The sequence below is a fragment of the Stenotrophomonas thermophila genome (genome assembly GCF_001499715.1).
GTDB classification, from domain to species: Bacteria; Pseudomonadota; Gammaproteobacteria; order Xanthomonadales; family Xanthomonadaceae; genus Stenotrophomonas; species Stenotrophomonas hibiscicola.
This window is the reverse complement of record NZ_CVIW01000018.1, coordinates 1-55,785: the sequence shown is the minus strand read 5'-3', so window position 1 is coordinate 55,785 and position 55,785 is coordinate 1. Positions and strand designations below refer to the sequence as shown.

Sequence of the window (55,785 nt, the reverse complement as noted above, 5' to 3'; positions counted from 1 at the left end):
GTTTTGCAGTGCAGCGTGCAAAGTGCTTTCGTAGCCCGCACGATGGCCCTGCATCCCGACGTGGGGGAGGGAGCAGAGCCCGCTGGCAGTTCGCTGCAAGCGGGCTTTTTTATTGCCTGTCGCCCAGTATGAATGCGCGGCCTCCATTATCGGTAGTGCCGGCCGCTGGCCGGCAACTGCGGCAACCTTCGGCAGGATCATGGGATCTGCCGGCCAGCGGCCGGCACTACCGGGTCCGTCGCGTCCCGACCGGGTCGATACAATCCGCCCATGACCCTCGCCCCCGCTGACCTGCCCGCCTCCCTGCAGCCCCTTGTCGACCGCGCCCTGGCGCGCCTGGCCCAGGTCCTGCCCGAGCCCGTTCCTGCCGAACTGCTGCCGCTGCTGACCCGACTGGCGGGGGCCAGCGACTTCGCGCTGGACACCCTGGTGCGGCAACCGGCGCTGCTGGCGCAGCTGGCTACCCCCGGCTGTCCGCCGATCCCACCACCGGTGCTCGATCCGCTGCAGCCCAGCGACTGGCCGGCGCAGATCCGGCGCTGGCGTACTGCCATGTCGACGCGGCTGATCTGGCGCGACCTGGCTGGGCTGGACGACGTGGCGCAGACGCTGGCTGGCGCCACCACCCTGGCCGAGGACTGCCTGCGGCTGGCGCTGGACGCGCTGCAGCAGGAATTCGCCCAGCGCCACGGTGTGGTCCGCGATGGCGAAGGCGCCGCGCAGCAGCTGGTGGTGTTCGGCCTCGGCAAGCTCGGCGGCGGCGAGCTCAACTTCAGTTCCGATATCGACCTGGTCTACGCCTACCCGCACGGCGGCGAATCCGACGGTCCGCGCGCGCTGGCCGCCGAGGAGTATTTCGCCCGCCTCGGCCAGCGCCTGGCCAAGCTGCTGGACGAAACCACCGTCGATGGCTTCAGCCACCGCGTCGACCTGCGCCTGCGGCCGTTCGGCAGCGCCGGTCGCGTCGCGCTGTCGTTCGCGGCGATGGACCAGTATTTCCAGCGCGAAGGCCGCGACTGGGAGCGCTACGCATGGCTGAAGGCGCGCGCGGTAGCCGGCGACATCGCCGCCGGTGAGGCGTGGCTGCAGACCCTGCGCCCGTTCGTGTACCGCCGCTACCTCGATTTCACCGCGCTCGACGGCCTGCGCGAGATGAAGGCGGCGATCACCGCCGAAGTCGCGCGCCGCGAGCTGCACGAAGACATCAAACGCGGCGCCGGTGGCATCCGCGAAATCGAGTTCCTGTGCCAGGCGCTGCAGCTGATCCGCGGTGGCCGTGAGCCGGCGCTGCGCGAGCGCCGCCTGCTGGTGGCACTGGACGCGCTGGTTGCCGCAGGGCAGATCGCGCCCGAGGATGGCAGCGCGCTGCGCGAGGCCTACCTGTTCCTGCGCCGCCTGGAAAACCGCCTGCAGATGCTGCGCGACGCGCAGACCCACGTGCTGCCCAGCGACGCGCTGGACCGCGCGCGCATTGCCATCGGCCTCGGCTACCCGGATTGGGAGGTACTGCGCGCGGCACTGGCCGAACAGCAGCAGCGGGTCAGCACCGAATTCGCCGCGCTGCTGGCCCCGCGCAAGGGCCAGGCCGCGCCCGACGCGCTGGCCAACTACTGGCGCAGCCTGCCCGAGGGCAGCAACGCGCCGTTGCTGGCCGAAGCCGGTTTCCTCGATGCCAATGGCGCCGATCAGTCGCTGCGCGATTTCGCCCAGGGCACCGGCGTGAAGTCCCTGTCCGACGCCGCGCGTGCACGGCTGGATCGCGTACTGCCGGCGCTGCTGCATGCGGCCACGCGCTCGCCGCAACCCGATGCCGCGCTCAAGCGCGTGCTTGGCCTGCTGCAGGCGGTGCTGCGCCGGACCAGCTATCTCGCGCTGCTGGACGAACAACCGAGCGCGTTGGCGCGGCTGGTCGATGTGCTGGCGCGCAGCGCGCTGCTGGCTGAGCGGCTGGCGGCGTACCCGCTGCTGCTGGACGAACTGCTGGACGTGCGCGTGTCCGGGCCGATGCCCGATGCGGCCGGCATGCTGGCCGAGTGCCAGCAGGTGCTGGCGGTGGAAGACCCCGAATCCGCACTGCGCTGGCTCAACGAGACGCGGCTGGCGCTCAGCTTCCGCATGGCGATGGCCACGCTGGACGGTCGCCAGGGCGCAGTGGACAGCACGCGGCAACTGGCCGAGCTGGCACAGGCGGTGGTCACCACCGTGCTGGCGATGGCCGAAGCGGACATGCGCGCGGCACACGGCGTGATTCCCGGTGGGCGCTTCGCGATCATCGGCTACGGCAGCCTCGGCGGCCTTGAACTGGGCTTCGGTTCCGACCTGGACCTGGTATTCCTGCACGACAATCCTGCCGGCGTGGAGGCCAGCGATGGCGCACGTCCGCTGGAACCAGGGCGCTGGTATGCGCGGCTGGCGCAGAAGGTGATGGCGCTGCTCGGTGCGGTCACCGCCGCCGGCCGCCTGTACGACATCGACGTGCGCCTGCGCCCGGATGGCGGCAAGGGTTCACTGGTGTCTTCGTTGGCCAGCTACACCGAATACCAGCGCGAACGCGCGTGGACCTGGGAACACCAGGCCCTGGTACGTGCACGCGGCGTGGCCGGTGATGCCAGCCTGCTGGCCGACTTCGAGCAGGTGCGTGCACAGACGCTGGGTCGTGAGCGCGATCTGGCCACGCTGTATGCCGATGTGTTGAAGATGCGTGGCCGCATGCGCACCGAACTGGACCGCAGCGATGCTGCGCGACTGGACCTGAAGCAGGGTGCCGGTGGCGTGGTGGACCTGGAGTTCCTGCTGCAGACCGGCGTGCTGGCGCGTAGTGCGCAGCATCCCGCGCTGCTGCATCCGCGCGCTACACCGTCGTTGATCGATGCGCTGGCGGTTGCGGGCTTCCTGCCGGGTGCCACCGCGCAGGCACTGCATACCGCGCATGCCACGCTGCTCGACGTAGGCCTGGCCTGCACGCTGGACCGGCGCCCGCGGCTGGCACCGACCACGCCCGCGATTGAAGACGCGTGTGCGGCGATTACGGCGGCGTGCCGAGCGGCGGCGTTGCCGTTCGGGTGATGGGTGCACCCATTAGAACAATTGCCCGGGGATGATCCGCTGTTGGTAGGTGCCGACCGTTGGTCGGCACAATCTGTCAGCGGTGATGAACTCTGATGGAGCGTGCCGACCAACGGTCGGCACCTACCGTGCTCATGTGCCATCCAAGGTTGGCACCTACCAGAGCATGTGCGGTCAGCTGGTGGCGCGCAGCGGCGCCATCTTCCACAGCAGCGCGCGGAACGGAGCCAGCAGGCACACGCCGATCGCCAGCTTCACTGCCAGGTCGCCAGCGGCCCAGCTCACCCACGGCAGCGCGGAGCCGGCGAACGCGATCGACCAGAAAATGGTGGTGTCCACCGTCGCGCTGCAGGTGGTGGCCACCATCGGTGCGCGCCACCAGCTGCCACGGCGCAGGCGGTCGAACACGGTGATGTCCAGCAGCTGGGCCACGATGAACGCCGAGCAGGAGGCAATGGCGATGCGCGGGGTGGCCACCCAGATCGACAACAACACCGCCACCGCGAAGCCGATCCACGCCACGCGGCGCGCCGGGCCCGGACCGAAGCGGCGGTTGATCAGGTTGCTGACCAGGAACGCGACCGGATAGCTGAAGGCGCCCCAGGTCAGCCAGTCGTTGATCGGGTACTGCACCAGTACGTTGGACAGCAGCACCACTGCACCCATGGCCAGTACCGCCAGCACCAGGGCGCGCGGGGTCAGCGGGGCAAACAGAGGGGCAGGACGCACGGACATGGCGAGCCAGGGGGACAAAGGGGATCGCCCATTATCCGCCCGGCCTGCGGCAAAGCCAAAACCGGTCGTTCAGCTTTACAGCGCTTCACTCATCACGTCACCGGCGGCATAGGCCGTCGGCACATAGGCCAGGGTCTGGCCCTGCGCGCTCTTCACGTTCCAGCCGGCACCGGCCTCGGTGGGGTCGAAATGCACCCGTTGCCCGACCACGAAGGCCGCCGTCGGGTTCTCGCCCTGCGGCTGCACCGGCCAGCGCAGGGTGGCGGTGTGGTCGGCCTTGTCCGGTACCTGCAACTGCACCTGGCGCTCGCCCGTAGGCGTGGTCTCCACCTTCTTCACTTCCATCGGCGGCAGCGGCACCGCCTTGGTGCGGGTCGCCCTGGCGTTGCGCTCGCTGGCCTTGAACGGTGCCTTGGACAGTTCGGACAGGCCCATCGACGCCGCCAGCGGCAGCGACAGCACCACGAACGAGGTCACGATCACGCTGGCCTCGCTGCTGTTCAACTGCGGCGCGGCGCCGGCATGGACGGTAGGGACCAGCAGCGCCGAGAGCAGCAATGCAGTGGCGGGAACGCGCAGGCAACGGAGCATGGAGACCTCCTGGTCAGCGTGGGGCAGCGGCTCAGCGCCGGGTGTCAAAGATGTCGCGCGGGCCGGTGGCCTCGGGCAGGTATTCCAGCGGGCGGCCCTGGTTGTCCTTCAGCTGCCAGCCCTGGTCGTTGCCGGTCGGCTCGAAGTTCACGGTCTGGCCCACGGTGAACTGCACAGCAGGATCGCCGATGCCGCGCGGGTACTGCATCGATGCCGTGTTCTGCGGGTCATTGGCATCACGCAGCAGCACTTCGCGGCGGCCGTCGACGGTGGTGGCGATGGCGCTCACCTCCATCTGCGGCAGCTTGATCTGCTGCGGGCGGGCCAGCGGCCGGCCGGCGTCGGCCGCATCCTGGGCTTCCTTCGCGGCGGCGGCGCGGGCCGAGGCCACCATCTGCGTGGACATTTCCAGGCTCGGTCCCTGCGGGCCCGGGTCATGGATGATCACGATGCGGCGTTCGGCGTGGGCGGCCGTGGACCAGGCCAGGCCGGTGACGATCACCGTCGACAGTACAGAGGCAAGCAGCGGACGCATGTCGTTCTCCTCGGGGAAATCAGGGGGCGGCGGCGGTGGCACCGGCCACCGGCACATGGGGGATCACCAGTTCCTGCTGCAGCTGGCTGCGCTGGTGCAGGAAGTCGAACACCGATTCCACCGTCACCACCGAATAGTTGCCGGAGATGCGTTCGCCGGCTGGATGGTCGGTGGTGGTGGCGTTGGCTACGAACAGGCGCGCACCCACGCGCTTGCCGAGGCCGATATGCAGCACGCTGGGCTGGTACTTGCGCTGGCGCAGCCACTGCTGTGCCTGTTCGCGCTTGACGATGGCCGGCGCGCCTTCGGCCTGCGCCATCGCCGCCGCCAGCACCTCCAGCACCCACTGGTTGGAGTTCTGGTAGTCGGTGGCGAACGGGTAGGCGACCACGTTGTACCTGGTTTCGTGCAGCGCCTTGGGCTGGATCGAGGGTGGCACCAGCATCGCGCGCAGCGCCGCACGCAAGGGGGCCGACGGCACGCCGATGCGCAGGTCGGTATGGCCGCCGCTCTCGCCGACGAAGTTGCCGAGGCCCTCGTGGTACAGCTGCGAGCTGTCGGTCTTGCAGCGGTTGAGCAGGTGCATCGCGCGCCAGCGGCCGTCGTCCTCGCGCAGCAGGAAGGCCAGGTGGCTGTGGCGCAGGCCGTAGCGGCTCAGGTCCTGGCCACCGCGCGCGGCCACCACCACGTCCACATCGGGCAGCGCGTCTAGGCGTTCGGCGGTGGTCCAGGCCACGTCCAGCATCGCCGCCTGCGACGCCACGCTCGGGTAGCGCTCGCGGCAGGCGGTGCTGTCGGCCCAGGCCGGTGCGGTCGCCAGTAGGCTGGCGATCAGCAGCGCGGCACGGGGCAGGCGGGCAAAACGATCCATGTCGGTACCTTCAGCGGCGGGCAGGCCCGCGCGCCGATCATACGCTGCTCAGCGCAGCGGGCGATCCACGCCCTTGCGCTGGAGTTCCCTGTCGCAGGCATAGCTGATCGGGGCGATCGGCAGCGGCGGGCGCTCGCCCGTCTTCGGATCGCGCAGCGCCGGCTGCTCGCGGTACGCGTCCAGCTGCTGCTGGCACTGATAGGAGATCGGGTCCAGCTCGGTGGGCGCGGTCGAACACGCGGCGAGCAGGGCCAGGGGCAGCAGGAGCAGGGTACGCATGAAGGCATTCGGTCCGGTGGGGGACACCGGACTCTAACGGTATGGGCAGATTGAAATGTTCAGAAATCGCTGTGCATCCCGGTAGTGCCGGCCACTGGCCGGCATCGGCGGTGTTCGGTAATGCGCACAGCGTTGCCGGCCAGCGGCCGGCACTACCCCAATGCCAGGCGCTGCTTTACTTCCGCCGCCACGCGCGCGGTTTCGCGCAGTGGCTCGATGCGGTCGTACTGCCAGTCCAGCCAGTGCGGCTGCAAGCGCCCGCGCTCGCGCAGCTGCTGCTGGAAGCGGGCCAGCCGGCCCTGCGCGGTCTCGGCCAGCGCCACCATCACCGGCATGCGCGTGGCGCAGGCTTCAGAGAGCAGGTTCACCGAATCGGGCGAGACCACCACGCGGTTGGCCCAGCCGAGCAGGCCGCCATAAGGATTGGTACCGTCGCCACCATCGCCCCAGATCACGTGCGGCAGGTTGGCGAACTTCGCGCGCAGGATCTCGGCCAGGGCCGGCGGCGTGCGTCGCGAGGTGGTTGCCAGCAGGCTGCCGCCTTCATTGCGGATCTGCTCGGCCAGCGCCTGGAATACGCCGACCATTGCGTTCTCGTCCCACGGTGCCAGCGGCGTCGGCCCGCCCACCAGCAGCGCCGTGCGCGGGCCAGGCAGGGTACTGAAGCCGGCGAACGCGGCGCGGCCCCAGGCCAGCCAGTCGTCGTCCACCGGGTTGAGGCTGCCGAGCAGGGTGAGCACGTTGCTGCCACGCAGGGCATCGTGTTCGGGCACCACCACCACGTCCCAATGGCGGGCGCTGATGCGCGGGTCGAGGATCTGCACCACCTGGCTGCCGCGTGCGCGCAGCACGCGCAGGGCACCGGCGGCCTGGCGGCCACAGCCGATCGCCAGCGCCGGGGCCTCGTTGGCCAGTGACGCAAAGGCCTCGCCGTAGCCGTTGACATCGCCGGGCAGGCGCCGCGGCGACAGCCAGCGCCAGGGCGCACGCGGTTGCAGGAGCAGCGGTCGGTGGGTGCCCTGGCGCAGTGCCGACGCCAGCGCGACCGCCTGGCGGACATTGCCCGCGCGGCCGTCGGTGACCGTCCACGGCGCGCTTGATCGTTTCACCATTGGCATTAATTCGTTTCAGCCCTGCTGGGTGTTGCAACAGTCGCGACACTCTACACTGCGGCTCGTCGTTTCGCCCCGCGCCGCCCGCGGGCACTGACTTCCCTTCGCCGCCCTGGAGATCCACCGATGTCCCACGCGCTCGACGCCGCCGCCCTCGACCAGCTGTTCCGCACGGCCCGCACCCAGAACGCCTTCCTCGACAAGCCGGTCCCCGAGAGCCTGCTGAAGGAACTGTACGACCTGGTGAAGTGGGGCCCCACCGCGGCCAACACCACGCCGGCCCGCTTCGTCTTCGTCACCTCGAAGGAGGCCAAGGACAAGCTGGCCCCGGCGCTGTCCGAAGGCAACCTGGCCAAGACCATGGCCGCGCCGGTCACCGTCATCATCGGTTTCGACCTGGACTTCCACGAGAAGCTGCCGTACCTGTTCCCGCACACCGATGCCAAGGCCTGGTTCGACGGCCCGCAGGAAGGCCGCCACGAAGCCGCCATCCGCAACGGCAGCCTGCAGGGCGCCTACCTGATCCTGGCTGCGCGCGCGCTGGGCCTGGATGCCGGCCCGATGTCCGGCTTCGACTCGGCCAAGGTCGACGAAGCCTTCTTCGCCGGCACCTCCATCAAGTCGAATTTCCTGGTCAACCTCGGTTACGGTGACCCGGCGGGCCTGTTCCCGCGCCTGCCGCGCCTGTCGTTCGACGAAGCGGCGCGCATCGCGTAAGTCGCTGTATCGGTTTCGGGCCCACTGTTCCGCGGCGGGCCATTGCTGCACCGTGTACCCACCCTACGATCCGGAGAGTTCCTCAGATGAGCGCCACCCGTAAACTGCTGCTGCCGCTGGCCCTGACCCTGGCCATCGCCGCCTGCTCCAAGCCGGCCGACACCGCTGCCCCGGCGGCCGATGCCGCCGCCCCGGCCACCACCGAGCAGGCCGCCACCCCGGCGGCTGATGCCGCTGCTGCCGCGCCGGCGGCCGAAGCGATCAAGATCGCCTCGGGCACCTACAAGCTGGACCCGAGCCACACCGACGTACTGGCGCAGTGGAGCCACTTCGGCTTCTCCAACCCGAGCGCGCACTTCGGCAACGTCGAAGGCACCCTGGTGTACAACGCCGAAGACGTGACCAAGTCCACCGTGGAAGTGAAGCTGCCGCTGAGCGGCCTGAACAGCTTCACCGCCAAGTTCGACGAGCACCTGAAGAGCGCCGACTTCTTCGACGCCGCCAAGTTCGCCGATGCCACCTTCAAGAGCACCAAGGTGGAAGCGGCCGGCACCAACAAGCTGACCGTCACCGGCGACCTGACCATCAAGGGCATCACCAAGCCGGTCACCCTGGACGTCACTGTCAACGGCGGCGGCGAGCACCCGATGGCCAAGGTTCCGGCCGCCGGCTTCGATGCCACCACCACCCTGAAGCGCAGCGATTTCGGCGTCGGCGCCTACGCCCCGAACGTCAGCGATGAAGTGAAGATCCGCGTCACCACCGAAGCCACCGGCGAAAAGCCGGCGGCTTGATGCACCCGACTCACTCGTCGTGAGAAGGCAGAAGGCCCGCTGAAAGGCGGGCCTTCTTTTTGCGAATGCGATCCGCGTCGATGGCGCCCGGAAACTCCGCACTGCGCGGAAAGCCGCTTTGGTAGAGTCGACTGTTAGTCGACTGCTCTTCGCGGGATGCCAAAACCCCACGCTGCGCGCGCGAGTCGACTAACAGTCGATGCTACCGCTGGCCGGTTCCATCACGCGCTGGCCGGTTCCATCACATCGTGCGCGGCGCGCTCAGCGCAACGCGCCCAACCATGCCACGCACGCTTCGCTCGGGCTCTGCTTGGCCTTCACCGTCATCCCGCTCCCCCGCACGAACGTCTGCGCGGCCTGCGCCACCACCTGGCGGGCGATCAACGCGGCCTGCTTGGTCGCAGCCTGCTGCTTGCGTAGCTGCACGATATGCACCGAAGGCCGGCCCACCGGCGCGTATTTCTGGTCGCGGCGCAGCACATCGGCCACCTGCGCCACTTCGAATTCGGCCTGCAGGTAGCGGTGCTGTGCTTCCACCAGGTCGCGCAGCGGCATGCGCAGTGCAGCGGTGTCGGCGAACGCGGCCAGTGCCGCGTCGCAGGCAGCGTCATCAGCGAAGCGGGCACGCAGCGCATCCACGCCGGCCAGGGTCAGTTTGGCCATGTGGGCCTCGTTGCTGCAGGAAAGGAGCGCGATTGTCGCATTGCTTGCCGGCTGATGCGTTGAACCGGGCGGCGGCATACCCGTAGAGCCGAGCCCATGCTCGGCTCATCGCGCGCAGCGCGAGGGTTTCCGATGGCGGAGCGGAGAGCAGCCGAGCGTGGGCTCGGCTCTACATGGTCATGGGCATGCGGGCAACGGTGCGCAACCCGCCGGCCGCCCGGTCAATCGCCGTCGGTTTCGTCCGGGTGGGCCTTCCAGTAGCCGGTGGAACGAATCCAGTCGCGCGGCACGCCCAGGTGGCCTTCGATGAACTTGCGCATCATCCGTGCGCGGCGCGATTCGGTGGCGATCCAGTAGAAGACATCACCGTCCGGGGCCTCGAAGTCGGTCAGCATGTCTTCCAGCAGCGTGCTGCTGGCCGCCGGGAAGCCGTTGCGCTCCAGCCAGTGGATGCGCACGTTCTCGTACTGCGGCAGGTCCTGGCGTTCGGCTTCGTCGCGCACTTCAATGAAGGCCTGCACCTCGGCACCGTCCGGCAGCACGTCCAGCCATCGGGCGATGGCCGGCAGTGCGGTCTCGTCGCCGATCAGCACGTAGGCGTCGTAGCTGTCGGCCACCACGAACGAGCCGCGCGGACCGCCGATCACCAGCGTGTCGCCGGGCTGTGCGCGCTCGGCCCACGGCCCGGCCACGCCCTGGTCGTGCAGCACGAAGTCGATGGCCAGCTCGCCGTTTTCGTGATCCCACCAGCGCGGGGTGTAGTCACGCGACGGCGAAGGCTCCTTGCCGTCCGGGTAGCTGCGGCCTTCGGCGGTCAGCACCGGCAGCACCATCTCGCCCGCAGCGTTGGGGAAGAACAGCTTGATGTGGTCGTCGGCGCCGGGCGAATCGAAACCGGCCAGCTCTGCGCCACCCAGCACGATGCGGCGCATGTGCGGGGTGACCTCTTCAGTGCGCAGCACGGTCAGTTCACGGAAGCGCACATCCAGGCGCAGGCGCGTGTTGTTGTGTTCAGTCATGGGGGGTACCTGTAAGGGTGTCGCGCTGGGGCGCGCGGCATGCGGGAGACCTGGCTGGAGTCAGTCCGGCTGGGTCGTTGAAAAGGGTTGGCTCTCGCTGCCGGCGGTACGGTTGAGCAGGGCCGAGGCCCGCGTCAGCAGCGCCGCCACTTCGTCCGCCTCGCCCTCGGCCCAGCGTCCGTGGTGGTGCACCAGCGCCCGCTTGAACTCGTGCAGGGCGCCCGCCAACGGCGCCGGCAGCGAGGCCTTGGTGATCTCGCGGGCACGGTCGAAGGCGCGTCGCTGCGCCAGCCGCACCTGGGTGCGCTGCACCTTCAGCTCGAACTCGCCGGCGGCGGTGATGCGGAAGATCCGCTTGCCGTCCACTTCCTCGGCCTCGATCCAGCCGGCCTGCTCGAAGCTGGCCAGCAGTGGGTACATGGTGCCGGCGCTGGGCGTGTAGGCCTGCATGAACTGGTTGCTGATCAGCTGCATCAGCTCGTAGCCATGGCGTGGCTGCTCGCCGATCAGGGCCAGCACCAGCAGGCGCAGGTCGCCGCGGCTGAGTACGCGCGGCTGGCCGTTGCGGCGCGGTACTGCCGAATCGATGGAACGGGCTCTGGGAGAGGGGCTTCGGCTCATTTCGATATATCGGTAAACGAGTGTGCAAACGATATATCGATATGTCGAAAGCGACAACACCCGATCCGGCCACAAGCGGGTCTGTTTTGGGCCACGGCGGGCGGCGCGCGTAGAAACGGGGCGCCCTTCGCAGGGCGCCCCGGCAGCAACTGTGGAAGGGAGCGGGGCCTTGGGGCCAGCACTCGGTCTCTACCCTGCGGCCGCCAGCGGCGCACTTCCAGTGCCGGATGCGGCATGTTGCCGCTGGTTCAGTGCCCGGCGCCGGAAGCGGCCGACCCCGACACCAAACCTGCCCCAGAAGCGTCATCGGCAGCAGTAACACTGCGTCCTGCGCATGGACGCAGCGGGCCTGATGCGACAGCGGGGCACCGGCCGCAAGAGGCCGTAGCGGCCGGAAACAGGGGCCTGTCCTGCTGCTGGACAGGGCGGGACAGGCCTTGCGGACACTGGCCGCCTGCATCCATACGCCTGCGTAGCCAAGTGACGAAAGCCCTTGGTGCGCTACACTTTGCGGTCTAGAAATCTATACAACAGTCGCGCGCGTGCGTGCGGTTATGGGAGCGCTAATGAACTGGTTGAACGAGGTGCTGAACAACGACCCGAATCCTGTGGAAACCCAGGAGTGGATCGAGTCGTTGAAGGCCGTTATTGATGTCGAGGGCTCCGAGCGCGCGCATCAGCTGCTGGAAGGCATGGTGGAACTGACCCGTCGTTCGGGCGCCTACCTGCCGTTCTCTCCCACCACCGAATACGTCAACACCATCGAGCCGCAGTTCGAGGCCAAGAGCCCGGGCAACGCCGAGCTGGAATGGCGCATCCGTTCGATCATCCGCTGGAACGCGATGGCCACCGTGGTCCGCGCCAACCGCAAGCCGGGTGACCTGGGCGGCCACATCGCCTCGTTCGCCTCCGGCGCCACCCTGTACGACGTGGGCTTCAACCACTTCTGGCGCGCCCCGAGCGAAAACCACCCGGGCGACCTGCTGTTCATCCAGGGCCACAGCGCCCCGGGCATCTACGCGCGTTCCTTCCTGGAAGGCCGCATCAGCGAAGAGCAGTTGGACAAGTTCCGCATGGAAGTGGACGGCGGTGGCCTGTCCTCGTACCCGCACCCGTGGCTGATGCCGGACTACTGGCAGACCCCGACCGTGTCGATGGGCCTGGGCCCGCTGGCCGCCATCTACCAGGCGCAGTTCATGCGCTACCTGGAAAACCGTGGCCTGATCGAGAAGTCCGACCGCAAGGTGTGGTGCTTCATCGGCGACGGCGAGAGCGACGAGCCGGAAACCCTGGGTGCCATCGCCCTGGCCGGCCGTGAAGGCCTGGACAACCTGATCTTCGTGGTGAACTGCAACCTGCAGCGCCTGGACGGCCCGGTGCGCGGCAACGGCAAGATCATCCAGGAACTGGAAGGCGTGTTCCGTGGTGGCGGCTGGAACGTGATCAAGCTGCTGTGGGGCGGTTACTGGGATGCCCTGCTGGCCAAGGACACCAACGGCGTCCTGAAGAAGCTGATGATGGAAACCGTCGACGGCGAATACCAGAACTGCAAGGCCTTCGGCGGCGCGTATACCCGCGAGCATTTCTTCGGCAAGTACCCGGAAACCGCTGCGATGGTCGCCGGCCTGAGCGACGACGACATCTGGCGCCTGAACCGTGGTGGCCACGACCCGCACAAGGTGTACGCCGCCTACCACCAGGCCGTGAACACCAAGGGCATGCCGACCGTCATCCTGGCCAAGACCGTGAAGGGTTACGGCATGGGCAGCGCCGGTGAAGCGCTGAACCCGACCCACCAGACCAAGAAGCTGGACGACGAAGCGGTGCGCCACTTCCGCGACCGCTTCAACATTCCGGTGACCGACGCGCAGCTGGCCGACGGCCAGGTGCCGTTCTACCACCCGGGCCCGGATTCGCCGGAAGTGCAGTACCTGCAGGAACGCCGTGCCGCGCTGGGCGGTTACCTGCCGCAGCGCCGCCGCAAGGCTGACAAGACCTTCGTGGCGCCGAAGCTGGAGGCCTACGAGCGCCTGCTGAAGAGCAGTGGCGAGCGCAGCTACTCCACCACCATGGCCTTCGTGCAGAGCCTGAACATCACCCTGCGTGACAAGGAACTGGGCCCGCACATCGTGCCGATCGTGGCCGACGAAGCCCGTACCTTCGGCATGGAAGGCCTGTTCCGCCAGATCGGCATCTACGCGCCGTTCGGCCAGAAGTACAAGCCGGTCGACGCCGACCAGCTGATGTTCTACCGCGAAGACCAGAGCGGCCAGGTGCTGCAGCAGGGCATCAGCGAGCCGGGTGCGATCAGCTCGTGGATGGCCGCCGGTACCAGCTACTCGGTCAGCAACGTGCCGATGCTGCCGTTCTACATCTACTACTCGATGTTCGGCTTCCAGCGCGTGGGCGACATCGCCTGGCAGGCCGCCGACATGCGTACCCGCGGCTTCCTGCTGGGTGGCACCGCCGGCCGCACCACGCTGAACGGTGAAGGCCTGCAGCACGAGGATGGCTTCAGCCATCTGGTGGCCGGTGGCATCCCGAACGTGCGCAGCTACGACCCGACCTTCGGCTTCGAAGTGACGGTGATCCTGCAGCACGGCACCAAGCGCATGATGGAAGACCAGGTGGACGAGTATTACTACGTCACCCTGATGAACGAGAACTACACCCACCCGGAAATGCCGGAAGGCGCGGCCGAAGGCATCGTCAAGGGCATGTACCTGCTGACCGACGCCGGCAAGCCGAAGAAGGGCGAGCTGCGCGTGCAGCTGCTGGGTTCGGGCACCATCCTGCGCGAAGCCATTGCCGCGGCCGAGCTGCTGGACAAGGACTTCGGCGTGACCGCCGACATCTGGAGCTGCCCGAGCTTCAACGAACTGCGTCGCGATGGTTTCGACGTGGAGCGTGCCAACCGCCTGCACCCGGAAGGGGAGCAGCGCAAGGCCTACGTGACCGAGCTGCTGGAAGGCCGCCAGGGCCCGGCGATTGCCGCCACCGACTACGTGCGTGCGTATGCGGACCAGATCCGTGCGTTCGTGCCGATGTCTTATACGGTGCTGGGTACGGATGGTTTCGGCCGTTCGGATACGCGTGCGAACCTGCGTCGGTTCTTTGAGGTTGACCGGTACTACATCGCGCATGCCGCGATTGCGGCGCTGGCGAAGGAAGGGAAGATGACCGCGAAGGATGTGGCCCGGGCGATCAAGCAGTACAAGATTGATCCGGAGAAGGCTAATCCTGTTGGGGTTTGATCTGGTCAATTAATTGACGCGAAAAGGGCGGCCATTGGCCGCCCTTTTTTATGTACCTTTGTCGGCGATAACGACTATGTCTCTGATGAAGGGCATTTACTCTTGTGCATCAATTAGCAATAATGCACTTTGGGGTGTCATGGGGTACGTCATGAGTCGATGCATTCGTCGACGCTATAGGACTTACGGGCAAAAGCTCGCCCGCTGTCAGTTGTATACCTTATGTACGAAGTTAGTTGAAATGCGGTAAGTTGGTTCTCCATGACACCCCTCTCAATCTCCAGGCCTCCGAATCCTGATCTGGACCTTCTGAAATTTCTCACGATCTCAAGCAGAACCGAGCTGGCCTCGTGGCTTGGAGTATCTGAGCGGCAGCTGCGCTATGTGGCGTATGCAATGTCTGCCGAGAAGAAGTATAGATCGTTCCAGATTCGTAAGAAGAACGGCGGGCAGCGCGCTATCACTGCTCCCACTGATGTTCTCAAGCGGATACAAAAGCGGATTGCTTTTGGTGTGGATGGTGTGCGAAAGCGTTCGTTGATATCTCACGGTTTCGAGAAGGGTCGATCAATTTTCGATCATGCTCGGCCGCATAAATCTAAGTCTTTTGTTATAACCGCAGATATTAAAGACTTTTTCCCGTCGATCAATTTCGGGCGCGTGAGGGGTGTTTTTCTCTCCGCGCCATTTGGATTCAATAACAAGGTTGCAACTCTACTTGCGCAGCTTTGTACCGAGGGTAATTGCCTGCCGCAGGGGGCTCCTAGTTCACCATCAATAGCCAATGTAGTGTGCGTGCAACTTGATCGTCTATTGGTTCTATTGGCTGGTAAGTGTCGTTGCTCAGTAAGTAGATATGCCGACGATGTCTGCTTCTCTACGGGCAGTTCAACCGTTCCGAAGTATCTATCCGTACGTAAGGATGGAAAGTATGTACCCAGTCAGGCCCTTCTGAAAACATTCAAGGACTGTGGCTTCGAAGTTAATCTCGAGAAGTTTCGTGTGGTAGACGGAAAGGATGCTCTCGTGACGGGGCTCAAGTATCGTGGTGGGATTGGTTTACCACGGAAGTGGCGTCGTCGATTGAGGACGGAGCTCAATCTTTTAAGAAAGCATGGCTCTGGAGCGAATAAGATCATTTCGGGCTGGAGCGGCGTTCAGGAGATTGCTGGGATCACCGAAAAAAGTGATTGCCCTGGAATCTCAGGAAAAATAGGATTTTCTCATTGGCTGGACGTTAAGGCAGGCAGCAGCCGAACGTTGAGGATGGCCCGGTCTTATCCTCAGCTTCGTAAGGAGTTTAAAGCCGTTATTCCTCATCAGAAAATAGACCTTCTTGTAGAGGGTGTCACTGATAAAGTTCTGCTTTTGGCGGCGCTAGCCGCGCTTCAAGTCAGAGGTGGATTCTCTGATCTCAGCTTTAACTTCCCGGACTCGGCAATGAAGGGAGGCCCCGACCTAGAAAAGACTATTCGTCTCATTGCTTCAACTGGAGCTCGCAGGAATCTCACTATTGCGCTTTTCGACAGCGATGATGGTGAAGTCCTAGCAAAAGTTGGCTTGTCTCCTCAGACAGGAATTTACTATCGCGCAGTCGCGGAGGGTGTCTACGTAATGGCGCTTAAGCCTCCCGATTGGGTTATTTCTGAGGTCTTCTGTATTGAGAACTTGTTGAGAAAAGATACTTTCGCCGTCCAGGATGCGAATGGGCGGCGCATCTTTCTCGCGAGTGAGTTCTCTGAGAACGGATTACACCAGTCGAAGAATTTCTACAGGATCCGGCCTAACAAGAAAGCAATTGTTGTCGATTCAGATGTGTACTCAGTCACAACTGGAGAATCCATGGCTTTGGCTAAGCATGCTTTTTCTGAGCTGGTCGCCGCCGGCGCAGCTGCTGGTGAAGACTATAATGGATTTAGGTATACATTTTCACTAATTCAAGAGGTCTCTTACGAGTTCGCGCTTGAGAAGAGTAGATAGGCGCACTTCAATTTTAAGTTGTTACCCCAGGCAAGTATTTTCTTCCTGTTGAGGCTTTGTTGTTGCGCTGAAATAATCGTTGAATTCATATTTCTCTTTGTTATGTATAGGGTTTAAGTGGATGTGAACTATCTTGCGCGCTGACAACCAGTGGCACGGAGGTCTATGCCATTCCAGCGATTTCACGCTAATACAAACACTTGCCTGAGCTGAAGTTCAAGCTGCCGCCCATTCAGATTGCCGTGTGTAGAACTCAGTAGTGTTGGCCGGTACATCTCCTGTTATCAAAAGCGTGTCGATTGCGACATTGAAAGGTACTATCCCGTCTCGAGGCCCATATGCCTCATCAATCAAATGAGATAGGGGAAGCAAGGATGGCGTACTGGTGGGTGAACCAGAAGCAGACGTTTGAACGGGCTCTTAAGGCGGGTTACCTGTGGTCACCGAAGACCAACGTGAAGGGCGACGCGAACCCCTTCTATGAGCACATGACTCAAGCACAGCCAGGTGATGTGATCTTTGCATTTGCCAACACCCGCATCCAGGCCATCGCGATCGTCAACGGCGCGCATTACGCGAAAGATCGTCCCGAGGACTTCAAGGTAACGGACAACAAGTGGCGCAACGATGGTTGGGCAGTTCCAGTGGACTATCACCTAGTCGATGCGCCACTAAAGGTGAGCGACCACATGGAACAGATTGGGCCGCACCTCCCGGGGAAGTACTCACCACTAAAGGCAGACGGTAAGGCCAATCAGGCCTACCTGTTCCCTGTGCCCGAAGCGATGGCTGCAGTCCTTCTTGGGCTGCTCAAGGTTGATATCGATGACCTGGGTGATTGGCAAGACGAGGTGCCGCTCAAGAAGCTCAAAGAAGATAGGAACATTGGTGAGACCGAGAAGGCACAGCTAATCATGGCGAGAAAGGGCCAAGGCATTTACCGAAAGAAGGTGAGCGATATTGAGAAGGCTTGCCGCGTTACAGGCACGAGCGACGCCAAGTTCCTGATCGCTAGCCATATCAAGCCATGGGCAAAGAGCGAGAACACCGAGCGTCTCGACGGCAATAATGGGCTGCTGCTGGCTCCCCACATCGATCGTCTTTTCGATCGAGGCTACATCTCTTTTGAGGACGATGGTGGACTCATTCTGAGCAAGCAATTACCAGAGGCGGTCCGGTTGAAGTGGGATGTTACTCAGAAGCCTCCGCGCGTGCCGTTCTCGGCGGCGCAGGTCCAGTATCTCAGCTACCATCGGGCCGAGCTACTGCGTAAATAGGCACGAAGCGTCGAAAGCAGGCATCCCCGTGATCGGGATGCCTCGCCGATCCATGTGTGAACGCGGTTCGGCAAGGGCGGCCAGCTACGGGTGGGCCGGCTTCTGGAAATGAGGGCCAGGGGATAAACCTGGGATCAGTCCCGTGCTTCGCACCGCCGAATCAGTTCCCGAGTTGTCGCCTCCAGTCGACGAGAAGCACCCGCGCGTAGCTCATCTCTAAGGCTAAGCCATTCGTCGCATTTACTGTGGAATGCCGGCACATCGACATCAGATTCCCACTTGACCGTACAAGCCTCCCGCCCGCCATCAGCACTCCATTCGAAATGTACTCCCAAGGGTCACAACTGATGAACGTGCTCACCCGCCCATCCCCATCCCGCACTCCATATCAATCCGGCGTCACTTCCCGCGCATCGCGAGCCACCCGCGAACGATCCGCCGCATAACTCGTCGTACTCACCTTCGCTATGGGCGCGCTCGCTCCGCCACAATCCGCCCACTCCAATGCGACATCAGCGGCACAACGCACGGAACATCAATCACCCTATCCGTAAGCAGCACAATCACAAGCTGCTCCGAAGAGTTGTCCACCAGCATCACGGGCTTGCCGTCGCAACTGACCTCGAAGTACCTCCCTCCGGCATACCGCGCGTGCAGTACCAAACTCCCGCGCACAAGCCGAACAGCCTCCTCGCGCATGACAGCAAACTCAGCGTCGGACACCTTCCGAAACGTCCGCAGTTCCAGGCCTGCCTTGGGTACATGCCAGCTGGCGATCGCCACAGACAGCGCCGCCAACAGCACAGCGCCATAGATCACAGGCTTCATTGGACGCTCTGCAGATAGGGCATGAACTAAAAGGCGAACGGTCAGCCGATAGCGCGTGGATAGCCAGCGACCACGCGACAGACGGGCAGGTCCAACTGTGCTACTCCCGCACCTGCAACCGCGCAGTCACCTGCGCAGTCAACGCCATACACGCCATCTTCAACCCCTCCATCACCCGATCCCCCAGGTACTCCTCGGGCGCGCCGTTCTGCCGCGTGCGCTCCGCAGCCAGCATCAGCTCCGCCACCACACGCAGCCCCGCCAACGCGCAATCCGCATCCGCCAGCTGAAGACAGCGCCCAGGCAGTTGATGCCGCTCCGGCCAAGGCTGGCCGTCCGCAGCTGCACCGGTTCCGATGCGGTGCAGCGTGGCGACGAAGGCGTTGGGATCGACGGACGGTCCGCGCTCGGGTTCGGCGTTGTCCGGATCGTACTGCGCGTGCAGGGAACGGAAGTCCGATGTGTTCATGGCAATGCTCCGTACAGGACAGATAGCAACGCCACCGATAAAGGCGGCGGACGGTGCGTGTCTCGAAAACCGGTGAATACCCAATCCGGCGGGTCCGAGGACCCCCACGCACCGCCCGCCATGGATCGCGAACGGATTGCCAGTCGGCGCCATCCGAGGATGACGCCGACTGGCAAGCGCAAAGCACTGGGTATTCAGACGGGTTTTCGAGTCCCGCGCCACCTAGTGCGAGGTGGCACGCCAAGGTGTACTCGCATGACTGCGAGATGCCAAGAAACCGTAGGCCGCAGAGGCCGCAAATGCTGACGCTTACGGCATTGTTGCATGGCGAGCGTGTGGCAGAACCCTTGCGGTGCAGTGGTTTCGGCCGGTGTTAAGTTATCGCCCGGATGCGCTTCAAAAAGTACGGTTTGTAGCCGTATAGGATCCCAAAAGCGACACCTAGCCCGCTGGGCTGATACGCGCAGCGTGCCGATTGCGACACAACTTAACTTTGCAGCGCCACGCCCGGCCGTGGCCAGAGCGCATCGTCGCGCTCCAGGTCGTAGTCGCTGCCGAACGCCAGTGCTGCTTCGCGAGGCGGAAGGTCTGCGTAGCAGCCCAGCAGGAACTCATCCATGCCGGCATCGCGATGGTCGATGGCGAACAGGTGGAGGAGCTCCTTGTCGAAGGCTTCCAGCCAGGTGGGGTCGATTCTGATCATGGGCATCCTCCAGTGAGAAGAGGAGCGTGGCTGCGATGCGTCTCACACGGCAGGACGCGCCGTCGCCCGTCCCCACAATTTCATTGTGGTCCGATTGCGTACCAATGCATGCCAGAGTAAAAGAGTACCGTAGTTACCCATCGCAACATCCATAGGAAAGGAGACCCATGGCTGCCATCGAAGACAATGACGCGCTGTTCGATTCTCAGTTGATCATCGGTCCCACAATCGTTGCGGGAAGCAACCTGCTTCGCCATCTGCAGGCGGCGGGCGAGTTCGACATCAACTCTGCACCCAATTGGCTGTACCTGCCCATTGAGCAGGCGTTCGCAGATGAGCTGGGATGCGCGCGCTATGTGCAGGAGCCGATTGATGCCTACACACAGGGCATGTTGCAGCAGTTGGCTGCCATCGAGGCATCGCCAGACGGGCAGGGGGCGCTTAAAGGCGACCTAGGCTCTACCGTTCGGGCAGTGGAGGCCGTGAGGATGCTGCAGGACACGGTGAAGGTGGCGCTGATCAATGGGGATCTGGTGTTGGCCTAGCGGAGCTGAAGTTGGGGAGTGCCAGCTCTTGGAGCTTCGGTGCATTGGGAACGTGCGACAGCTGTGTCACGCAGGGGCAACGTGCGGCAGGCGTGGCGCCAGCTTTCACGTAAATGAAAGGAGGTCACTTTCCTCTCCCTCAGGTTGGCTCTAGGCTAGCAATTAGGATTTTGTAAGGGATGAATATCATGGAGCAAATGGAGTCAACTCAGCCCAGGCGTGGAGAATTCTTCCTCTTGATGCCGGATACCACGCGAGGGGGAAAGGGGCACGGGGTAGTGTTCGAGAATGTGAAGAAACTTCGCACACCTCCACGGTTGATCCTGCGTCCTGAAGGGGGTGGATTTCCACCTTTGGCAGAGAAACCACTGTTGGTTCACTCGCCCAAGAAAGGGGGGCTTCCGGAAGATCTTGAAGGAGGAATGAGCGGTTACTGGCTCGTCTCGGAGCGCTTGCGCAACGCGTTCGTCTCTGTCGATCCCAACGGATTCGAGTTTGCGGAGAGCGAATACCGCCTCGCCAATGGATCTGAAGGGCCGCGCTACTTCCTCTGCGATGTGACCCGAGTGATCGATGCGGTCGATGAAGCTGCGTCAAAGCTCCGCATTGTTCGCGACGAGGGCTATCCCGGAGGCAAGTTTTACGACCTCAGGGGCGGGAGTTCCCTGGCGTTCCGAAAGGATGTCATCAGCCAGGCGCACATATTCAGAACGCCTTACTCAGGGAACCTGGTTTTCTGTGACAGCGCTTTGCGCGATGCGGTTCTGGCCGCCGGCATCGGCGGTAGGGGCGAGTCGCGAGGACTATCGTTTACGGACGCAGCTGATATCTGAGTCCGCTGATTGAACTCAAGGAAGAGGTCGCTCTATGCCGCGCAACAGTCCGATTCTTCAGAAGCACCATGTGCTTGAGCAACAAACCTTCAATAACAACGATTTTCTGCAGGCATTGGTGGACGCAGAGCTCGTTGAGAAGGACGTGTTCGAGAACCTGCTCTACATGCCGGCAGACAAGAAGCTCGCTGCTGCCATGGGTGTGTCCCCTCATGGCGGGGGGCCGATCAAGGACTATCAGAACGGGATCACCTTTTCTCTGGAGCTGATCGAGGCATCACCAGACGGCCAAGCTGCGCTTCGCGGTGACGTGGCTGCGATGCAGCGCGTGGCAGCTCAGGTCAACGGCCTTCGCGACACAATGACGATTGGCCTGGTCAATGGTGATCTTTACACGAACGCCCCTCTTGGCATGGATTCAGATGCCATCAGGCCGCGAACGCAGGCATTCTTCGGGAGTGTCGATCACTACGCGCAGGTCCACTCCTTGCAGTACGGTGCGTTGACTGGCATGAGTCCAGACGAGCGAATGCATCTTCTAGTGACCAAGACTGAATCGCGCATTGTGGCTTTGCTGGATGTCCATGATCAGTTCGGCACCAAGCTGACTAAAGGAAGTGATCTTGAGCTTCAGAAGAGCAGCTTGTCGGCGGCAATCTCCGATGCGCAACAGTCTGGTCGGATTGTCATGTCGGAGCCCGGCATCCTGAAAGTGGAGCGAGTGCTAGGTGAGGAGGCTGCATATCGCATTCGTGCGCCTCGCTTGCAGCAAGGCGGCATCACCATGGACCTCCTCCTCGGCGAAGCCTCCACCAGCCAACTGATCCGCTCCGGCGGCCTGCTCGCCTCCGGCGCCGACGCCGTCATCACCGCCCGCCGCACCTCGCAGTTGCTGGAAGAGGGCAACGGCACCGCCGCCCAGTCCGAGCTCACCCACGCCCTGGCACGCAACGGCGGTGGCTGGATCGGTGGCATGGCCACGGCATCGGTGATCGGCACGTCCAGCTTCGTCCCAGCCGCCATCGTCGCGGGCGATGCGCTGCTGATGAGCAAGGCGTTCGACAAGGGCGCCGATCTGCTCGACAACCGCGCCGTTTACCGGCAGACCGACAAGGCCGGCGTCACGTGGCAGTTCAATGGCCGCAATTGGGAGCGCCAGGCGGTCATGGACAGCGCGGGCGACGGCCTGGGCAATCCGGCTGAGCGCAGCGTTGGTGCCAGTTACGAGAAGGCCCGCGAGCTGGGCGCATACGCCCATGTAAACGCGGTAGAGCTGGCGCTGGGCAAGGTGCCGCCACCGCAGAATCCTTTCAGCATCCCGGCGCGGGACGGCGAAGGCCGTCTGGACAATCCCAACTGGCACCGCGATGCGCAGACCGAACAGTGGACGCGGCAGGTCAAGATTGGCGTGTCCGGTGCCAACGACCGGGGTGTGTATGAGACGCAGACCGCCAGCCCCGAACGCGCCAACGAGTTGAATCGTGAGGCGGTGCAGCGCATCGAGAACAACATCGCCAACGGCAAGGCCGCGATTGCCGCCAGCTATCTGGAAACCTACGCCGCTACCCGTGCCAGCGACTTCGTGCCGCTGGTGCCGGAGGCGGTGGAGCAGGCCCGTGCCAGGCCCGACGCCATCCAGGGCTCGGACAACCAGCTTTACCAGCGCGATGAAGCAGGACAATGGCAACACGCTGGCGAGATCGCGCAGGGCAACATGGCGCTGGAGTTGGAGCTGACCCGCACCATCCAGCAGCCATCGCTCAATCAGTTCAACCAGACCATTGCCGCATTGGACGCGCGGCCATTGCCGTCTGCGGCGGAAGTGAACCAGAACGAGCTGCGCCACAGCTACTACGCTGCGGGCGTTGCGCTGTCACCGGCATGGGAGCAAGCGATTGCCCTGGCCACTGCGCGCACACGCGAGCAGCACGGCATTACGGGGCCCACGCTGCAGGAACTGGGGCCTGTAGCCGAGGGCAACGCGGGCGCCTCCCGACCCATCACCCATTACCAGGTAGGCCAGGATGGCGTGGCGCGCGCCGTCGCGACCACCAGTACGCTGGAGCTGCAGGCGGCGTGGAATGAGGTGCGGGCGCTTGCCAATGAGCAGGCGCCGGTGCCGGACTCACCCGAGCTGCGCATTGCCGCGCTGTCGGCGGGTGAGCAGGAGGCTTACCGGCAGGCACTGCAGGAGGCCAATCGACACGGGGCTGCGCAGGTGGATGCAGGTCAGGCTGCACGAGCGGCCGCGCAGGTGGCACATGGCGACAAGCCATCTGAGCAGGGCGGGAATGTGGAAGTGCGGCCTGAAGAGCCTGCGACTGCGCAGCCCATTGCGCCTGCGGCGGTAGCGGTCACGCCAGCGGTAGCGGTCGCACCACCACCTACGCCCGCGCCACAGGACAAGCCCGCGCCTCAACGGCACGCCGAGCAGCGCGATCTGCCGCGGCGTGAGGCGGAGCCCCAATCTCAGCCCCATCCAAACAGCGAGGCGCCCACCGAAAACCGTACCGCCTCACAGACGCCGGAGCCCGCCGGGCCGATGCAGCCGCACCCGGCCGCACCTGAGCGCGCGACGCCACATGCCGCCGCGCCTCTGGATGCGGCAACGCAGGCGATGCCCACGCAGCGCACAGAGCAGGTACCGGAGCCGGAGCGGATGGCCGCGGTGCCTGCGGTTGCTCCCACTCCAAAGCAGGACATGGCAGTTCAGGAGGTGGAACCGGTGCCCTTCAAGGAGCCGCTGCCTGCTGAGCCTGCGCGCGATCCATGGCCTTTGGAGCAGGAGGCGGCACAACACGTGCCAGAGCCCGAACTGGCGCCATTGGATGACCTCCAGCCCGTCACTGCGGCTGTCACCGTTCCTGCCGAGCCCACGATAGCGCCAAGCCCTGAGCCAGCCGCGCCCGCACCGGATGAGGCATCGGCCACGAACCTGGCGCTGCAGGACCCTACGCAGCCCGGCCACCCCGATCACGCGCTGTATCAGCAGATCCGCGAGGGCGTGGAAGTGCTGGATGCCAAGCACGGCCGCAGCTTCGATGAAGTCAGCGAACGCATGACCGCCAGCCTTCTGGTACTGGCCAAGGACAACGACCTGGAACGGGTGGACCATGTGCTGGTGAGCAACGCCACGCGCGAACACCCGGCTGGGCACACGCTGTTCGTGGTGCAGGGCGAGCCCAGCAATCCGGCACATCAGCGCGCTGCGATGCCGACAGAACTGGCGGCGCAGACATCAGTTGAACAGTCACTGCAGCAGTTCGACTCTGTCAGCCGTGAGGCACATCAGCGGGCGCTTGCGAGTCAGATGGATCAGCAGCTGGAAGATCAGCGGGTGCAGCACGACATCCAGATTCGTGCGGCCAGCGGGGGATGATCAACGTGTGAGCTGCACTGGGCGACCTGCGAAAAGGACCGAGGATGAAGCCACAAGGAAAGCGCCGGATCTGCATGCTCGCTGGACTGCTCGTTCTTCTGGCTACGGGGTGCCGACCCGAGGCGGCTCGCGACGCAGGCTCGATCGCAGAGGCCCATCGTCCGGATCTGGTGCCGCTTGTGCGCGCCATGCCCACCTCGCTAATGGATGAACCATTGGCGGTGGAATTCGATGTGGATGTTCCCAGCAAAAATTCCTCTCCAACGCTCATGATCGGTATTCGCGTTGACCGCACGGATAACACCGCGGCGTTTGGGGCACTGGCCGATGTTCGGGCGTCCGGGTTCCAGGCCAACGTCTCCATGCAGCGCCTGGAATTGGGTGGATGGACGGACGTGCCGTTGCACCGGCTGGAATCCATCATCGGGGAACCTACCCGGACGATTCCCATCCCCGCCGATGGTCGAGTAACCAGCGCGTGGCTGGACGATGCTGACGTACTGGCGCTGCAGAATGCTGGGCTGGAACGACCCGGTGATACCTACGCACAGTTGGCCTTCGCATGGGCACGCAATCCCTCGCCGGGCCGATACCGGGTTGAAGTGCAACTGCATTCGCCTCTGACGCAGCTTGATCCGTATCACCCCGAACTGCTGATTGCCTACCTGCGCAGGCCCAAGTAGCGAAGCAGTCAGCTTCTTGGATTGCTGGCTGGTTCACACATTCAGCATGCCAGTCGTGGCCTCAACTTTGCCCTCCACCTGCCCCCCATCCCACCTATGCCATCATCCGCCCAGGACCGCAGCACCCATCAAGGCTGAACAGGCATGGAGCAGGCAACACGCTACACGGTAACCCTTTATCTGGCCGCCCCCGGCACCCCGCTGAAGAGTGGGGGCAGCTCGCCGCGCGGCCATATGTACCTGCAGGTGGCCGCAGGCGACGAGGCCCACAGCTACGGCTTCGCACCGCCGCGCCAGGCGCCGGGCGAAACCCGCTCCGGCGTGCAGTACGCGCAGGTGCGCCACGATGATGCCGACGAACATCTGGACCCGTACTACAGCCGCACCCTGGAAATCACTGAGGAGCATTACGGCTGCCTGCGTGATTTCGCCGAGGAACCGGCCGAGTTCGAATTCGACGTGGATCGCCCGGCCACCATCAACCGCTGCAGCGATTTCGTATGGGCGGCGCTGCATTACGCGGGCCTGCATCCGCTGCCGGCGCCGCTGGACGGCGGCAGCAACCTGGGCGAGTTCGCGGTGCTGTTCAACCTGCCGGAAATCCAGTGCATTGCTGCGCCGTTCCCGGGCAGCGATCTGAATGCCGAAACCCACCACGCGATGCCCGAGCGCGAGGCCGAGCATCATCGCCAGGGCGACCGCGCGATCGATGAACCGCCACCGACGCCGATCGAAGTGGCCGGCACGCTGCTGGACCCCTCACATCCGGACCATCGCCTGTTCTCGCAGCTGATCCAGAAAGTGGCCGAACTGGATGCCGCGCACGGCCGCCCGTTCGATGCGGCCAGCCAGCGCATCAGCGCCAGCCTGCTGGTGCTGGCCAAGCAGAACAATCTCTCGCGCGTGGACCACGTGCTGCTCAGCCGGCCGACGAAGAGCAGCCATGCGGCGGAGAGCATCTTCATCGTGCAGGGGGACCGCAACGACCCGGGGCACCGCCGCGCCAGCATCGCCACCGAGGTGGCGGCCAAGACCGATGTGGCCGATTCGCTGCGGTTGAAGGAGCAATGATGCGGCCACTGCGGCGGAGGCTGGTGTTACTGGCGATGCTGGGCGCGCTGGCGGCATGCCGTGCGTCACCAGCGCCTGAGATTGCGCCGCCCCTGCTGACGCGCGCACAGGCCGAGGCGCGCACGGTTGTGCCGTTCACGCGGGCCGTGCAGTTGCAGAAGGCCGGTCGGATTGCCGAGGTCACGTTTGATTTGCCGGCACCCCAGAAGCCGGCCGTTCCGATCCTGAACATCGGATTGCGGCTGCAGGATACCAACGCGCGACGGCTGCTGGATGCTTCGGAGAAGATCACTCTCGGACGTTTGCCAACGCGGCTGCACCTGGAGCGGATTGATGGCAGCGCGCCTCGTCATGTACAGCTCTGGCAGCGCACTCGCGATGGACGCGACTCGCAGAAGATCGCCGATGATGGCGTGGTCACATACCTGACGACGGGGAGCGTGGACATCAACAGCTTGGCCGAGGCCGGGTTGTACTCTGAAGACGTGCTCTATCGCACGCTGCAGCTGGCGCAGGTCGGAGGCATTGCACCCGGGCGCTACGTTCTGCGGGTGGACCTTGGGGAGGATCGGGCCCAGCTGGAAGGCCTGAAAGCAGAACTGATCGTTGGCTACCAATCACTAGGAAAGTAGACATGCACAAGGACGATGCCGAACGCTACAGCGTAACCATCCATCTGGCGGCCCCCGGCACGCCGCGCTACGGCCGTGATGCTGAGGGGAACAGGTTTCTGCTGGAGCCCTCGTTCGCGGGCCACATGTTCCTGTCGCTGCGCCGTTCGGGTGAACCCTTGCCGGAGAGCATGGGTTTCACCCACGCAGGCACCAAGGACGAGCCGAACAGGGGCAAAGTCGATGACATGGACGTGTCGGTCTACGACAAGCCCCGCTTCGAGCGCACGATCGAGATCAGCAAGGAGCAGTACGACCGCATCCTCGAGTTCTCCGCAGACCCGAAGAAACACGGCTTCGACATGAACTACGACTTCTTCTCCAACGCCTGCACCGATTTCGCGTGGGGTGCCCTGAACCACGCAGGGCTGCGCCCGGTGGGGCTGGCCGGGGAGATCACCAACTACGAGGGCGCTACCAGGGTCCTGGACAACATCCGCGCCGTCAATGCCATTCCGCAGCAGGTGAAGGGCAGCGAGCTGGACAAGGTGCAGTGGAACCGGATGCCGAAGCAGACGTTCCGCGAGTGGATGTTCACCGAGAATGGCGAGCAGTGGCGCGGCAGCAGTGCACTCGCGGCAAGCGGCACGCCCGCAGACCCGGCGCACGACGATCATGCCCGCCTCAACCAGATCCACCAGCAGGTGGCCGACCTCGGCGCTTTCGGTGCACGCAACGGCAATGTCAGTGCCAGCCTGCTCGCGCTGTCGAAGGAGCAGCAATTCTCGCGCGTGGACGAGGTGGTGCTGGGCGAGCAGCGCGGTGATACCGCACCGAAGCTGTTCATCGTGCAGGGTGACCGCAGTGACCCGGCACACCAGCGCGCCAGCATGCCGGCGGAGGTGGCTGCGCAGGCACCGGTGGAGGCCTCGTTCGATCGCGTCGCGCAGTTGCAGCAGAACGAGCCGCAGCGAGACGCGCAGCGCCTGCAGGAGGAGCAGCAGCTTCAGCAGAGCCACGGTCCACGGATGGCATAGCCGCGGGCGCAGCATCGGGGTCGAGCGTCGGCCATGCCCGCGCCGGCGCACGTCACGCCGCCCACCTGCTACCATTCCCCCGCAACCCCAGCCAGCCCACCCCGCGCAGACAGATGCGGGGCGGGCCGTCGCAGTACGGCCCAGCGAGCCAGGACACCTTCCCGTGCCCATTCAAGGACGCTCGCATGTTCCGTAATCCTCTCTTCCGCTCGGCCGCGCTGGCCGTTGCCGTTTCGCTCAGCCTCGGCGCGCCCTCGGCGTTCGCCGACAACGCGCCCGCCGCCAGCGCCACCGCCGCCGTACAGCGCCAGGCCGTGGCCAAGGGCCTGTACGAGCTGGCCTACAGCCCGAAGCAGAACGCCGTGTTCGTGGCCTCCTCCGGCGGCTTCGGTGACGACGCCGGCCCGGCCCAGGTGCTGCGCCTGAACCCGACCACGCTGGCGGTGGAAACCCGCATCCCGCTGGAGCGCAAGGCGTTCGGCGTGGTGCTGGATGACGCCCACGACCGCCTGTACGTGGGCAACACCGTGGACCTGTCGGTGACCGTGGTCGACACCGCACAGAACAAGGCCGTGGGCACCATCCAGTTGATGGAGAAGAAGACCGGCAAGGACGGCAAGGCCGCCTACACCCACGACCTGCGCGAGCTGGTGGTCGACAGCGCGGCCAACCGCCTGTACGTGACCGGCCACAGCAGCCAGCCGGACGTGAGCAGCGTGCTGTTCGTGATCGATACCACCACGCTGAAGGTGATCAACACCATCGACGGCCTGGGCAATGCCAAGGCGCCGGGCCTGGCGCTGGATGCGGCCAACAAGCGCGTTTACACCAGCAACCTGCTGGCCGATCTGGTGGTGGTGGGCACCGATTCGAACACGGTGGTGGCGCAGCACAGGATCGCCGCCGAGCAGCCGATGAACATCGCGCTGGACCCGGCCGGCAAGCGCCTGTTCGTGACCGACCAGGGCTCGGAATTCCTGCGTGGCTACCAGGCCAAGAGTAGTGGCCTGGTCAGCAAGCATCCGGGCCAGCGCGTGCTGGTGCTGGACCGCAGCACCGGCAAGGAGCTGGCCAGCATCCCGACCGATGCCGGCCCGCTGGGCATTCTGCTGGATGCACCGCGCAAGCGCCTGTACGTGACCAACCGCGAAGCCGGTACGGTGACCGCCTACAACAGTGACAGCTACCAGAAGGTGGCCACCTACACCGTGCCGACCCACCCGAACAGCCTGGCGCTGGATGCGAAGAACAACGTGTTGTTCGTGAGCATCAAGAACGGTGAGAAGGATGACAAGGGCGCTGACGAGAGCGTGGCGCGGATTCAGCTGTGATGCGCTGACGCAAGGCCCCGCGCCGTCGCGCGTCGCATGAAGAAGGCAGGGCGCAGGCCTTGCCTTTTTCTTTGCTCGGTTGCAGTGCAAGAGGCTGCCCGCTAGGGTTGAAGCCCATGGCAGGGAGCCAAAGGATCTGAATCATGCTGGGTATTCGCCGCTGGCTGCGCGTCGGCCTGATCTTCACGCTGGCGGGTGCACTCGGCGCCTGTAGCAGCCGCGTACCGGATGCGCCGGAGCCGCTGAATCTGATCAAGCCGATCAACGTGGCCGAGTCCGGCCAGGCGGTGCGGTTCGAGTTCGAGACGAATGCCCGCAACTTCCATCCGGGTCGCACCTATGCGCTGGAGCTTGAGTTGCAGCACCAAGGACGCGAAAGCCCGACGAGCCTGACGTGGGCACAATGAGGATCCCGTTCAAGGTGACCCTGCAGCAATGGGGTGCTGATGCCTGGAAGGATGTTCCCACCTACGACAGCTATCAAGCCGGGGTGCTCAATGCCGGTGAGCAGCTTCCGGAATGGCATGCATCCAGCGAATGGCGGTATACGTCGCCGCACATGGGCAGTGATGGCCAGTACACGATGAGCCTGGTTGCTCTGCCAGTGGAAACTGACTCCCGCTACCGCGTGGACGTGCGCACGGTGCAGAGGACAGAGGCACTGCAGGGCTACTCGGCCCGTTTTCGGATCCATGCCGCCCGACCCGCTGGAAAGTAATCAATCGCCTGGTTGCGACGCCGTTGGTCACCCGCTAGGGTTGAGGCCTATGGCAGGGAGCCAAAGGATCTGAATCATGCTGGGTATCCACCGCTGGCTGCGCGCCGGCCTGATCTTCACGCTGGCGGGCGCACTCGGCGCCTGTAGCAGCCGCGTACCGGATGCGCCGGAGCCGCTGGATCTGGTCAAGCCGATCGACGTGGCCGGGTCCGGCCAAGCGGTGCGGTTCGAGTTCGAGACGAATGCCCGCAACTTCTATCCGGGTCGTCCCTATGTTCTGGATCTTGAAGTGCAGCGACATGGACCCGGGCCTGACAGTGAGCCTGACATGGACAATGTTCATGTTCCCTTTCAGCTGTCCCTGCAGCGCTGGGTCGCAGGTGCCTGGCAGGACGTTGCAACGTCTGATGTCTATCAGGCACGGGCGCGCAATCTGGGTGAGCCGCTCCCCGAATGGCATGAGTCGGCAGACTGGCGTTACGCGCAGCAGGTATCGATGGACGCCAGCCGATACAGGTTGAGCATCGTCACGCTGCCGATAGAAATGGGTGCCCGCTACCGCCTGGATGTGCGCACGGTGCAGCCCACCGCTGCGCTCCAGCATTACCCGGCGCAGCTGCGGGTTCATGCCGACCCACTCTCTGGAAAATAGACGTCATCCCACTGCTGGAAGGAACTGAAGGATTTTTCTTATGGATAAGCCGCGCTACACCGTAGAAATCGTCATTGCCGCACCTGGTACGCCGTTGGTGGACGAGAGAGGTGTACAGAAAGTTGTGGACGGGGTTCCGCAGACATCCGGGCCCGGACACATGTTCTACGTGCTCCATGGGCCGGACAAGACCACGCGGAGTTTCGGCTTCGCGCCTACGGAGCATGGAAGCATGAACGGGCCGGGCGAGGTCATGAAGACCGATGCGGTCGAGTACAGGAACCCGCATTACAGCCGCACGCTCGAGATCAGCGAGCAACAGTACAGAGAGCTTGAGGCCTTCGGTGCGCACCCGGATAAGTACGGCTTCGATCTTCAATACAAGGACGTGCGCCACAACTGCGTGGACTTCACCTGGGAAGCGCTGAATCACGCGGGCATCCAGCGGAAAAGCAGCATCGACGTGAACGCGTTGGGAGGTCCCGCTGGCCAGCTTCTTCCGGATGTCCGCATTCCTCTTGACATCAAGGGGGCGGGCAAGGACGCATTCCGACCGCTGCGCAACATCCACGGCGTGGACAGCATTGATCCGCCGTTTCCGGACAGCGAGCTCAACCAGAGGAAAACCAATCCCATGCCGGAGCGCAGTCTCAAGCAACACATGCTGAGTGATGCTGAGGGCATGGGCGAACGAAGCGGTGATCGTCTCGCCTGGCACAGCAACGATCCGCTGCTTTCACAGATCCACCAGGGCGTGGCCCGGCTCGATGCAGAGCGGGGCCGCGACTTCGATGCCACCAGCGAGAACATCAGTGCCAGCCTGTACGCGCTGGCCAAAGCCAATGGCCTGACCCAGGTTGACCATGTGCTGTTGAGCGATCGCACCGCGCAGCCCGACGCTGCGCAGAACATCTTCATCGTGCAGGGCGAGCGCAACGATCCGGCACAGCTGCGCGCCAGCATGCCAACAGCGGTGGCTGCGCAGACACCAGCAGAAACTTCGTTCGAGCGTGCCGAGCAGCTGTCGCAGTCTGCACAGGTGCGTACGCAGGATGAGCTGCAGCAGCGCCAGGTGCAGGAGCAGTCCGGTCCGCGCATGGCCTAGCGCAGCAAGCGCCACGGCGAGCTGCCGTACTCGCGCTGGGCCGCCAGTAACGCTGGAGGCGGCTCAGCCCAGACGGTGTGCCGGGTTCTGCTGCTGCTCCTGCTCACGGGCCTGCTGTTCGGGCACTAACCCCACGGCCGGCTGCTGCGGGGCCAACCCCAGCTTCTGCATCGACTGCTCCACCGGCGTCTGCGCCGCCACCGCGGTCGGCATCATCGCGCGCAGGTGCGCCGGATTGGCCGGGTCGCCCTGCACCACGAAGACGTTGTGCCCGGCCGGGTGCTGGGCCGTGGCGTTGCTGACCAGCACATGGTCGACCTGCTGCAGGCCCTGCTCGCGGGCCAGCACGGTCAGGCTGGCGGTCAGGCGCTCGCTGGTCTGGTCGAACGCACGGCCATGCTGGGCATCCAGAGCGGCCACGCCTTGGCGGACCTGCTGGTTGAGGCCGTAGTCAGGGTGGTTGGGGGTGAGTTCTGCCATGGCGATCGAACGGTAGCGGTGGGTCGGGGTGAACCCCTCCAGTATAAATCCGGCCGGTGAAGGGCGCCGGAAAGGTCAGTCCGCCGGCCGATGGTCGTAGCTGATCACCCGTTCGGCCAACCAGCGCCCGTCCACGCGGCGCCAGACCTGGATGAAGCGGGCCTGGCCGGTCCAGCGTTCCACGCCATCCTTGCCGCGTTCATGGAAGCGGTGGTTGCCGATTTCGAGCGCCCGCTCATCGTGCAGCGGGAAGACCTGCAGCGAAGATTCCACCAGCTCGCGGCGCAGCTGCCAGCCACCCTTGCGCGCGCTGCTGCACAGGGTGGCCACGCTGCGGCGGAAGTCCTCGCGGCTGCTGGCCGACTTGCCATCCTTGTCATGGAAGAACTCCATGTCTTCGGTGGTCATCGCGGCGGCCTTGTCGGCATCGCAGGACTCGAAGGCGACGGCGAACAGCTGGGTGTCGGCCTGGCGGATCTGCTCGCGCAGGGAGTCGGCGGGCGCTGGCGCGGCAACGAGGCCGGCGGCCAGCAAGGGCAGGGTGGGCAGCAGCATGGTGAGGCTCCAGGGAGGGTTCACGCAGGCTCGCATGGCGTTTGGGCCACTGCAGCCGGCGTCCGACGAAACGGCCCTTCCACGGAGTGAACGCCCGCATTGGCGGCCCGGCGCCAGCGTCGGGGCCGTGGCTGTGCAGGCGATGTCATGAGCGGCCGGGATTCCCTCACGGCCGCCACAGGGCACGGCCACTAGCCTGAACGCCTCCCTTTCCACAGGAGCGCCCATGCCTGCTTCCCGCATCCGCCTGCACGTTGAAGACACCAGGGGCGACGGCCGCCCGGTCATCCTGATCCACGGCTGGCCGCTGTCCGCCGATGCCTGGAAGACGCAGGTGGCGATCCTGCGCGACGCTCAACACCGGGTGATCAGCTACGACCGGCGCGGCTTCGGCCGCTCCGACAAGCCGGCCGAAGGTTATGACTACGACACGCTGGCGGCGGACCTGGCGGGGTTGATCGAGGAACGTGACCTGCGCGACGTCACCCTGGTCGGCTTCTCGATGGGCGGCGGTGAGGTGGCGCGCTATGTGGCCAACCACGGGCAGGAGCGCCTGCACAGCGTGGTGTTTGCTGCCGCCGTGCCGCCGTACCTGCTGCGCAGTGATGACAACCCGGAAGGCCCGCTGACCCAGGACAAGGCTGACGAAATGCGCAGTGGTCTGGAGAAGGATCGCGAAGCGTTCTTCGACGGCTTCACCCGCGATTTCTTCAGCGCCAACGGCAAGCTGATGGTCACCGAGGAAGCGCGCCAGGCGGCGATCGCGCTGTGTCATCAGTCCGACCAGACGGCAGCGCTGGGCTGCATGAAAGCGTTTGCCACCACGGACTTCCGCGATGATCTGAAGAAGATCACAGTGCCCACCCTGATCCTGCACGGTGACAGCGATGCCATCGTTCCGTTTGAAGGCTCTGGCCAGCGCACGCACCGGGCCATTGCGGGCAGCGAAGTGGTGATCCTTGAAGGCGCGCCGCACGGCTGCAACACCAGCCATACCGACCACTTCAATCTTGCCCTGCTGAACTTCCTGAAGCGGTAAGCTGCGGCCATGCGCGAACCGAAGATGCCACCGTGGAAGAAGCCCAACCCCAAGGGCCAGACCTCGCAGCCGCTGTCGCCTGCACAGAAAGAGGCGGCGCGGCAGCGGGCGGAAGAGAATGGCCGGCGTTACCCCAATCTGGTGGACAACATGTGGGCCGCCAAGCTGCCGCGCGGATCATGATCTGTAGAGTTGAGCCATGCTCGACTCCGCTCTGCATCCATCCACGCATGGCGTGGATCTACTGCAAAAGCAGCCGAGCGTGGGCTCGGCTCTACAGCTTGGCCAGCGGCTTCCAGCCGGGTTCCATCCCGGGCGCGATCTTGTTCTGTCGAACCGTGACGGCCTCAGCCGGCAGCCCCGCCAAGCGCGCAAGCTCTGCACGCAGCAGCTCGGCATCCACCGGCACGGCCGTAGCCACCTGCAGCCGATCACCCTGATGTCTCACCTGTACCGGTAGCGTGGCGCGCGCGTCCTGCTGGCCGCCGGTGCGCCCGATCGGGTAGCGCATTGTTACCGGCCGTGACAGCTGCGCCAGTGCGGGCTGCCACGCCTGCAGCACGAGCGGCTGCCCGGCAGCGGGAACATGTACTTCAGCTATCGTGGCTGGGTAGCCGGTGAGGCTCTCGACCATGACCTGGAAGCGCGCGCCATCTGGTACGGCCAGCACGGCGGCGATCAATACGCACAGCGAAACGAATACCGCCGCCAGGATCCAGCTGCGCGGCGCGGTGGCCGGTCGAGTCGCGTTGCGCCCCGGTTTGCGCCGCAGCTTGCGCGCGTAGATACGCCGGTCCTTCCTGCGCGGGCTGCTGCTGTGCTCAGGCAGGTTCAAGGGAACGCAAGGAAGGCGCGCCACGCGGGCCTGGATCAGGCGCGAGAGCAGCATCCACGCGATCACGAACGCCAGCAGCGGGAGCAGGGTTCGCACCCACAGATACAGCGTGACCATCCACAACACCTCTACAGACGACCATCCATGCTCGTCTACATCCTACCGGGACCACGCGGTGGTTGTCGTATACGCCAGCCGACAGGCACAGGATGCTTGGTTAGGATGGTCCTTTGTTGTCATGGATGAACCGATGGTCTCTGCCGCTGCCCGCTTCTGTCGCATCTGTGGTCCCGGCCCGATCCTGCTGGCGCTGCAGGTGGTGGCGTTGCTGGCGGTAGGCCTTGCAGCCGGCTTCTTCCACTACCGTGTGGGACTGCTGCTGGAGCCGGTGGATGACGCATGCGGTGGGCCCGACGCGGCCGCACGCATACAGGTGGCCGAACAGCTGCTGGCGCGATCCACTGCGCTTGCACCGTGGCAACCGTTGCAGTGGATTCCGATGGCGGGCGTGGTGCTGGCGCTGCTGGGCGCGATGTCGATCAGCGTCTATCGGCTGGGGCGGTTGTCCGGACGGCTGCGGCGGGCCAACCGGGTCTTGATGATGCTGCATGGCGCGTTGCTGGTGCTGGCGGTGCGAGCATTGCATCTGTACGACATCTCATGGACCAGTGTGGCCAAGCTGGCGCCGACAACCTGCCTGATGGAACTGGGGGAACAGGGCAGTTTGCCGCTGGCACAGGCGCAGGAGGTGGTGTTCGAGATCCTCACCCACGAGCATGCCCCGCTGCTGCGCAATCCCGATGATCTGGCCCTGGTGCTGGTCGCAGTGATGCTGATGGCGATGGCTGCAGGGTTCATGTTGTGGCGGGCGATCGTGCGCGAGCGGGAGGTACAGTCGCCCAGCCCATAGCAGGTGCATGCCCGACCAGGCGTTCTCATTCACGCTAAAGTCCGTACTTCGCCCCTGCAAGGAAGTGCTGATGCGTTGGTTGCTTCGCGCTGTACCGCTACTGCTCTGTTCGTTGGCGGTACACGCCGCTGAAGTAGACCGCCGGATTGCGGTGACCATCGACGACCTGCCCTGGGCGCGGGTGGATGAGATCGTTCCGCCGGACCTGAAGGCGCGGCATGAAGCGCTGATGGACCAGCTGCGCGAGGCAGGCGTGCCGGTGGTCGGCTTCGTAAACGAGAACAAGCTTGAGATCGACGGGCAGGTGCAGCCGGCGCGGGTGCAGATGCTGCGCGACTGGCTGGACGCCGGCTACATGCTGGGCAACCACACCTACTCGCACATGGACCTGAACGCCAAGGGCGTGCCTGCGTTCCAGCGGGATTTCCTGCGTGGCGAGACGGTGCTACGGCCGTTGCTGGCCGAGCGCGGGCTGAAGCCGCAGTGGATGCGTCACCCCTATCTGCGTGCGGGGCGCACGCCGGAAGACCGCGCGGAAATGGACGTGTTCTTCAAGCAGCTTGGCTACCGCGTGGCGCCGGTGACGGTGGACAACGGCGAGTGGGTGTGGGCGTTCGCCTATGCCAACGTGATGAACGAGCAGGCGGATTCGCCCGCGCGCGCGGCGACGCTGGCGCAGCTGCGCAAGGGCTACGTGCCGTACATGCTGAACAAGCTGGACTATTACGAGAAGCAGTCGCAGGCGCTACTGGGGTACGCGCTGCCGCAGGTGTGGCTGATGCACGCCAATGAGCTCAACGCGGCGACCTTTGCCGAACTGGTCGCGGCCACGAAGCGTCGCGGCTATCGCTTCATTTCATTGGACGAGGCGATGCGTGACCCGGCCTACGCGCGGGGTGCCGAGGGCTACAACGGCCGCTACGGCCCGAGCTGGCTGCACCGCTGGGCGATGGCGCAGAACAAGCCGAAGGACTTCTACGCCGGCGAACCCGAGGTGCCGGCGTGGGTGAAGAAGCTGGCCAAGGTCGACTCGGAGTGACGCTCAGCGCTTGACGGCTAGCACGCCGTCAAGCGCCAGTTCGGCCTTGAAACCCGCCTTTTCCAGGCGCTTGGCCACTTCACGCGGCACGTCGCGGCCGCTGGTCAGCTTGTTCGGCGCGCCGGTGTAATGGAACAGGCGGCCGCCCTTGCGGATGACGCGGGCGAGGTGGTCATAGAACACCTGGGAGTACAGCTCGCCGGCGATGCCGAAGCGCGGTGGGTCGTGCAGGATCGCATCGACACTGTTGCTGGCCACCTGTTCGATCTGCTGCGAGACGTCACCGTGGCTGAACTGCAGGCGGCCACCGGCGGCAGCCGAGTCTGGATCCGGCGACCACGGGTTGAGCGTGCGCAGCCACATCACATCGGCGTTCTTCTCGAACGAACGGATCTGGCCGACACCGGCTTCCAGCGCACAGGCGGCGAAGTAGCCCAGGCCACCGCAGGTGTCGAGGATGACCTTGCCGGCCGGGGCGACCAGCTCCACCTTGCGGCGCGCATCCTCGAACGGCGACAGCTTGGAGGTCGGCAGCATCTTGATGCCGTCGATCTCGAAGGTCGGTGCGCCCCATTCGGTCGGCACCAGCTTGATCAGCGAGCCGCTGTAGCGCGAGATCGGCGCGAAGTCCTCGCCATCCCAGTAGTACAGCGTGCGGTCCTTCAGCTTGCCCGGCCACGGGTAGGGCTGGCCCCGGAAGTGGAAGCCGTCGGCATCCAGCACCACGCTGTCCTGGCTGCGGCCGAGGTCGAGCGAGCCCTGCCATTCGGCAGCGCCCTTGTCATGGGCACGGCGCAGGGTGTCAGCACTGTCGCGGGTCAGCAGGGGGCCGAAGTAATGGGGCACGGCGGGTACCGGGGCGTTTCGGGGGAGGGCATGGTACCGCAGCTGTTGTAGCGCCGAGCCCACGCCCGGCTCCACATGCCTGCATCCACGCGTGGCGTGGATCTACTGCAAAAGGAGCCGAGCGCGGGCCCGGCGCTACAGTTCAATCGCACTTCACCGCATACACCGGCCCAGCCCCGATCAGCATCAGCGCCATGTAGTCACTATCACTGGCCTTGCCCTTCAACGTCGCGCCCTTGTTGAAGTGGAAGATGCCGAAGCCACCGGCCATGCGGATCAGCGCACTGTCGATCTGGTCGGCGTCGTCGCGGAAGTAGCGGCTGATCTCGCTGGAAGTGGCCTTGTGCAGGGCATTGGGTTCGCGCTGCCACTGCTCGCCGCGGCTGAAGGAGACGAAGTACTGGCCGCCTTCCTTGTCGATGCGGAAGTCGGCGGGCTTGCGCGCGCCGGTGGCGAAGCAGCCCTGCAATGGGTCGGCGGAGAAGGGACGCCGCGCATCGTCGCCGCAGGCAGTGAGCAGCAGCAGGGCACCGGGCAGCAGCAGGCGGAGCGCTCGCATGGGATGTCCCTACAGTGCAGGTGCGGCTAGTGTAGGCAGCACGCGGGCGTGGCCCGTGCAGAAATTCGGCAAGGACACAGGGGTTTTCGGATGGCGCAGGGCAAGGCACCGTGGTGCGGCGTGGCCAGTTGGCTGGGTATTGCAGTGGGGTGGGGGGCAGGCACCGTAGCGGCACAGGCGGCGGTCGCTGCGGGTGGCAATGGCATGGCCGCAGGGCTGGGCGTGGGCGTGCTGGGTGCGGCGCTGGTGGGCGGCGGCCTGGCCGTAGCCTCGCGCGTGCGCGGTGAGCGCTGGCCATGGATCGGCATCAGCGGTGCGGTGCTGAGCGCGCTGCCGCTGCTGATGTACGTGCTGCGGATGATGTTGAAGCTCTAGCGGTAGTGCCGGCCGCTGGCCGGCACCTGCAGGTCGCATGCGGCGTTCATGGAGTTGCCGGCCAGCGGCCGGCACTACCGGATGCAGGTCAGGTGCTGCGGTGGATCTCCACGGTGACATGCACCAGCTCCTCATGGATCGCCAGCGCTTGGCGCACGGTATCGGCATCCAGACCTGCGTCGCTGGTGACCACGCTGGCACTGACCGCGTACTTGCCGCGACCGACCTGCCAGACGTGCAGGTCGGCCAGACGTGCCGGCCACGGGCCCTGTTCGATCACTTCGCGTACTTCGGCCACCACCGGAGCGTCCATCTGCGCGTCGAGCAGGATGCGGCCGCTGTCGCGCAGCAGGCCCACCGCCCACACCGTCACCAGCATGGCGCCGACCAGGCCCATCACCGGGTCCAGCCAGGTCAGGCCCAGCAGCTTGCCGCCGAGCAGGGCGATGATGGCCAGCACCGAGGTGGCGGCGTCGGCCAGCACGTGCACATAGGCCGAGCGCAGATTGAGGTCGTGACCGTGTGCATGGCCGTGATCGTGGTGTTCGTGGTCATGCCCGTGATGATGGCCATGGTCATGCCCGTGGTGGTGATGCGCGTGGCCCGGGCTGTCGTGCAGCCACCATGCACAGAGCAGGTTCACGCCCAGGCCTACCGCAGCGATGGCGATGGCTTCGTTGTAGTGGATCGGTGCCGGTACCCACAGCCGCTCCAGCGACTGCACCGCCATCAACGCGGCCACGCCGAGCAGGGCGATGGCGCTGGTATAGCCGGCCAGGATCTCGATCTTCCAGGTGCCGAAGGCGAAGCGCGGGTCGTGCGCGTAGCGGCGTGCGCAGCGGTACGCAAACGCCGAGAGCCCGAGCGCCAGCGCATGCGAACTCATGTGCCAGCCGTCGGCGAGCACGGCCATGGAGTTGAACCACCAGCCGCCGACGATCTCCACGACCATCATGCTGACGGTGAGCCACAGGGCGCGGCGGGTATTGCGTTCGGCCAGCGGGTTGCCGTCGTCGAAGCGGTGTTCGTGGCGGCGGGCGGCGGCGAGGGCGTCCAGGTGCATGGGGGCGGGAACTGGAGTGGATACCCCCATAGGGTATATGATCACGCCATGGCGCACGTACACAAAAATCGTAAGCAGCTGCTGACCCGGGTGCGCCGCATCGCGGGCCAGGTGGCGGCACTGGAGCAGGCACTGGACACGCCCGAGGGCGAGGCCGGCGACTGCGCGGACGTGCTGGTGCAGGTCGCCGCCGTGCGCGGTGCCGCCCACAGCCTGCTGATGGAGCTGCTGCACGAGCACCTGCAGGAACACGTGGTGGGCGCCGAAGACCCGCAGCAGCGGGCGGCCGAGGCCGAGGTGCTGGTCGAGCTGCTGCGCCGCTACGGCAAATAGGCCGAGGGCGGGTAGAGTCGACTGTTAGTCGACTGCGCTTCGTACAACCAACGAAAAACCCCGCGCTTCGCGCGATAGTCGACTAACAGTCGCCTCTACCCCCCGTGGCGGTGCCGTGCGTTCCAGATGTGCGTGGCGGCCAGCAGCAGGCTGCCGGTGACCGTCATCGGTGTTTCCCAGTCGTGCGAGGGCAGCGCAAGCGCGCCGGCCAGCAGCAGGCCGAGCCCGGCGCCGGCGGTGGCCCAGGCCAGCACGGGGAGGCGACGGCGACGCTCGGCCCGCCACAGCGCGTAGCCGGTCAGCGGCAGGGCGATGGCCACGAACAGCAAGTGCACCCATTCCGCCTCGGCCCACGCGCCGAACAGCGGCAACGCGGCGGCCAGCAGCGGCAGCGCCAGGCAGTGCAGCAGGCACAGGCTGGACAGGGCGACAGCGCCGGCATCGAGCAGGGCGGCAGACGGCGACTTCATCGGGGGAGGCTCCTTGCACGACAAATGTTATACAGTAACATTTCCGTTCCGCAGCCAACCCGCTCCGACATGAACACTGTTTCCCGCGCCGACCGTCGCCTTCCGGTCACCGTGCTGTCCGGCTTCCTGGGGGCCGGCAAGACCACCCTGCTCAACCAGATCCTGCGCAACCGCGCGGGCCTGCGTGTGGCGGTCATCGTCAACGACATGAGCGAGGTCAACATCGACGCGCAGCTGGTGCGCGAGGGTGGGGCCGAACTGCGCCGCACCGAGGAGACGCTGGTGGAATTCAGCAATGGCTGCATCTGCTGCACGCTGCGCGATGACCTGCTGCAGGAAGTGCGGCGCCTGGCCGACGCCGGCCGCTACGACTACCTGCTGATCGAGTCGACCGGCATCGGCGAGCCGATGCCGGTGGCAGCCACCTTCGCCGTACGCGACGAGCATGGCTTCAGCCTGAGTGACGTCGCGCGACTGGACACGATGGTGACGGTGGTGGATGGCAGCGCGTTCCTCGCCGACTTCGGCTCGACGCTGCGCCTGGCCGAGCGTGGCCAGCAGGCCGGGCCGGACGACGATCGCGGCGTGGTCGACCTGTTGTGCGAGCAGGTCGAATTCGCCGATGTGATCGTGGTCAGCAAGGTCGATCAGACGGAAGATGACTTGCTGCAGGACACGCTGGCCGTGCTGCGCGGCCTGAACCGCGACGCGAAGCTGCTGCTGTCCCGCTTCGGTGACGTGCCACTGGCCGAGCTGCTGGACACCGGCCGCTTCGACTACGAGCGTGCGCAACGTGCGCCGGGCTGGGTGAAGGAACTGCGTGGCGAGCATACGCCGGAGACCGAAGAGTACGGCATCGGCAGCTTCGTCTACCGCTCGCGGCGACCGTTCCATCCCGCCCGCTTCGCCCGCGCGCTGCAGTCGGGCATGCCTGGCGTGATCCGCAGCAAGGGCTGGTTCTGGCTGGCCAACCGCATGGACTGGGTGGGCGAACTGAACACCGTGGGCGCAGCAACGCGCACGCAGGCGGCGGGGTTCTGGTACGCCGCGCGTGATCGCGTGCGCGCTGGGCTGGAGGACACCGCGCCATTGCTGCCGCCCACGCCGCTGCCGTACAGCGACCTCGGCTGGGCACGGCAGCAGGCCGATTGCTGGAGCGCACCGTTGCCGGGGCCGGAGGACTTCCCGGATGCGGCCGCGCATTCGGCGATGCAGCGCCTGTGGCATCCGTTGTGGGGGGATCGCCGCCAGGAGTTGGTGGTGATCGGCGTGCACATGGATGAGCGCGCGGTGCGAGCGGAGCTGGACGCGTGCCTGCTCAACGATCAGGAACTGCGTGCGGGGCCGTTGCTGTGGCAGCAGTTGCCGCAGGCGTTCCCGGTGTGGAAGCGGTGAGCGAACGGCTCCAGTAGATTCACGCCATGCGTGGATGGCGGTTCAACCGGTCTTTGCCCGCCTTGTAGAGCCGAGCCCACGCTCGGCTGCAATTGCAGTGGTTCCACGCCATGCGTGATGCGTCAGCCGAGCGTGGGCTCGGCTCTACAGAATCGAACCCACGCATGGCGTGGATCTACAAGGCGTCGCGCCATTGCCAGGCGTCGGCGGTGATTCGCAGTACCTGCGTCGGTCGCAATGCCTGCAGCAGGTGCCGGTCGTGGCTGACCATCACCAGTGCGCCCGGCCACGCCGCAAGCAATTCTTCCAACGCCTGCAACGCGCTCAGATCCAGCGCATTGCCCGGCTCGTCCAGCAGCAACAGCTGCGGTGCGGGATCGGCATACAGCACGCTGGCCAGCGCGCCTTTCACCCGTTCGCCATCGCTGAGGCTGCTGGCTTGCCGCTGGATGCGCTGCGCGTCCAGCCCGAGCAGGGCCAGCCGTGTGCGCAGTTCGCCGGGGGCCGCGCGCGGGTTGGCGGCCTGCACGGTGTCGAGGATGCTGCGCTCGCCGGACAGCCCCAGCAGCTGCTGGTCGAGCAGGGCCAGTGGCGCATGCCGTTGCACGATGCCGCTGCGCGCAGGCAACTGGCCGGCCAGCACGCGCAGCAGGGTGGATTTTCCCGCACCGTTGTCGCCGACCACGGCGATGCGCTGCCCGCGGCGGATCTCCAGCTGCAACGGCGCACTGCAGCCATGCGGCAGCACCAGGGATTCGGCCTGCAGCAGACGCCTGCTGCCACGTTCGCCTGCGACGGCAAACAGCGCCAGCTCCGGCGCCACATGCACCGCCGATGCCGCTGCGCGCAGCTGCTCTGCGCTGGCCTGCAGGCGTTCGGCCTGTACCAGCTGCGCGCGGCCGTGGCTGGCCTCGGCGCGCTGCTTCTGCCGGCCGAGCAGGATGGGGGCCTGGTTGGCCTGCTTCGCATCGCGATTGCCACGCGCCTGGCGTTGTTGTTGCCGTTCGTGCTGTTCGCGCGCGCTGCGTTGCTGCTGCCGGTGCTGGGCGCGCGCATGGTCGAGCTGGGCGGCGGCAGCTTCGCGCTCGGCGGCGCGCGCATCGGCGTAGTGCTGCCACGGTCCGCCGTAACGATGCAGCCCGCGCCCATCGAGCTCGACGATCTGCTGCATGTGCCCAAGCAGCTCGCGATCATGACTGACCGCCAGCAGGCCACCGCGCCACTGCTGCAACTGCTCGTACAGCTGTTGGCGATGGCGTGCATCGAGGTGGTTGCTGGGTTCGTCCAGGATCAGCCAATCGGCACCGCTGGCCCAGGCACCGGACAGCGCCACCTGCATCGCCTGGCCACCGCTGAGACGCGCGGCAGGCTGGGCGGGATCGAGGTCATCGGGCAGCCCGAGCACCTGCCATTGCTGCTGCAGGCATTCGCGCAGATCCCAGCGGTCGCCGATGCAGGCGAAGTCGGCCTCATCCACGCTGCCGGCCTCGATGCGTTGCAACGCGGCCAGTTCCGCGCCGACGCCGGCCAGTTCACCAACCGTGCCGGCGGGGGGATAACCGGGCGTCGGCAACAGGAACACCCGGCCACTGCCGCGTACCTGGCCGGTGTCGGGCAGCAGCCGGCCAGCCAGCAGGCGTGCCAGCACACTCTTGCCGGCGCCATTGGCACCGACCAGGCCGGTAGCAACCGGTTCGAAGGAAAACGTCAGATCGGAAAACAGCAGGCGGCCGTCGGCCAATCGATACGACACGCGATCGAGCGTGAGGGAATGCGGGGTCATGCGACCTCCATGGATGCCGGGTTCTCCCCTGCGCGCAGGGGGCGGGAAGAGTCAGGCCGTCTGGTGGGAAGACGGCGGCATCAATGGCGCATTGGTCGCGAGCCTCTGAGAGGAGTGTAGGGCCAGTATAGCGGGGTCGGCTGAATGGTTTGATGGCTCTGCACTACAAGAGCATCCACGCATGGCGTGGATCTACTGTGGGCCGGGCATGGGTGGATTGCTCGTGGCTACGGCACGGTACCCAGGCGGTCGCCGACGAAGTCGATGAACACCCGCAGCTTCGGCAGTACGTGTCGGCCCGACGGCCACAGCAGATGGAAGGTGCCGCAGGAATGCACGTGTTCGTCCAGCACCGTGACCAGGCGGCCGTCGGCCAGGGCATCGCGCACCGAGTGCACCGGCACGAAGGCCAGGCCGATATCGCGCAGTGCGAGCGCCACCCGCGCTTCGATGGTGTTGGCCACCATGTGCACCGGAAGCTCCTGCGGCGTTTCATCGTCGGGCCAGTGGATCGGCCACGGTTCCAGCTTGCCGGTGGTGGGGAAGCGATAGTGCAGCAGCGTGTGCTGCATCAAGCCTGCCGGCGTGCGCGGAACGCCGCAGCGCTGCAGGTAGCCCGGCGAGGCAACGACGCGGCGCGGGAACACACCCAGGCGCCGTGCGTTCATGCGTGAGTCGCTGGGTTCGCCGACGCGCAGCACCGCATCGAAGCCCTCCTCGATGACATCAACCAGGCGGTCACTGAAGTCCAGGTCCAGGCGGATATCCGGGTACGCCGCCATGAACTCGGCCATCAACGGCAGGGTGAGGTCGCCAACCAGGGGCAGGCTGATGCGCAGGGTGCCACGGGGCGAGGCGTGCGGTTGTGCCAGCTCGGTGCGCGCGGCATCGCGTTCGTCCAGGATGCGCCGGCAGCGCGCCAGGAACAGCTGGCCCTCGGCGGTGAGGGTGATGCTGCGCGTGCTGCGATGGAACAGCCGTACGCCCAGCGCGTGCTCCAGCCGTGCCACGCACTTGCCCGCTGCCGAGGCGGAAATACCCTGCAGGCGTCCGGTCTCGACGAAGCTGCGGGTGTCGGCCGCGTGCACGAAGGTCTGCAGGTTGGCGAGGTTGTCCAGGACTGACATGGGCGTGCGGGCAATGAAAGCGGCAGGGTAGGTTGCGTGAAGGTAGCGGGCGGCACCGCCATCGCAACACTGTGATGCGCGGTGGCGTGGGGACGGTTGCGGCCATGCAGTTCCGGCAATCATGCCGATTGCGGACTGGACGGTCCATGATGCCCGGAGCGGCAACCGGCTTTTTGCGCGGCCACCCGCTGCCTAACGTGGCGGCCTCTCCCCACGGACCATCGCGATGAATGCTGTTCCTTCCCTTGCCCCTGCGCCGACGCTGCCTTCAGTGGAGCGGCTGCTGAAGCAGGTCCACCCGCAGCGCCTGGTCGGCGCGGTGGTGCTGGTGCGCGAGCACGGCGTACTGCGCCATGACAGCGCGACCGGGCTGGCCGATCGTGAATCGGTCACGCCGATGCAGCGCGACCAGCTGTTCCGGCTGGCGTCGGTGAGCAAGCCGCTGCTGAGCACGGTGATCCTGCGCCTGGTGGCCGAGGGTGTGCTCGACCTGGACACATCGGTACAGCGTTGGCTGCCGGATTTCCGCCCGGCGTTGGCCGATGGCACTGCGCCGCCGATCAGCCTGCGCCAGCTGCTCAGCCACAGCAGCGGGCTGGGCTACCGCTTCCTCGAAGCCGATGTGGACGGCCCCTATGCGCGCGCCGGGGTCAGCGATGGCCTGGACGCGAACCCGCTCTCGCTGGCCGAGAACGTGCGCCGCATCGCGCAGGCACCGCTGCTGTTCGCGCCGGGCAGCCACTGGCTGTACTCGCTGGGCGTGGACGTTGCCGGTGCCGTGGCTGAAGCAGCGACCGGTGAATCTCTGCAGGCACTGTTCGAGCGCTTGCTGGCCGCACCCCTGGGCCTGCGTGACACCGCCTTCGCTGCGCGCAACGCGGCACGGCTGGCCACGCCCTATGTGAGCGACACACCGCGGCCGCACCGCCTGCGCGAAGGCGAGGTGGTCGCTCCGTTCGAGGGTACTGTCGGTATCGAGTACAGCCTCGCGCGCGCCACCGATGCCAGCCGTTTCGCTTCGGCCGGGGCAGGCCTGGTCGGTAGCGCCGATGAAGTGATGGCGGTGCTGGAGGCCTTGCGTGATGTGCAGCGTTCAGGCCTGTTGCCGCCGGCACTGGCAGCGGAGATGGCCAGCCCGCAGGTAGGCGAACAGGGGCCGCCGGAACCGGCCGGCTGGGGCTTCGGCCTTGGCTTTGCGGTGCTGCGCGATGCGGCCGCCAGCGGTACGCCGCAGAGCGCAGGCACATGGCGTTGGGGCGGCGCCTACGGGCACAGCTGGTTTGTCGATCCTGCGCGTGGGCTCAGCGTGGTGGCGCTGACCAACACCCTGTACGAAGGCATGGATGGCGCCTTCGTCGATGAGCTGCGTGATGCGGTCTACGCCGATCTGGAGGCCGCCCGATGAGCGGCCATGCCATCGATGCGGCTGGCCCAGCCGGTGAAGCCACGCGCCTGCCGTGGGCGGGGCTGCTGGCGCTGGCCGGTGGCGGCTTCATCACTCTGCTGACCGAGACCCTGCCGGCCGGCGTCCTGCAGCCGATGGGCGAAAGCCTCGGCGTGAGCGACGCGGCGGTTGGCCAGCTGGTCAGCGTGTACGCGCTCGGCTCGGTGATGGCCGCACTGCCGATGACTGCGTTGACCCAGCGCCTGCCGCGACGCGCCTTGTTGCTGGCCGCCATTGCCGGCTTCGTGGTGGTCAATACGCTGACCGCAGTGAGCAGCAGCTATCCACTGATCCTGGCCGCGCGCTTCCTGGCCGGGGTGAGTGGTGGCCTGTTGTGGTCGCTGGTGGCCGGCTATGCGGCGCGCATGGTGGTGCCCTCGCTGCAGGGCCGGGCAATTGCGGTGGCGATGGTCGGATCGCCGTTGGCGCTGTCGCTGGGCGTACCGGCGGGCACGTTGCTGGGGCAGCAGCTCGGCTGGCGCTGGGCATTCGCCCTGATGAGCGTGCTGGCCGTGGTGCTGTTTGCCTACGCACGCTGGGCGCTGCCCGCGCTGCCGGCGGCGGCAGCCGGCCGGCGCACCTCGCTGGCGACGGTGTGGCGCATGCCCGGCGTGCGCAGCGCGCTGGCGGTAATGGTGCTGTACGTGCTGGCGCACAACGTGCTCTACACCTACATCGAACCGCTGGCGGTGGAGGCGGGGGCCGGCCCGTGGCTGGACCGCCTGCTGCTGGCCTTCGGGCTGGCGGCCATTGCCGGTATCGGTATCGCTGGCTGGGGTGTGGATCGCCACCTGCGCACGCTGGTGTGGGCGGCCGTGATCGGCTTCATCGTGCCGGTGCTCGCGCTGCTGCTGTGGCCGGGCGACGCGATCGCGCTGCTGCTGGCGACGATCCTGTGGGGCGTTGCCTTTGGCGCGGTACCTACGTTGTTCCAGACCGCATTGGCGCGGCGTGCCGGTGCCGCCGCAGATCTGGCGCAGTCGATGCTGGTGACCGGCTGGAACCTGGCCATTGCTGCCGGTGGCGTTGCAGGGGGTGTGCTGCTGCAGGCGGGCGGCCCAAACCAGTTGGGATGGCTGCCGTTGCTGCTGCTGTCGGTGAGCGTGGCGTGGTTGCTGGCACGGCCGAAGGCCTGGGCGTAGGCCCAAGGCAAACGTTACGGAGGTGCCGGCCAGCGGCCGGCACTACCGTGGTCCCCGCCATCCACGCATGGCGTGGATCCACCGAGCGCAGCGACCCGCGTTTGCTTTTGCTTTTGCTTTCTTCTGTTGATTCCGTGGTAGGACGCCGCCGCAATGTGTCCGTGGCCGGGTGGGTTGCGCAGGGGCGTGAGCCGCATGGATGCGGCGACCGAGCTTACATGGACGTACTTGCAGCGCCCCCTGCGCGACCCACCCCCCGGCCCCAACTGATGGATTCGCCGGGCGCGCCCCACCACGAGGGGCTCCGCCGTTCGCCGTCCTACTCCACGCCCTCACGCTCGATCGGCACGCTGCGCGGATTCTGCATGTGCTCCCGCGCCGCGCCATAGCGCTGCTGCCGCTTGTGGTGGAACACCACGAACTCGTCCCGTGGCAGCGGCCGCGAGAACAGCCAGCCCTGCGCGAACTCGACCTTGCGCGCATGCAGATATGCCAACTGCGCCTCGGTCTCCACGCCCTCGGCCACCACCCACAGGCCCAGCTCCTTGGCCATGTCGATGATGTGCGGCGTCACCGGGCTCGTCGCGCTCTCGGTGTCGATCGCATCGATGAACGACTTGTCGATCTTCAGCGCGTCCAGCGGCAGCTGCTCCAGGTACTGCAGGCTGGAGAAGCCGACTCCGAAATCATCGATGGCCACGCTGTGGCCGGCGCGACGTGCCTGCGCCAGCATCGTGCGGGCGCGGTCCAGATCGAGGAAGCCGCGCTCGGTGGCTTCCATCCAGATCTGCTGCGGCAGGATGCCGCTGCCGGTCATGTGCTTGGAGATCATCTTCAGCGCACGGCCGCTGCTGATGTCTTCGGCGGCCAGGTTGATCGCGATGTGTGCGCTGCGGTCGGCGACCAACAGATCGCGCATGTCGCGCACGACGTTCTCGATCACCAGATCGGTGATCGCGCCGATCATGCCGGCCTCTTCGGCCAGCGGAATGAACAGGTCCGGCCGTACCTGCGTGCCATCCGGGCGCTGCCAGCGCACCAGGGCCTCGGCGCCGACGCAGATGCCGGTATCCAGCTCGATGATCGGCTGGTAGTGCAGGTACAGCTCGCGGCGGCGGATCGCCGTGGCCAGTTCGCCGCGCAGGGACAGGCGGCGACGCGACAGCCACACCACCAGGCCGGCACCGGCAGCGGCCAGCAGAACGCCGATCGGCACGAACAGCCACGCCTGCTGGCGGAAGGTTGCAGCCAGCGCGGTACGCGGCGTGGTTGCGATCGCCAGCCACTCTTCATTGCGGGCGGTGGCGTACAGGGTGTTGTGGTCCAGGCCTTCCTCGGGCGCACGCAGCAGGGTCTCCAGCAACGCGGGATCCATGCCGCTCTGCCTGGCCAGGAGGCGGCCATCCGGGCTGGCCAGGGCAAGGCGCACGTTCGGGTCGGCGATGACATCGACAAACCGGCGCGGATCGACCAGGACGTCGTAGTTGCCATACAGGATCGACAGCACCTGGCGCCGTCCGCTTGCCTCGGGGCGCACATCCACGGCAATGCCGGCGCCATCACTGGTGACGTGGTCGGCCTTCGGCTGCCTCACGTCGGACAGGAACGGCCCCCACGACGTGCAGCGCAGCTTGCCACCCTCGAAGTAGCCCATCTGGTCAACCGACGGCGACGTCATCACCAGCGTCTGCATGCGCCGGATATGGTCCGGCCCGCAGGCGTCCTGGGCGCCGGCCTCGGCCGACTGCAGCGCCGCCAGTGCTTCCCGGTAGGACTGGTCGGCGCGGCGCAGGGTACGACCGGCGATATCGCGCAGGCGCTGCTGCTCGACACTGACGGCCCGGTCCCAGGTGGCATAGGCCATCACCGCGATCGGCACGGCCGCGGCCAGAATCGCCAGCGCGGTGCCACCGATGATCACGCGCAGCCGGCTCATGGCCGGGGCTCCAGCGGGGTGGGCAGGGCAGGGCACATGGGCGGGCCGATCCTTGGGCAGGAACGGCTATCTGAGCATGGCGCAGGGCCGGGCGGAATGGGATCAATCCGGTATTCGGTCACATTGTGATGAAAGCGGCCAAGTTTGACGTGATTGACCCGCCCGATGCTGGCGCTCCGGGCGCTGGAGGACTACCGTCGAACGCTTCGCCGCCCTCTTGCCCGCGCCCATGACCGAGCCCGCAACGCCCCCCGAGCACCTGCGCCGCAGCCTTTCCAACCGCCACCTGCAACTGATCGCCATCGGCGGTGCCATCGGCACCGGCCTGTTCATGGGCTCGGGCAAGACCATCAGCCTGGCCGGACCCTCCATCGTCTTCGTCTACCTGATCATCGGCGCGATGCTGTTCTTCGTGATGCGCGCGATGGGTGAGCTGCTGCTGTCGAATCTGCAGTACAAGTCCTTCATCGATTTCTCCACGGATCTGCTCGGCCCATGGGCCGGGTTCTTCTGTGGATGGACATACTGGTTCTGCTGGATCGTGACCGCCATCGCCGATGTGATCGCCATTGCCGCCTATGCGCAGTTCTGGTTCCCCGGGCTGGATGCGTGGATACCGGCGCTGGCCTGCGTGCTGCTGTTGCTGGCACTGAACCTGGTGACCGTGAAGCTGTTCGGCGAGATGGAGTTCTGGTTTGCGCTGATCAAGATCGTGGCGATCTGCGCGCTGATCATCACCGGCGCCGGGCTGGTGGCCTGGGGCTTCACCTCGCCCAGTGGCCAGACCGCGTCGCTGTCGAACCTGTGGAATGACGGCGGCCTGTTCCCGATGGGCCTGGTCGGCTTCTTCGCCGGTTTCCAGATTGCGGTGTTCGCCTTCGTCGGCATCGAGCTGGTCGGCACCACCGCCGCCGAGACCGCCGACCCCGAGCGCAACCTGCCCAAGGCGATCAACTCGATTCCGGTACGCATCATCATCTTCTACGTGCTGGCGCTGATTGCGATCATGGCCGTCACCCCGTGGCGCCAGGTGGTGCCGGACAAGAGCCCGTTCGTGCAGCTGTTCGTGCTGGCCGGCATTCCTGCCGCCGCCAGCCTGATCAACTTCGTGGTGCTGACTTCGGCCACGTCCTCGGCCAACAGCGGCATCTTCTCCACCAGTCGCATGCTGTACGGCCTTGCCGAGGAAGGCCACGCACCGCGGGGGCTGTCGAAGTTGTCGCGCGCTGCCGTGCCTGCCCGTGGCCTGCTGTTCTCGTGCCTGTGCCTGCTGGGTGGTACGCTGCTGATCTACCTGATTCCGAACCTGGTGACTGCTTTCACCCTGGTGACCACGCTGGCGACGGTGCTGTTCATCTTCGTCTGGTCGCTGATCCTGGTGGCTTACATGGTCTACCGCCGCCGCCACCCTGAACGTCACGCCGCCTCGATCTTCAAGATGCCCGGCGGCGTCGCCATGTGCTGGGCCTGCCTGGTGTTCTTCGCCGCGGTGCTGGTGCTGCTGAGCCTGCAGGCTGACACCCGCCAGGCGCTGATCGCCAGCCCGGTGTGGTTCGTGCTGCTGGGCGTGGGGTACCGGCTGCGTCGCAGAACGGTGAAATGACCGGGAATGCGGGGTTTCGGCAACGCCGGAAATCGGGAACATCGGAAATCGGTAGAGTCGACTGTTAGTCGACTGCTCTTCCATGGGCTTCCGGAAAACCCCGCGCTGCGCGCGATAGTCGACTGACAGTCGACTCTACCGCTGCGAGCGCCGGCGCAAGTGCAGGGCGCAGCCCTGCCGACCCCCATTCACCCAACATTCGCGGGCGCGGCCGGATGATCCGGCCGCCATGTCCCGTCGCCCTCTCCTGCTTGTGCTGTTGCTGCTGCCCAGCCTGTGGCCCGGGCTGGCCGCCGCACGCACTGTCTACCGCTGTGTGCAGGGCAACACCGTCAGCCTGGCCACCGCGCCGGAACCGGGTTCGCGCTGTAGCCCGAAGGAAATCGACGACAACGCCATCCAGACCCCGAACCTGTGGGGCAACATGGGCGTGTTCAGCGGCGTACTGTACGAGCGCGAGCAGGATGGCGTGCTGGTCTACTCCACCCGCAACCTGCCCGGCTCGCGGGTATTCCTGAAGTTCACCGTGGCCACGCCGCCGGGCGAGCCTGCCCACGAAGGCCTGGGCAAGGTGGGCAAGCCGCAGCTGGCGCAGCACGCCAGGCAGTTCAAGGCCGCGGCCAAGGCCACGGGCGTCGACGATGCCTGGCTGCGCGCAATCGCCCATGCCGAAAGCAATTTCGATGCGCTGGCGGTGTCCAGCAAGGGCGCACAGGGCGTGATGCAGTTGATGCCGGAGACCGCACAGGAATATGGCGTGCGCGATCCGTTTTCGCCGCAGCAGTCGATCGAGGGCGGCGCGCGCTACATGCGCGCGCTGCTGCGCCGTTACAACGGCGATCGCCCGTTGGCGGCGGCTGCCTACAACGCGGGCATCGGTGCAGTCACCCGCTACAAGGGCGTGCCGCCCTACGCCGAAACCCTGGCCTATGTGGACAAGGTGATGGCGCTGTACGCGCGCTACCGCGAAGCGATGGGCATCCGCACCGAAGTGCCAGCCCGCTAGGCGGGAGGTGTAGTGCCGAGCCCACGCTCGGCTCCACAGGAAATCGGCTCAGCGCGAGGTGGACGTGCTGACCAGGTCGTAGTGCTCGATGCGGCCGACGCGTGCCACCTCGGCCTGCACGTCGGCACGCTGCTTCAGCACACGCCAGGCGGCATCGATCTTCACGTCGCCGGGCAGCGACGGATAGGTGCGCATGTCCTGCAGGGAGGCCAGTGCCTCGCCGCGCTCAACCGGTGAGCGCAGCTGTTCGATCAGCACCGCAGCGGCCGCGTCCAGATTGCCTTCCTCCAGCAGCATCTCGCGCTGGAACAGGCGCGCGTCATCGCCCTGGGCCAGGATGGCTGCGCGCGCGGCCTGTTCGGTCTTGGCATCGCCACGTTCACGGGCGGCAACGAACTGCAGCAGTGCCTGGGCCGCCTTGCCATAACCGGCCAGGCCCGGCATGTCATTCACCGCGACAGCAGCGTCCTGCATGCGGCCCAGCGAACTGAGCAAGAAGCCGACGTTGAACTGGTGCTCGGCACCATCCGGGCCCAGCGCACCGATGCGTGCGGCCAGCCTGGCTGTGGCCAGCGCATCATCGTTACGGCCCAACCGGCGCAGCGCCATAAGCCGGCTGTTGAGCAGCCACGCCACCCATTCGGCTTCCGTCGCCGAGGGCGACTCACCTTCGGCCGCCGCACCGGCCATGCCATCGGTCAGCGCCAGCACTTCCTCGTTGCGGTCCAGCATCAGCAGCGTGCTGCTGAACTCGGCCATGCGTGCGTCCAGCGCCCGGTCGAGCAGGCCGGAAACCCGCAGTTCGTCGAGGTGCTTCTGTGCAGCCTGCACTGGGTCGAAGCGGGCATCGTCGCGGTCGACATAGCGATCAAACCGCTTGTCACTGCGCAGGCGGATGATCTCGGCGGGGCCGGTGATGCGCGCCAACGTGGCCGGGATGTCGTCGCCCCGGCCATTGTCGGCCTGCAGTGTTGCCAGTGCCAGCCACAGTCCGGTGGGTTCCAGGCCGCCGCTCTTCCAGCCGTTGTCGAACAGCGCCTGCAGCAGTTCCATGCGCTGCTGGGGCTGGTCCCGCAGGCGGAACTGCAGGTAGTTGATCGCGTGGTGGTCCACCGGCAACGGCGCCTCGGCATGCTTCAGCGCCTGCACCAGGTGCTTCGTGGCAGGTGCCGGTTGGTTCTCGGACAGTTCCACCGAGACCAGGGTCAGCAGGATCTGCGCGTCGTCCGGCAGTGCTTCCAGTGCGCGCTGCAGGTAGCGGCGGGCCTGGTCCGGCTTCTTCTGCACCATCGCGGTCCAGCCGGCCACCTGCGCGGCGCGGCCGCGATGTTCGGCATCGAAGTCATCCAGCATCGGATCTTCCATCAGCCGTTCCATCGCGATCAGCGCGCCCAGCGTGTTGCCGCTGCGTGACTGCTGGATGGCCTCATCCCAGCGGGTGGCATAGGCCATGTGCATCACATCGGCGGTGATTGACGGCTTCTGCGGCGCCACCGTGATCGAAGCGGTGGCGGATGTGCTGGCCAATGCGGCGGCCAGCAGGGCAGCAAGGGGGAGGATGCGGGGCATGGAGGATCTCCATCCGTGGGAACCGCATTGAACCTGCTGGGGCTGGTGAGAACAAGCGTGGCGCATGGAACTCTGGTATCCGGCAGTACGATTGGCCTTGGCGCATGCGGTGCCCAGCGTCTATTGTCGGTGCCTCTTCAGGCAGCAGGCAGGCAGCGCAGCACGATGGCACGGTGGCAATGGATGGCGGCAGGTGTGGCGTTGGCAACGGCAGTGGCACTGGCCGCGACCTGGTGGGAGACACCGCTGCACACGTTGGCTGAACCGGCGGGCCCGGCTCCAACGCCACTGGCGTGGACCGCACAGATCGAGCCGCTGGCCGGCGATGGTCACCCCGGTGACCGCGACGGCGCGTCCGCGCAGGCACGCTTCGCCGATCCCTATGCGTTGCTGCGCAGTGCCGATGGCAGTGTCTATTTCACTGATGCCGGTGATAACAACCGGATCCGTCGCCGCCTGCCCGATGGCCGCGTCGAAACGGTGGCCGGGCAGGGCGAGGGGCGCGTTGATGGCCCGGCACTGCAGGCCAGTTTCAACACGCCTTCGGGCATTGCCGCCGACGCGCAGGGCAACCTGTATGTGGCCGACACCGGCAACCATGCCATCCGCCGCATCGGCACCGACGGCCAGGTGACCACGCTGGCCGGTGGTGAACAGGGCCACGTTGATGGACCTGCCGCGCAGGCGCGCTTCGATGCGCCGATGGGCATCGCAGTGGATGCGCAGGGCCAGGTCTACGTGGCCGATACCTTCAATGACCGCATCCGGGTGATCGGTACCGATGGCAACGTGCGCACACTGGCCGGTGGCGATCGGCCGGGCCTGGCCGATGGCACGGGCGCCGCTGCGCGCTTCGATACGCCGGTGGCACTGGCCTTCGACGCGCAGGGCGCGTTGCTGGTGGCCGACCTGTTCAACAACGCGGTGCGCCGCGTCGGTGCCGATGGCACGGTCAGCACCGTGGTGGGTGGTGGTGGCGTGATCAATGGGCCGCTGTCGTTGGCCACCACCCACGATGGCGTGCTGTACGTGGGCGACATGGATGGCCGCATCGTGCAGGTGACGCCGCAGGGCCATCAGATCGCGCTGGTCGGCAACGGTCGACTGCCACGCCTGGCCCGCCCCAGTGGCCTGGCTTTGGATGCCGATGGCAGCGTGCTGGTGGCCGACGCCGCAAGCTACCGTCTGCATCGCCTGCGGCCGCTGCCGGTGGGCGAACTGCCTGCGCCGGCACTGGTCGGCCCGGCAGCCGATGCCGCGTTGCCGAAGACGGGCGGCCGTTGGCCGCTGGCGCCGCAGGATGGCTGGCACGAAGTGGTCGGCACGCTGGGAGAGGTGCGCGGCAACTTCAGCGGCGAGAGCCGCCATCACCTGCATGGGGGCTTCGACGTGCGCGGTGATGTGGGCCAGACCGTGCTGGCGATCGCCGATGGCAAGATCAGCAGCCCGATGGCGGCCTGGAGTCTGGGTGAACAGGCCGAGGGCCTGGCCGTGGATCGCCTCAAGTACATCCACATGCGGGTCGGCCGCACCCCGCGTGATGTGCCGTTCGACGCGCGCTGGCAGGCGTTGTACGACGAGCAGGGCAAGCTGGAGCGGATGCGCGTGCGCCGCGGCATGCGTATCCACGTCGGCGATCGCCTGGGCAGCATCAACAACCAGGCGCATGTGCACCTGGCGGTGGGTACCGGTGGTTTCGAGACCAACGCCGTGGCGCTGGGCTTCCAGAACTACGCCGACCACTTCGCACCGCGCATCACCGATGTGGCGTTGCTGGACGACAACGACCAGCCGATGGCCGCAGGCAGCGGTGGCGTGGTGATGGTGGCGCGCCAGGGACGCGGTGTGCAGATCGTGGTCGAAGCCTGGGACCAGGTCGACAACAACCTGCCGCGGCGGCGCCTGGGCATGTACCAGGTGGGTTACCAGATTCTCGATGCGGGCGGCCAACCGCTGCCGGGCTACGAGCAGCCACGCTGGAACATCGTGTTCAACCGCATGCCGCCGCAGCGGGAAGCGGTGCGCGTGGCCTACGCACCGGACAGCGGCATCACCGTGCATGGCAGCGCGGTGACCCGCTTCCGCTACCTGGCCACCAACACCGTGCGCGATGGCCTGATGGAAACCGGGCGCTGGCAGCCGGCGGCGCTGCCGCCGGGCGAGTACATCGTGCGCGCCAGCGTGCGCGACTACAGTGGCAACGAAGGCGTCGGCCCGCGCGAGATCAGGGTACGGCTGCTGCCGTAGCCGCAGCCGGCGCGCCGCAGCGTTCGCGCTCGGCGTCCATGTCTTCCAGCGGCCGCACTTCGATGCTGCCGAAGCGTGCCCAAGGGAAGTCGCGGGCGATGCGCATGGCTTCGTCGCGGTCGCGGGCGACGATCAGGTTGAAGCCGGCCAGCAGTTCGCGGGTTTCGGCGAACGGGCCATCCAATACACGGCTGTGGCCATCACGCACGCGCAGGGTCTGCGCGGTGTCGACCGGCTGCAGCTTCTGCGCGGCCAGCAGCGTGCCTTCGGCCTGCAGCTTGTCGGCATGGGCCAGGCAGTCGCGCATCAGCGCGTTGAATTCTTCGGTGGGCAGGGCCTGCAGCAGGGCAGGCTCGATGTAGATCAGAAGCAGGTACTGCTGCATGGCGCGGTCCTGGCGGGGGCGGGGTGTCCATGATGGCGCAGGTCTGCGCATGGGCATGCTGCAGCGCGGGAGGCGGCGCCTTCGGCGGGGATCGGCGAACGGCGGAGCCCCTCCGTGGTGGCGCTACAGCGTGATTCTTGGGCTTGGCCGGGTGGGTAGGCGGGT

At 65.9% G+C, this 55,785-nt stretch carries 52 protein-coding genes and 1 pseudogene; 29 read left to right on the top strand and 24 right to left on the bottom strand.

The window, feature by feature from the left end; translation table 11 throughout:
* Nucleotides 1–270 precede the first annotated feature (270 nt).
* A complete protein-coding gene (gene glnE / locus BN1263_RS10170) occupies nt 271–3,066 on the top strand; it encodes a bifunctional [glutamate--ammonia ligase]-adenylyl-L-tyrosine phosphorylase/[glutamate--ammonia-ligase] adenylyltransferase (protein WP_058980944.1) in 2,796 nt (931 codons plus the stop codon).
* Nucleotides 3,067–3,240: 174 nt separating this feature from the next.
* On the opposite strand, the gene BN1263_RS10165 is transcribed toward glnE, so the two are convergent.
* From BN1263_RS10165 to BN1263_RS10140, 6 genes are all read right to left on the bottom strand, one after another.
* On the bottom strand, nt 3,241–3,801 hold the full coding sequence (locus BN1263_RS10165; RefSeq protein ID WP_019662191.1) for a queuosine precursor transporter: 561 nt from the start codon (nt 3,799–3,801) through the stop codon (nt 3,241–3,243).
* A gap of 75 nt (nt 3,802–3,876) precedes the next feature.
* The gene (locus BN1263_RS10160; protein ID WP_058980941.1) at nt 3,877–4,392 is read right to left on the bottom strand and encodes a hypothetical protein; all 516 of its coding nucleotides are present in this window, start codon (nt 4,390–4,392) and stop codon (nt 3,877–3,879) included.
* A gap of 31 nt (nt 4,393–4,423) precedes the next feature.
* Nucleotides 4,424–4,927 carry a hypothetical protein gene (locus BN1263_RS10155; protein WP_057494566.1) on the bottom strand — a complete coding sequence of 168 codons (504 nt, stop codon included), beginning with the start codon at nt 4,925–4,927 and terminating at the stop codon, nt 4,424–4,426.
* 19 nt (nt 4,928–4,946) lie between these two features.
* On the bottom strand, nt 4,947–5,798 hold the full coding sequence (locus BN1263_RS10150) for a DUF2145 domain-containing protein (protein WP_058980939.1): 852 nt from the start codon (nt 5,796–5,798) through the stop codon (nt 4,947–4,949).
* Nucleotides 5,799–5,846: 48 nt separating this feature from the next.
* A complete protein-coding gene (locus BN1263_RS10145; RefSeq protein WP_058980937.1) occupies nt 5,847–6,077 on the bottom strand; it encodes a hypothetical protein in 231 nt (76 codons plus the stop codon).
* A gap of 152 nt (nt 6,078–6,229) precedes the next feature.
* On the bottom strand, nt 6,230–7,189 hold the full coding sequence (locus tag BN1263_RS10140) for a mitochondrial fission ELM1 family protein (RefSeq protein WP_058980935.1): 960 nt from the start codon (nt 7,187–7,189) through the stop codon (nt 6,230–6,232).
* A gap of 126 nt (nt 7,190–7,315) precedes the next feature.
* Here BN1263_RS10140 and BN1263_RS10135 point away from each other — a divergent pair, with 126 nt between their 5' ends.
* Nucleotides 7,316–7,906, top strand: coding sequence for a malonic semialdehyde reductase (locus BN1263_RS10135; RefSeq protein ID WP_058980933.1), 591 nt, complete (start codon nt 7,316–7,318; stop codon nt 7,904–7,906).
* An 86-nt stretch (nt 7,907–7,992) separates the two neighbouring features.
* Entirely contained in the window at nt 7,993–8,700 is a 708-nt protein-coding gene (locus BN1263_RS10130) for a YceI family protein (protein WP_080398802.1), read from the top strand.
* A 261-nt stretch (nt 8,701–8,961) separates the two neighbouring features.
* On the opposite strand, the gene BN1263_RS10125 is transcribed toward BN1263_RS10130, so the two are convergent.
* From BN1263_RS10125 to BN1263_RS10115, 3 genes are all read right to left on the bottom strand, one after another.
* Nucleotides 8,962–9,363: a hypothetical protein gene (locus BN1263_RS10125; RefSeq protein ID WP_058980931.1), complete on the bottom strand. Its 402-nt coding sequence runs from the start codon at nt 9,361–9,363 to the stop codon at nt 8,962–8,964.
* Nucleotides 9,364–9,584: 221 nt separating this feature from the next.
* Nucleotides 9,585–10,382 (bottom strand): siderophore-interacting protein, encoded by a 798-nt coding sequence (locus tag BN1263_RS10120; RefSeq protein ID WP_058980927.1) that lies wholly within the window; start codon nt 10,380–10,382, stop codon nt 9,585–9,587.
* Between the two features lie 60 nt (nt 10,383–10,442).
* Nucleotides 10,443–11,003 carry a PadR family transcriptional regulator gene (locus BN1263_RS10115; protein ID WP_058980926.1) on the bottom strand — a complete coding sequence of 187 codons (561 nt, stop codon included), beginning with the start codon at nt 11,001–11,003 and terminating at the stop codon, nt 10,443–10,445.
* 566 nt (nt 11,004–11,569) lie between these two features.
* Between BN1263_RS10115 and aceE the strand changes: the two genes are divergently transcribed.
* The 3 genes from aceE (at nt 11,570) to BN1263_RS10105 (ending at nt 17,514) form a co-directional block, all read left to right on the top strand.
* The gene (gene aceE / locus BN1263_RS10110) at nt 11,570–14,257 is read left to right on the top strand and encodes a pyruvate dehydrogenase (acetyl-transferring), homodimeric type (protein WP_012478970.1); all 2,688 of its coding nucleotides are present in this window, start codon (nt 11,570–11,572) and stop codon (nt 14,255–14,257) included.
* Nucleotides 14,258–14,653: 396 nt separating this feature from the next.
* A complete protein-coding gene (locus tag BN1263_RS20060) occupies nt 14,654–16,237 on the top strand; it encodes a reverse transcriptase domain-containing protein (protein ID WP_186008965.1) in 1,584 nt (527 codons plus the stop codon).
* Between the two features lie 389 nt (nt 16,238–16,626).
* On the top strand, nt 16,627–17,514 hold the full coding sequence (locus tag BN1263_RS10105) for an HNH endonuclease (protein ID WP_186008964.1): 888 nt from the start codon (nt 16,627–16,629) through the stop codon (nt 17,512–17,514).
* Nucleotides 17,515–17,979: 465 nt separating this feature from the next.
* On the opposite strand, the gene BN1263_RS10100 is transcribed toward BN1263_RS10105, so the two are convergent.
* The 3 genes from BN1263_RS10100 to BN1263_RS10090 all read right to left on the bottom strand — a co-directional run bounded on the left by BN1263_RS10100 (nt 17,980) and on the right by BN1263_RS10090 (nt 19,514).
* Nucleotides 17,980–18,342: a hypothetical protein gene (locus BN1263_RS10100; RefSeq protein WP_058980922.1), complete on the bottom strand. Its 363-nt coding sequence runs from the start codon at nt 18,340–18,342 to the stop codon at nt 17,980–17,982.
* Between the two features lie 100 nt (nt 18,343–18,442).
* Nucleotides 18,443–18,811: a hypothetical protein gene (locus BN1263_RS10095; RefSeq protein ID WP_058980920.1), complete on the bottom strand. Its 369-nt coding sequence runs from the start codon at nt 18,809–18,811 to the stop codon at nt 18,443–18,445.
* A gap of 487 nt (nt 18,812–19,298) precedes the next feature.
* The gene (locus tag BN1263_RS10090; protein ID WP_186008963.1) at nt 19,299–19,514 is read right to left on the bottom strand and encodes a hypothetical protein; all 216 of its coding nucleotides are present in this window, start codon (nt 19,512–19,514) and stop codon (nt 19,299–19,301) included.
* A 167-nt stretch (nt 19,515–19,681) separates the two neighbouring features.
* Between BN1263_RS10090 and BN1263_RS10085 the strand changes: the two genes are divergently transcribed.
* From BN1263_RS10085 to BN1263_RS10035, 11 genes and pseudogenes are all read left to right on the top strand, one after another.
* Nucleotides 19,682–20,059, top strand: a complete 378-nt coding sequence (locus BN1263_RS10085; RefSeq protein ID WP_058980911.1) for a hypothetical protein — start codon at nt 19,682–19,684, stop codon at nt 20,057–20,059.
* A 188-nt stretch (nt 20,060–20,247) separates the two neighbouring features.
* Entirely contained in the window at nt 20,248–20,892 is a 645-nt protein-coding gene (locus BN1263_RS10080) for a DUF1629 domain-containing protein (RefSeq protein ID WP_080398799.1), read from the top strand.
* Nucleotides 20,893–20,926: 34 nt separating this feature from the next.
* Nucleotides 20,927–24,271, top strand: a complete 3,345-nt coding sequence (locus BN1263_RS10075) for an XVIPCD domain-containing protein (protein WP_058980907.1) — start codon at nt 20,927–20,929, stop codon at nt 24,269–24,271.
* A 44-nt stretch (nt 24,272–24,315) separates the two neighbouring features.
* Entirely contained in the window at nt 24,316–24,954 is a 639-nt protein-coding gene (locus BN1263_RS20450) for a hypothetical protein (protein ID WP_144435340.1), read from the top strand.
* A 144-nt stretch (nt 24,955–25,098) separates the two neighbouring features.
* Nucleotides 25,099–26,025 (top strand): XVIPCD domain-containing protein, encoded by a 927-nt coding sequence (locus BN1263_RS10065; RefSeq protein WP_058980903.1) that lies wholly within the window; start codon nt 25,099–25,101, stop codon nt 26,023–26,025.
* Nucleotides 26,026–26,060: 35 nt separating this feature from the next.
* Nucleotides 26,061–26,657 carry a hypothetical protein gene (locus BN1263_RS10060; RefSeq protein WP_260832936.1) on the top strand — a complete coding sequence of 199 codons (597 nt, stop codon included), beginning with the start codon at nt 26,061–26,063 and terminating at the stop codon, nt 26,655–26,657.
* A 2-nt stretch (nt 26,658–26,659) separates the two neighbouring features.
* Nucleotides 26,660–27,673, top strand: coding sequence for an XVIPCD domain-containing protein (locus BN1263_RS10055; RefSeq protein WP_058980900.1), 1,014 nt, complete (start codon nt 26,660–26,662; stop codon nt 27,671–27,673).
* 185 nt (nt 27,674–27,858) lie between these two features.
* Nucleotides 27,859–29,004: a YncE family protein gene (locus BN1263_RS10050; protein WP_058980894.1), complete on the top strand. Its 1,146-nt coding sequence runs from the start codon at nt 27,859–27,861 to the stop codon at nt 29,002–29,004.
* Nucleotides 29,005–29,147: 143 nt separating this feature from the next.
* Nucleotides 29,148–29,722, top strand: a pseudogene (locus BN1263_RS21000) (hypothetical protein).
* A 76-nt stretch (nt 29,723–29,798) separates the two neighbouring features.
* A complete protein-coding gene (locus BN1263_RS10040) occupies nt 29,799–30,374 on the top strand; it encodes a hypothetical protein (protein WP_019660872.1) in 576 nt (191 codons plus the stop codon).
* A 40-nt stretch (nt 30,375–30,414) separates the two neighbouring features.
* Nucleotides 30,415–31,479, top strand: coding sequence for an XVIPCD domain-containing protein (locus tag BN1263_RS10035; RefSeq protein ID WP_058980892.1), 1,065 nt, complete (start codon nt 30,415–30,417; stop codon nt 31,477–31,479).
* A gap of 63 nt (nt 31,480–31,542) precedes the next feature.
* On the opposite strand, the gene BN1263_RS10030 is transcribed toward BN1263_RS10035, so the two are convergent.
* Together BN1263_RS10030 and BN1263_RS10025 are read right to left on the bottom strand one after the other, a co-directional pair.
* Entirely contained in the window at nt 31,543–31,959 is a 417-nt protein-coding gene (locus BN1263_RS10030) for an XVIPCD domain-containing protein (RefSeq protein WP_019660874.1), read from the bottom strand.
* A 75-nt stretch (nt 31,960–32,034) separates the two neighbouring features.
* Entirely contained in the window at nt 32,035–32,514 is a 480-nt protein-coding gene (locus BN1263_RS10025; protein ID WP_058980891.1) for a nuclear transport factor 2 family protein, read from the bottom strand.
* A 226-nt stretch (nt 32,515–32,740) separates the two neighbouring features.
* On the opposite strand from BN1263_RS10025, the gene BN1263_RS10020 reads away from it, so the two are divergent.
* Both BN1263_RS10020 and BN1263_RS20695 read left to right on the top strand, forming a co-directional pair.
* Entirely contained in the window at nt 32,741–33,553 is an 813-nt protein-coding gene (locus BN1263_RS10020; RefSeq protein ID WP_058980889.1) for an alpha/beta fold hydrolase, read from the top strand.
* Nucleotides 33,554–33,562: 9 nt separating this feature from the next.
* A complete protein-coding gene (locus BN1263_RS20695) occupies nt 33,563–33,736 on the top strand; it encodes a hypothetical protein (protein WP_021204450.1) in 174 nt (57 codons plus the stop codon).
* A gap of 91 nt (nt 33,737–33,827) precedes the next feature.
* On the opposite strand, the gene BN1263_RS10015 is transcribed toward BN1263_RS20695, so the two are convergent.
* The gene (locus BN1263_RS10015) at nt 33,828–34,505 is read right to left on the bottom strand and encodes a hypothetical protein (protein WP_058980887.1); all 678 of its coding nucleotides are present in this window, start codon (nt 34,503–34,505) and stop codon (nt 33,828–33,830) included.
* A gap of 133 nt (nt 34,506–34,638) precedes the next feature.
* Here BN1263_RS10015 and BN1263_RS10010 point away from each other — a divergent pair, with 133 nt between their 5' ends.
* Nucleotides 34,639–35,298, top strand: coding sequence for a hypothetical protein (locus tag BN1263_RS10010; protein ID WP_260832933.1), 660 nt, complete (start codon nt 34,639–34,641; stop codon nt 35,296–35,298).
* Nucleotides 35,299–35,368: 70 nt separating this feature from the next.
* Nucleotides 35,369–36,337 carry a polysaccharide deacetylase family protein gene (locus BN1263_RS10005; RefSeq protein WP_058980882.1) on the top strand — a complete coding sequence of 323 codons (969 nt, stop codon included), beginning with the start codon at nt 35,369–35,371 and terminating at the stop codon, nt 36,335–36,337.
* 3 nt (nt 36,338–36,340) lie between these two features.
* On the opposite strand, the gene BN1263_RS10000 is transcribed toward BN1263_RS10005, so the two are convergent.
* Together BN1263_RS10000 and BN1263_RS09995 are read right to left on the bottom strand one after the other, a co-directional pair.
* A complete protein-coding gene (locus BN1263_RS10000; RefSeq protein ID WP_058980880.1) occupies nt 36,341–37,183 on the bottom strand; it encodes a class I SAM-dependent methyltransferase in 843 nt (280 codons plus the stop codon).
* A 142-nt stretch (nt 37,184–37,325) separates the two neighbouring features.
* Nucleotides 37,326–37,742, bottom strand: coding sequence for a hypothetical protein (locus BN1263_RS09995; RefSeq protein WP_058980878.1), 417 nt, complete (start codon nt 37,740–37,742; stop codon nt 37,326–37,328).
* 90 nt (nt 37,743–37,832) lie between these two features.
* Here BN1263_RS09995 and BN1263_RS09990 point away from each other — a divergent pair, with 90 nt between their 5' ends.
* Nucleotides 37,833–38,117, top strand: a complete 285-nt coding sequence (locus tag BN1263_RS09990) for a hypothetical protein (RefSeq protein ID WP_058980876.1) — start codon at nt 37,833–37,835, stop codon at nt 38,115–38,117.
* An 88-nt stretch (nt 38,118–38,205) separates the two neighbouring features.
* On the opposite strand, the gene dmeF is transcribed toward BN1263_RS09990, so the two are convergent.
* Nucleotides 38,206–39,180 (bottom strand): CDF family Co(II)/Ni(II) efflux transporter DmeF, encoded by a 975-nt coding sequence (gene dmeF / locus BN1263_RS09985; protein WP_058980874.1) that lies wholly within the window; start codon nt 39,178–39,180, stop codon nt 38,206–38,208.
* 48 nt (nt 39,181–39,228) lie between these two features.
* On the opposite strand from dmeF, the gene BN1263_RS09980 reads away from it, so the two are divergent.
* Nucleotides 39,229–39,513 (top strand): metal/formaldehyde-sensitive transcriptional repressor, encoded by a 285-nt coding sequence (locus BN1263_RS09980; RefSeq protein ID WP_058980872.1) that lies wholly within the window; start codon nt 39,229–39,231, stop codon nt 39,511–39,513.
* Nucleotides 39,514–39,608: 95 nt separating this feature from the next.
* Here BN1263_RS09980 and BN1263_RS09975 read toward each other — a convergent pair whose 3' ends face one another.
* Nucleotides 39,609–39,983: a MerC domain-containing protein gene (locus tag BN1263_RS09975; protein ID WP_021204442.1), complete on the bottom strand. Its 375-nt coding sequence runs from the start codon at nt 39,981–39,983 to the stop codon at nt 39,609–39,611.
* A 69-nt stretch (nt 39,984–40,052) separates the two neighbouring features.
* Between BN1263_RS09975 and BN1263_RS09970 the strand changes: the two genes are divergently transcribed.
* Entirely contained in the window at nt 40,053–41,378 is a 1,326-nt protein-coding gene (locus BN1263_RS09970; RefSeq protein WP_058980869.1) for a GTP-binding protein, read from the top strand.
* A 175-nt stretch (nt 41,379–41,553) separates the two neighbouring features.
* Here the strand turns inward: BN1263_RS09970 and BN1263_RS09965 are convergent, their stop codons facing one another.
* Both BN1263_RS09965 and BN1263_RS09960 read right to left on the bottom strand, forming a co-directional pair.
* Nucleotides 41,554–43,161 carry an ATP-binding cassette domain-containing protein gene (locus tag BN1263_RS09965; protein WP_058980867.1) on the bottom strand — a complete coding sequence of 536 codons (1,608 nt, stop codon included), beginning with the start codon at nt 43,159–43,161 and terminating at the stop codon, nt 41,554–41,556.
* 227 nt (nt 43,162–43,388) lie between these two features.
* Nucleotides 43,389–44,288, bottom strand: coding sequence for a LysR family transcriptional regulator (locus BN1263_RS09960; protein ID WP_058980865.1), 900 nt, complete (start codon nt 44,286–44,288; stop codon nt 43,389–43,391).
* A gap of 226 nt (nt 44,289–44,514) precedes the next feature.
* Between BN1263_RS09960 and BN1263_RS09955 the strand changes: the two genes are divergently transcribed.
* A complete protein-coding gene (locus tag BN1263_RS09955; protein ID WP_058980863.1) occupies nt 44,515–45,693 on the top strand; it encodes a serine hydrolase domain-containing protein in 1,179 nt (392 codons plus the stop codon).
* Nucleotides 45,690–46,874 carry an MFS transporter gene (locus BN1263_RS09950; protein ID WP_058980861.1) on the top strand — a complete coding sequence of 395 codons (1,185 nt, stop codon included), beginning with the start codon at nt 45,690–45,692 and terminating at the stop codon, nt 46,872–46,874. The genes BN1263_RS09955 and BN1263_RS09950 overlap by 4 nt, the downstream gene beginning before the upstream one ends.
* 319 nt (nt 46,875–47,193) lie before the next feature.
* Here the strand turns inward: BN1263_RS09950 and BN1263_RS09945 are convergent, their stop codons facing one another.
* The gene (locus BN1263_RS09945) at nt 47,194–48,810 is read right to left on the bottom strand and encodes an EAL domain-containing protein (protein WP_058980858.1); all 1,617 of its coding nucleotides are present in this window, start codon (nt 48,808–48,810) and stop codon (nt 47,194–47,196) included.
* A gap of 229 nt (nt 48,811–49,039) precedes the next feature.
* Here BN1263_RS09945 and cycA point away from each other — a divergent pair, with 229 nt between their 5' ends.
* A complete protein-coding gene (gene cycA, locus BN1263_RS09940; RefSeq protein WP_058980856.1) occupies nt 49,040–50,413 on the top strand; it encodes a D-serine/D-alanine/glycine transporter in 1,374 nt (457 codons plus the stop codon).
* 229 nt (nt 50,414–50,642) lie between these two features.
* The gene (locus BN1263_RS09935) at nt 50,643–51,419 is read left to right on the top strand and encodes a lytic transglycosylase domain-containing protein (protein WP_058980854.1); all 777 of its coding nucleotides are present in this window, start codon (nt 50,643–50,645) and stop codon (nt 51,417–51,419) included.
* A 48-nt stretch (nt 51,420–51,467) separates the two neighbouring features.
* Here the strand turns inward: BN1263_RS09935 and BN1263_RS09930 are convergent, their stop codons facing one another.
* Nucleotides 51,468–52,988: a tetratricopeptide repeat protein gene (locus BN1263_RS09930; protein ID WP_058980852.1), complete on the bottom strand. Its 1,521-nt coding sequence runs from the start codon at nt 52,986–52,988 to the stop codon at nt 51,468–51,470.
* Between the two features lie 165 nt (nt 52,989–53,153).
* Here BN1263_RS09930 and BN1263_RS09925 point away from each other — a divergent pair, with 165 nt between their 5' ends.
* A complete protein-coding gene (locus tag BN1263_RS09925) occupies nt 53,154–55,235 on the top strand; it encodes an NHL repeat-containing protein (RefSeq protein ID WP_058980850.1) in 2,082 nt (693 codons plus the stop codon).
* Here BN1263_RS09925 and BN1263_RS09920 read toward each other — a convergent pair.
* Nucleotides 55,213–55,620 (bottom strand): YciI family protein, encoded by a 408-nt coding sequence (locus tag BN1263_RS09920; protein WP_058980848.1) that lies wholly within the window; start codon nt 55,618–55,620, stop codon nt 55,213–55,215. The two genes, BN1263_RS09925 and BN1263_RS09920, sit on opposite strands and share 23 nt — an antisense overlap.
* Between the last annotated feature and the right edge of the window lie 165 nt (nt 55,621–55,785).

Bases quoted from the DNA above. Each gene is read 5' to 3' on its own strand.
- BN1263_RS10010 (WP_260832933.1), top strand. From the start codon at position 34,639: ATGGTCTCTGCCGCTGCCCGCTTCTGTCGCATCTGTGGTCCCGGCCCG.
- BN1263_RS10150 (WP_058980939.1), bottom strand. From the start codon at position 5,798: ATGGATCGTTTTGCCCGCCTGCCCCGTGCCGCGCTGCTGATCGCCAGC.
- BN1263_RS10020 (WP_058980889.1), top strand. From the start codon at position 32,741: ATGCCTGCTTCCCGCATCCGCCTGCACGTTGAAGACACCAGGGGCGAC.
- BN1263_RS20695 (WP_021204450.1), top strand. From the start codon at position 33,563: ATGCGCGAACCGAAGATGCCACCGTGGAAGAAGCCCAACCCCAAGGGC.
- BN1263_RS09945 (WP_058980858.1), bottom strand. From the start codon at position 48,810: ATGAGCCGGCTGCGCGTGATCATCGGTGGCACCGCGCTGGCGATTCTG.
- BN1263_RS10115 (WP_058980926.1), bottom strand. From the start codon at position 11,003: ATGAGCCGAAGCCCCTCTCCCAGAGCCCGTTCCATCGATTCGGCAGTA.
- BN1263_RS10130 (WP_080398802.1), top strand. From the start codon at position 7,993: ATGAGCGCCACCCGTAAACTGCTGCTGCCGCTGGCCCTGACCCTGGCC.
- BN1263_RS10080 (WP_080398799.1), top strand. From the start codon at position 20,248: ATGGAGCAAATGGAGTCAACTCAGCCCAGGCGTGGAGAATTCTTCCTC.
- BN1263_RS10005 (WP_058980882.1), top strand. From the start codon at position 35,369: ATGCGTTGGTTGCTTCGCGCTGTACCGCTACTGCTCTGTTCGTTGGCG.
- BN1263_RS10035 (WP_058980892.1), top strand. From the start codon at position 30,415: ATGGATAAGCCGCGCTACACCGTAGAAATCGTCATTGCCGCACCTGGT.
- glnE (WP_058980944.1), top strand. From the start codon at position 271: ATGACCCTCGCCCCCGCTGACCTGCCCGCCTCCCTGCAGCCCCTTGTC.
- BN1263_RS10075 (WP_058980907.1), top strand. From the start codon at position 20,927: ATGCCGCGCAACAGTCCGATTCTTCAGAAGCACCATGTGCTTGAGCAA.
- BN1263_RS10060 (WP_260832936.1), top strand. From the start codon at position 26,061: ATGCTGGGCGCGCTGGCGGCATGCCGTGCGTCACCAGCGCCTGAGATT.
- BN1263_RS09950 (WP_058980861.1), top strand. From the start codon at position 45,690: ATGAGCGGCCATGCCATCGATGCGGCTGGCCCAGCCGGTGAAGCCACG.
- BN1263_RS10135 (WP_058980933.1), top strand. From the start codon at position 7,316: ATGTCCCACGCGCTCGACGCCGCCGCCCTCGACCAGCTGTTCCGCACG.
- BN1263_RS09960 (WP_058980865.1), bottom strand. From the start codon at position 44,288: ATGTCAGTCCTGGACAACCTCGCCAACCTGCAGACCTTCGTGCACGCG.
- aceE (WP_012478970.1), top strand. From the start codon at position 11,570: ATGAACTGGTTGAACGAGGTGCTGAACAACGACCCGAATCCTGTGGAA.
- BN1263_RS10025 (WP_058980891.1), bottom strand. From the start codon at position 32,514: ATGCTGCTGCCCACCCTGCCCTTGCTGGCCGCCGGCCTCGTTGCCGCG.
- BN1263_RS20060 (WP_186008965.1), top strand. From the start codon at position 14,654: ATGTCTGCCGAGAAGAAGTATAGATCGTTCCAGATTCGTAAGAAGAAC.
- BN1263_RS10100 (WP_058980922.1), bottom strand. From the start codon at position 18,342: ATGAAGCCTGTGATCTATGGCGCTGTGCTGTTGGCGGCGCTGTCTGTG.
- cycA (WP_058980856.1), top strand. From the start codon at position 49,040: ATGACCGAGCCCGCAACGCCCCCCGAGCACCTGCGCCGCAGCCTTTCC.
- BN1263_RS09935 (WP_058980854.1), top strand. From the start codon at position 50,643: ATGTCCCGTCGCCCTCTCCTGCTTGTGCTGTTGCTGCTGCCCAGCCTG.
- BN1263_RS10165 (WP_019662191.1), bottom strand. From the start codon at position 3,801: ATGTCCGTGCGTCCTGCCCCTCTGTTTGCCCCGCTGACCCCGCGCGCC.
- BN1263_RS10095 (WP_058980920.1), bottom strand. From the start codon at position 18,811: ATGAACACATCGGACTTCCGTTCCCTGCACGCGCAGTACGATCCGGAC.
- BN1263_RS09955 (WP_058980863.1), top strand. From the start codon at position 44,515: ATGAATGCTGTTCCTTCCCTTGCCCCTGCGCCGACGCTGCCTTCAGTG.
- BN1263_RS10085 (WP_058980911.1), top strand. From the start codon at position 19,682: ATGGCTGCCATCGAAGACAATGACGCGCTGTTCGATTCTCAGTTGATC.
- BN1263_RS10015 (WP_058980887.1), bottom strand. From the start codon at position 34,505: ATGGTCACGCTGTATCTGTGGGTGCGAACCCTGCTCCCGCTGCTGGCG.
- BN1263_RS09975 (WP_021204442.1), bottom strand. From the start codon at position 39,983: ATGAAGTCGCCGTCTGCCGCCCTGCTCGATGCCGGCGCTGTCGCCCTG.
- BN1263_RS09965 (WP_058980867.1), bottom strand. From the start codon at position 43,161: ATGACCCCGCATTCCCTCACGCTCGATCGCGTGTCGTATCGATTGGCC.
- BN1263_RS10090 (WP_186008963.1), bottom strand. From the start codon at position 19,514: ATGATCAGAATCGACCCCACCTGGCTGGAAGCCTTCGACAAGGAGCTC.
- BN1263_RS10155 (WP_057494566.1), bottom strand. From the start codon at position 4,927: ATGCGTCCGCTGCTTGCCTCTGTACTGTCGACGGTGATCGTCACCGGC.
- BN1263_RS10145 (WP_058980937.1), bottom strand. From the start codon at position 6,077: ATGCGTACCCTGCTCCTGCTGCCCCTGGCCCTGCTCGCCGCGTGTTCG.
- BN1263_RS10140 (WP_058980935.1), bottom strand. From the start codon at position 7,189: ATGGTGAAACGATCAAGCGCGCCGTGGACGGTCACCGACGGCCGCGCG.
- BN1263_RS10125 (WP_058980931.1), bottom strand. From the start codon at position 9,363: ATGGCCAAACTGACCCTGGCCGGCGTGGATGCGCTGCGTGCCCGCTTC.
- BN1263_RS10120 (WP_058980927.1), bottom strand. From the start codon at position 10,382: ATGACTGAACACAACAACACGCGCCTGCGCCTGGATGTGCGCTTCCGT.
- BN1263_RS10065 (WP_058980903.1), top strand. From the start codon at position 25,099: ATGGAGCAGGCAACACGCTACACGGTAACCCTTTATCTGGCCGCCCCC.
- BN1263_RS10160 (WP_058980941.1), bottom strand. From the start codon at position 4,392: ATGCTCCGTTGCCTGCGCGTTCCCGCCACTGCATTGCTGCTCTCGGCG.
- BN1263_RS10030 (WP_019660874.1), bottom strand. From the start codon at position 31,959: ATGGCAGAACTCACCCCCAACCACCCTGACTACGGCCTCAACCAGCAG.
- BN1263_RS09920 (WP_058980848.1), bottom strand. From the start codon at position 55,620: ATGCAGCAGTACCTGCTTCTGATCTACATCGAGCCTGCCCTGCTGCAG.
- BN1263_RS20450 (WP_144435340.1), top strand. From the start codon at position 24,316: ATGAAGCCACAAGGAAAGCGCCGGATCTGCATGCTCGCTGGACTGCTC.
- BN1263_RS10040 (WP_019660872.1), top strand. From the start codon at position 29,799: ATGCTGGGTATCCACCGCTGGCTGCGCGCCGGCCTGATCTTCACGCTG.
- dmeF (WP_058980874.1), bottom strand. From the start codon at position 39,180: ATGCACCTGGACGCCCTCGCCGCCGCCCGCCGCCACGAACACCGCTTC.
- BN1263_RS10055 (WP_058980900.1), top strand. From the start codon at position 26,660: ATGCACAAGGACGATGCCGAACGCTACAGCGTAACCATCCATCTGGCG.
- BN1263_RS09980 (WP_058980872.1), top strand. From the start codon at position 39,229: ATGGCGCACGTACACAAAAATCGTAAGCAGCTGCTGACCCGGGTGCGC.
- BN1263_RS09970 (WP_058980869.1), top strand. From the start codon at position 40,053: ATGAACACTGTTTCCCGCGCCGACCGTCGCCTTCCGGTCACCGTGCTG.
- BN1263_RS09930 (WP_058980852.1), bottom strand. From the start codon at position 52,988: ATGCCCCGCATCCTCCCCCTTGCTGCCCTGCTGGCCGCCGCATTGGCC.
- BN1263_RS09995 (WP_058980878.1), bottom strand. From the start codon at position 37,742: ATGCGAGCGCTCCGCCTGCTGCTGCCCGGTGCCCTGCTGCTGCTCACT.
- BN1263_RS09925 (WP_058980850.1), top strand. From the start codon at position 53,154: ATGGCACGGTGGCAATGGATGGCGGCAGGTGTGGCGTTGGCAACGGCA.
- BN1263_RS10050 (WP_058980894.1), top strand. From the start codon at position 27,859: ATGTTCCGTAATCCTCTCTTCCGCTCGGCCGCGCTGGCCGTTGCCGTT.
- BN1263_RS09990 (WP_058980876.1), top strand. From the start codon at position 37,833: ATGGCGCAGGGCAAGGCACCGTGGTGCGGCGTGGCCAGTTGGCTGGGT.